Genomic DNA, 57,671 nt, shown 5'->3' on the forward strand with positions numbered 1-57,671 from the left:
AACACCTGCATCAAGCAGTTCTCTGATGGGTTCCAACATCGAGTATGGCAAGGAAATATGAAAATCACCGCCCCCACCGTCTAATTCGATATGAAACGAACTGATCACCACCACTTCTGTTGGCGATACAATGTTCGCCATGGCAGGGTTCACTTCTGAATCTAGATATTCAAACGACACATCCATTACAGGAGCCCAAGCTTCTTTGTAATCCTCAAAGATGATTTTCAAAAGCATTTGCACGATACGACGTTCTGTCGGGGTAAATTCTCGCCCTTCAATCTTAGCGTGATAGCGACCATCACCACCAAAGAAGTTATCAACCAAAATGAAGACCAGTCTCGCTTCCATGGTGATTAGGCCAGTTCCTTTAAGCGGACGAAACCTCACCATGTTCAAACTGGTTGGCACAAACAAGGTGTGAATGTATTCGCCGAACTTAAGCATCTGAACGCCGTTGATTGAGACTTCGGCAGTCCTTCTCATCATGTTGAACAGACTTATTCGCATGTGCCTTGCAAAACGCTCATTCACAATCTCGAGCGTCGGCATTCGCCCACGCACAATCCTGTCTTGCGAGGAGAAGTCATACTGGAGCGCATTCGCATCCTCGCCCCCCTCACCAGAGGGAACTTCGTCTTCTTCAACTTCATCGACACCATGTAATAGCGCGTCGATTTCGTCTTGTGATAATAAATCGCTCACAGGGGATTCCTACTGCATTACAAAACCGGTAAACAGCACTCGTTCGATAACTTTGCTGCCCTCGACACCTTCCATTGCTGCTTGAACCTTATCTAAAGCAGTCAACCTCAATGTCTCCTTACCTGCACTCGTGCTTAATTCATCTGCGGTGGTGGTAGAAAATACACTTAACAGGGTACCTTCGATAAGTGGAATGTGTTTTTTCGTCACTTCTTCGTTGACATCACCACGAACTAACAGTTGTACTTTGATTTGTACAATTCTATCTCTACTGGCACCTGGTACATTGAATACAAACGGTCTTGGCATCGCGACATAAAGCGCACTTCCCATTTCTGCCGCATTTTGCTCACTCAAATCTTCTTCAACTACCGTAGACTCTTCAGCTAAAGAAGCTTCTTCTTCCTCTCCACCGGATAGTAAAAAGAAACCTGCAACGCCACCTAATATGACAACAACTGCCGCAATAATAATAATGAGCTTCTTTTTGGAACCACCCGCTTCTTCAATTTCTAAATCGGTTTCTTCAGCCATATGTGCGCTTCTATTAATTTATGTTATGTCTTAATGATAGCAGTTGTTAAGCATAGTAATCTATTGCCGAATCACTTTGTTTTCTGCTAGTCACTGATTGTTCTTTATTATTTTGCGCTTCACTGGCCTCATTAGCAAGTTTTCCATGACCTTGTTGCTCACCATCATCGTCATTTGAATTTCCTTCAGACTGCTGTTGGATATTACTTTCACCGAGTTCAATACCCTGCTCCTCTAACATTTCCCTCAGCTTAGGCATGGACTCTTCTAACAATTCTTTAGCTTGTTGGTTTTGCACGACAAAGTTGATTTGAGCCTGTTCTGCATCTGAACGAATTCGAATTTGCATGCTACCTAACTCTGCGGGGTCTAGTCTGATTTCAGCTTCCTTATTATTTAAGTTAATCATCATATTAACTTTTTCTTGCAGCATTTTAGCAGCGTCATTACGAGTCAAGTTTAACGCTTGTGCAAGCGCAGGATCTGCTTGTAATTTTACTTGTGCACTGGTTTGCTGCACAGCCGTCTGTTGGTTTTGGCGTGACTGCTCTACCTGCTGAATTACCTGCTCAAATTCTTCTTTGCTCTGAATTTGCTCACTACCTAAACTGCGAATGGCCTTAAAGACGTTTTCCACATTTTGGCTAGCCGTTTGTCGCTGATTATTCCCGCTGTTTTGCTGCTCTCCCTCAAAATCACTTGGTAACTCCGCCTGTTCTTCAGTATTCACAACAACATCGGCCACACTTTGCTTACTTGCCTCAGGTGCTACTTGCTCTTTTACTGGCGCCTTAGTGCTGTTGTACGTGAATTCAGGTTTAACAGCGGCATCACTTTTGACCACACTTTCAAGCTTATCACTACTCTGCTTGATACCATTTATGAGCGCATTATCTTTTTGCTCTGTTTCACCTGTTACTTTACCCGCTATGCTACTGCCTTCTTGCGCTATTGAATTAGGCGATTTGCCTGTTAGGGCTTGATAAAGTGCCGCTTCTTGCTTTCTGGAAGCAGAGTCTGTGGATTTAGTATCATTGAGGCGTTCATTGAGTAGCGTCTCTAGCTCTTGCTTTTCTTGGGGTGACAGATTATCGACCATTGCCTTTAACTCTGACACACTCGTCGATTTACTTTCAGGCGCTTTCGGCACGTTTACGAATTCACTAATGGCCTGCTTCGGTATATTTTTTACAATCTCAGCGCCATCAGAGTCAGAAACAGCTGCGGGTTCAGTCGGTTTATCGGTGGCCATTTCGATATTTTTGTTGAGTGGCGATTTCACGACCGCTTCACTCACTGAAGGTTGAGCCATTTTATTGTCTTGTTGTGGTGCGGCTGAATTGTCTTGTTGTGGTGCGGCTGAAGTGCGCTCCTTTTGCATCAACTGACTGATTAAATCAGGCGCCTTTTGCTCACTTTCACTTGCTTTTGGTGTTACCAGTTTTGAATCAACATCGGTGTTGGGTTTTTGACTGGCAACGGATGCAGGTTTTGACTCTTTCTCATTATGTAAGTGCCATTCTCGCTCTTTAGCAACACCGTTAAATGCTTCAGCCTTTACATCAGGTATAGACCGATTACCGCTTTCTAGCATCTTGGGCTTGTCACTGACCTGAGCTTCACCATCGGTTGGATCACCAATTGGACCTTCTGAATATCGCGGTCCTGCAGGTACAGGCTTGACGACTTCACCTTGTCCCGGCAGCTGTTTGGATGAGTTTCCAACCTCTACATTTGCTTGTTTTGATTCAGCTTTTACAGAGTCATTCGGCGTAGCATCGGCAGTTTTATTATCCAATTTATTGTCTTGAACAACGATTGGACCGATTAAATCAATCGGACCTTTCTTGCCACCTTTTACTGGTAACTCATCGACCTTTTCTGCTTTGCCAAGGTGATCTTTCAATGCTTGCGGTACTGGCGCTAAATGATGTTCCACATCAGTTTTTTGGTTATTTGCCGCATTGATCTGAGACAGTAATGTGTCTGGATTAGGCGTAGAGCTAGGTTTTGACGCCTCATTGGTTGTTTCAATCTTTAAAACAACATCAGGACCTTGGTTAGATTTAGGTAGGTTTGAGTCATCAAGCTTCAAAGGTTCATCTAACCCTTTTGGTACAGGTCGTTGAGTACCTTGCTGCACTTCACCTGCACGCGTTTTTTCTGCACTTGTTTCTTGATTTGTTAATTCTTCTTTATCCGCTTCTTTCTGTATCGCAGCTTTTGCATCTTCTCGCTCGTTGGCTTCAGCCAACATCGCCATAAACCCTTTTCCATCAGAGCTTTCTTCAACCTGCCTATCCTGCGGTGAAACAGTGTTGTTTAATCCAACGTCCAATGAAACATTAACCATATTCTCACCTTTTAGTGTGGCAATCGAACGCCGCTTGCCTACTTATAACTCTATTATTTCGTAAAAATGCAATTTTCAAGCCATTAATTAGCCAACTTGCGTCTCATAAAGATGTTTGTTGCAAACTCATCGAGCATTTTTTGCTCTGCTTTTGCTAATCGCTTTTGTTTTTCAAGTTCTTTTTTCTCTATCAGCTTTGCAATGGCTTTCACTTTAGCCTGTTGAGCCAGCCACAGCTTACGCCGTTGCTCCACAACCCGTTTTGCCGTGGCAACGGTATTTGCCTGTTGCTTAATGGCTTCTTCAATCTTATTGATAAAACTATGATATTGTGAGAAACCACTACTGCTTAATCCCTGTAATGCTTTATTGTGCAGTTGTTGAGAATACTCTAAGCGGAAATCATTCAACCCTTTTAGCTTTTGCTGGTTGTCATGCAAGCTACGCTCGGCTTGAACAAAATTGACTCTCAAGCCATCTTCTTTGTCAGATTCTAGTTTATGTAATAACGCAAGTTTGGTTTCTGCCATTAGCCTTGTCCTAATAGTTGTGCAAGACCCTGCAAGCACTCATCATAATTCAGCACTTCTTTCATGCCTTGTTGTAAAAAGCCATTCACACTTGGCATCATTGCAATGGCTTGGTCTAGCATCGGGTCACTCCCCTGCTGATATGCACCCAAAGTGATCATATCCTTGTTTTGTTGGTACATGGAGTAGACTTGCTTCAACACCCTAGCTTGTTGCATATGTGCGTCAGATACAACTTGAGGCATGACACGTGAAATGGATTTTTCAATATCAATGGCAGGATAATGACCACTGTCCGCAAGATCTCGAGACAGTACAATATGGCCATCTAGAATCGCCCTAGCAGAATCGGCAATCGGGTCCTGCATATCGTCCCCTTCACTTAAAACAGTAAAGAATGCCGTAATTGAGCCTTGCCCTTCACCACCGTTACCTGCTCGCTCTACCAATGCGGGTAACTTCGCAAATACTGAGGGTGGATAACCTTTTGTCGCAGGTGGCTCGCCAACCGCCAGCGCGATTTCACGTTGTGCCATGGCATAACGCGTCACCGAGTCCAGTAACAACAAAACATTTAAGCCCTGATCTCTGAAGTACTCGGCGATTGTTACGGCACTTTCGCACCCCTTTAATCGCATAAGTGGGGAAGCATCCGCTGGAGCCGCCACCACAACAGAGCGTCTTCGTCCCTCAACACCGAGTATTTCATCAATAAACTCTTTTACTTCTCGACCACGTTCACCAACCAACCCTACGACAATGACATCGGCTTCACTGCCTCGGGTCATCATACCCAATAGAACAGACTTACCGACACCACTACCAGCGAACAACCCCATCCGTTGCCCTTGGCCCACCGTGATTATTGAGTTGATTGCCCTCACCCCGACATCCATTGGTTCACTAATTGGACGCCTCGCGAGCGGATTAATCTGTGCTTGCGCAAACTTTAGCCTAGCATCGGCTTGAATTGCACCTAAACCATCAAGTGGACGACCGAGTCCATCAACTACTCGCCCTAAGAGCCCCATGCCAACAGGTAACCCGGACTCTTTCACTTGGGGAATAACCCGGGCACCTGGCAGAACGCCAGAAATATGATCATTCGGCATTAAATACAAAATATCGTCATTAAAGCCGATGACTTCAGCATCTACAAAACCATTGATCGTTTCGATTTTACACTGGCTACCCACGGCGGCATTTAAGCCTTTTGCTTCAAGGGTCAAACCAACAACACGTGTGAGGCTGCCCGCAACGGCAACCCCATAAGGCTGGATATGTTTTTGATATGAACTAATTCTTTGCGCCAGTGGCTGATGTTGAAGCTCAGTTTCTGTCATGAATATTGAAGCGATAAATACTAGATACCGCTATCATGCAAAAACTTCTCCAATATTTCGCTTATGCGATTTTTGACGGTCAGATCAATAGAAGAAATTGGAGATTTAATCTCACACCCACCGCGCTCGAGGGTAGGCTCTGGGATCAATTGCCACCTTTGTTTTGCTAGCATGTCGCTGCCATAGGCCTCTTCCACAAGCGTCAAATCTTCTGGATGCAGATGGACTTTTAGTTGCACTTCTAAAATGGGCAAAGCATCTAGTCCTTTCTTAAGTGCTTGAAGGATCAAGTCAGGGCTTGTTTTTAACTCATGAAATGTGATTTGCTGTGTCAATAAACTGACAAGCTGAATAAGCTGTTTTTCACACGCTTCATCTACTTGTTGCAATGGCTCATTTATCTTGTCAACAAGGCCTGAGAGCATTTGTAAACGCTCTTCAATGAGTGGCTTAGCATCTTCGATGCCTTGCAGCTTACCGGCTTCGATGCCCTCTTTAAGCCCCGCTTCGTTACCTTCTTTGGCTCCTTTTTCGAAGCCTTCGATATAACCCTGTTCATGTCCCTGTTTCAACCCTTCTTCATAGGCATCTTGGCGGATCTGCTCAAGCTCCTCAAGTGTCAATGTCGGAATTTCTGCCTCAACGGTTTCAGGCTCTGTTTGACGCTCCGTTTTCGTGTATAGCTCTTCAAGTGGAGTACCCATTGCCGTTGAGCGACCTGATAAACCACTCAAGTCTTCTTTAACATCAGGAATGTCCCAGTCTTCAAGATGCTCTAGCAATGCATCAACAGCTTCACCATGAACAGGTTTGCCGCGATATAACTTTGGCTCAGACATAATTTATAGGAACTCCTCACCGCCACCGCCGCCAAGCATGATTTCACCAGAGTCGGCCAGACGTCTCGCTGTCGCTAGGATTTCCTTCTGAGCCGCTTCAACTTCACTGATCCGCACCGGAGGCATCGCTTCAAGATCGTCCGCCATCATTTCCGCTGCACGTTTCGACATGTTACTTAAAATCTTGTCTTTTAATGAATCGTCAGCTCCCTTAATCGCTTTCATCAGCACATCTTGTTGTACTTCACGAAGGATGGCCTGAATTCCTCTATCTTCGACATCCATCAGGTTCTCAAAGACAAACATCAAGTCTTGGATTTGCTGTGACATTTCTTCGTCATGTTCACGAATTGAGTCCATTAACTGCCCTTCAACATTCGTATCTAGGTAGTTCATAATATCTGCCGCAGCTTTAAGACCACCCATCTTCGCAGCTTGCGCACCAGCTTGACCCGCAAACTGTTTCTCCATAATTTCATTTAGTTCTTGTAGTGCCGCAGGCTGTACTTCTTCTAAATTGGCAATACGCATTGTTAAGTCGAGCCTTACCTTCTCTGTAAACTGAGAAAGGATCTCTGCTGACTGCTCTGGCTCTAAGTAAGACAATACGATTGTTTGGATCTGCGGGTGCTCATTGCGGATGATATTAGCAACCTGCTTAGAGTCCATCCATTTAAGGGAATCAAGCCCTTTTGCGCCTGAGCCCATAACAATTTGGTCGATAAGACTCGCGGCTTTGTCCTCACCAAGGGCTGCGGTAAGGGCCTTTTTAATAAAGTCTTCAGATTGAAATCCAATTGTACTGAAGCTTTGTATTTGCTCAATAAAAAGGTTATGAACTGCACTGATTTTAGACTGAGATAAGTCATCTATCGCAGCCATCGCCATGCCTACTTTCTGTACTTGTTTTGGCTCAAGGTGTTTTAATATCTGCGCTGCATCTTCTTCCGTTAGGCTGAGTAGCAAGATGGCGGCCTTATCGACCCCATCTAGCTTCTCAACATCGAAAGCTGGCGGCAGTTGTTTTTGTTCTTCATCACTCATCTTCAGTTAACCACGCTTTGACCACTTGTGAAGAAAGCTCTGGTTCATTCGCAACTAGTGCACGAACCGCTTTCAATAGATCTTCATCTCCATGTAAGTCTGGCAATTGTAATGTACCATCGGAAGAGAAGCCAACAGCAGATTCATCAAAGTCATTACTTAGCATATCAAGTGTACTATCGCCTAAGTCTACACCAGCAGTTAATGCATCTTCATCATAGTCTTCTAGTGTGTCATCTGGGTATATCAATCTCTTCAGCATAGGGCGAACTACAGCCATAATCAACACGATGATTACCAATGCGCCTGCCGCGAGTCTAACAACCTTCATGAACCACTCTTGTTCCCACAAAGGCATTTCGGATGCTTCTAAGATATCTTCACGTACAAATGGGACTGTCACGACTTCTAATGCATCACCACGCTGCATGTCAAAGCCCACGCCACCTTGTAAAAGTCGACGTATATTATTTAATTCTTCTTGAGAGCGAGGCGTCATCACCATATTGCCCTCTGCGTCAGCCTTGGCAACATAATCGACAGCCACTGACACACTGATACGACGGATCACGCCAGTTTGTTGACGCTTATGAGAGATAGTCGTGTCCAACTCATAGTTACGTGTTGCTTCTTTTTGTGAACGCGTTGGGGTCGTGCCTTTGCCACTGCCACCAGCACCTGCGATTTCTGGAATATTTGACGTCTACCGGCGGTTGGTTTGTCAGTGCGCCAGGAATACCAGCCGTGATACCACCGATATTGCTCTCCTCGAACGTAGTTTCACTTCTTACCGCAGGTAAATCTGGATTAAAACGCTTCTGTGTTTCTTCAATTGCGCTGAAGTCCATCGTTAAATCGACCTGAGCAGTAAAGTTGCCTAAACCAACGACTGGGATCATGATACTGTCGATTTTCGATAAATATTCAGACTCACGTTTACGTTCGATTTCATACTCTTTGCGAGAGCGTGCAGCCAAGGAATCCTGAGATCCTGAATTTAATAGACGACCATTTTGATCCGTTACTGTAACACGTGATGGCTCAAGCCCTTGAACGGCAGATGCAACGATATCAACAATCGAGTCTACCTCTTCACCATCAAGCGTGCGACCACGCTTCATGGTTAATACAACCGTTGCAGAAGGTTTTTTCTCACGACGAGCAAATACGTTCTCTTTTGGAATTGCCAAAAGCACTTTTGCTCTGTTGATATCTTGCAACTCTTCAATGGTTCTCGCGAGTTGCTGTTCACGGCTGTGCTTAAGTCTTTCTCTTTCAAGGCGCTGACTGACACCAAAGCCCATGTCTTGCATCAAAATGTCTGTGCCTGACGACGGTGATTGCGTAAAGCCGTCTCGGGCCATTTTTAATTTAATATTTTGATAATCCGTTTCCGCAACCATGATGGTGTTACCATCTAGGTCATATTCAATTTTTTGCGCATCTAAAAAGTCGAGTGTTTGAACCAGCTCATCAGTTGGATATTGACCTAACGGGCGCATGTCAGGTTGACGTGCCCAGATAATAATAAATACGGCGATTGCTAAACATATTGCCAGTGCGATTACGAGCGTAACTTGACGTAGCATATCAACGCCGCTTAAAGCACTGAAATAACCAGATTTTTGCTCTTGCTGTGTTTCAGCACCTTCAGCGACTGCTCCTGCTGGACCATCTGAAAGTGCTAAATCTGTCGATTGATTTGTAGCCACAGTTACTCTCCACTAACTCTCTGAATTACACCGGCATGCTCATGATATCTTTATAAGCTTCAACAAGCTTATTGCGCACCTGAACCGTCGCTTCGAAAGCTACAGATGACTTGTTTTTCGCAATCATAGCTTCTGCCAACGAGACGCTTCTATCACCCATCTCGACCGCAGTTACTTTTGCTTTTGTATCTCTTTGCAAATCAGCAACGTTATTCAACGCATTTGAAAGTATATCGCCAAACTGTGCACTCGATGTAGCGGCTGTCGCTTGCGCTGGTACTTTCGTCTCTGGCTGGACCCTACCTGCTTGAGAGGCCATAGACTGCATTTCTTGATATAAACTGGTGTTTTGAATTTTCATATTGCTCACCCTGTGAGATTACATATGAATAGTTAAAAGCACTTTTTGTGCCAACTTTTATTTCTTTATATTCAACAACTTAAAAAGTAATAAGTAATATAAATGGGAGGACAGAATTTTGACGGGAGAATAATTGGCCAGGCTGAGCCTGGCCAATTTGATATTTATGCTGGAACTGGCAAACCTAAATCTCTCATTTTAGCCAATTTATATCGCAGTGTTCTTGGACTAATACCCAGAATCTCTGCAACATCTTTTCTTTTACCATTACAGCGGGTCAAGGTATCAAGAATAATTTGATGCTCTTTGTCTTGTAACTCTTCTTTATAACTTAACGCGTCACCCTGCGTAGAACTCGCACTACTTTCGGTTGAACTCACATAGGGTGATACATCTAACTCAACAGGGCTGCTTAATGGTGCCACCGCTATACTTAACTCAACCGGCTCAAAATTTTCAATAAATATATCTGTATCAGTAACTTCGCTACCCTGTTGTAAAATTAGCGCTCTTTGTACAACGTTTTCAAGCTCCCTTACATTACCAGGCCAAGCATGTTGCAATAACTTTTCTTGCGCTCCTGTTGATAATTGAGGCGTAGGCTGTCCGGACTTTTGACAGTGCCTTTCCATTAAGTGACATGCGAGTGGAACAATATCCGCAGCTCTGTCTTTCAAAGGCAACCAAGTCAATGGGAAGACATTTAATCGATAATATAAATCTTCTCTGAATTTGCCCTCAGCAACGGCTTCTTTAAGATCTCGGTTACTGGTCGCCAATACGCGCACATCTAATTCAATTGTTTTACGACCACCCAGTCTTTCGACTTCACGCTCCTGTAAAACACGCAGCAATTTAGCTTGTAACCCCAGATCCATCTCAGTAATCTCATCTAGCAAGATAGTCCCTTTTTGCGCCTGCTCGAATTTGCCCGGACATGCTTGAATAGCACCGGTAAATGCGCCTTTTTCGTAACCAAATAAAGTTGCTTCTAGCATATTCTCAGGGATCGCTGCACAATTAATGGCAACGAATGGCTCACTGCTTCTCTCTGAGCTGTCATGAATATATCTTGCAAGTACTTCCTTACCAGAGCCACTAGGGCCTAAAACCATAACGCTGGCATCGGATTGCGCGACTTTTTTGGCCAGCGTTAACAGCTGTAAGCTTTTCACATCAGCTACGATGGGCCCTTCAGTCTCTTTTTCCTTCTCCGGCATATAGCGGCTGACCATGTTCAGCAATACTTCTGGTGCAAACGGCTTTGCCATATAGTCAATAGCGCCTAGTCTCATTGCTTCAACAGCGTCATCAATGGTGGCATATGCAGTCATCATTAGAACAGGCAAGTTTGGATAATTTAGCTTAATGCTCTTGAGCAAATCGATGCCGCTCATTTGTCCCATTTGCACATCGCTAACCACTAAAGAAAAGCTTTGTTGCTTGAGTAACACCATCGCTTGCTCTGCACTATCCGCCTCAACACATTCAATACCAGCAAGCTCTAAAGTATCTAAGAGTGCTTCGCGTAAACCTGCGTCATCTTCAACGACTAGAATTTTATTACTCATACGACCTCCTGAAGCTGAGTGTGTTGAGAAATCGGTAATAGCATGCTAAAACACGCTCCTCCGCTTGGCATGTTATCTACTTCAACACGCCCTTTATGTGAATTGGCCACCGAGCTGACGACTGCCAGCCCAAGGCCCGTACCTTGTGATTTGGTTGTAAAAAACGGTTCAAATAATCTGTCAGCCTGAGACAAATCTACCCCTGGGCCATTGTCACTCACAGAAATTCTTACTTGCTCATCTTGTGTTTCTCGGGCCGCACGCAACGTTATTTTTGCACCCGGTCCAATCACTTGAACACTGTTGTGGATCAAGTTCTGGATTGCGCTTGCAAGTGCCGTTTTGTTACCAATAATCTCGATGTCTGGCTCCGGCAAAATGACTTCCATCGCAGCGCTATTCAATGACAACATTGCATCTGCACCAACTTTGACTTCATTCAGTAACTGTTGCATCGAAACGCGCTCAACAACTTGCTGCTCACCACTTTTGGCAAACAACAACATGTCATTCACTTGGTTTTCTAAATCTTTGAGGCGAGACATGAGTTTGTTATGAAACTTTTCTCTAGACGGCGTTGGCAAATTCGCACTGCCTAAGTTTGCACCGTAGAGCATTGCAGCAGATAGTGGCGTGCGCACTTGATGTGCCAAAGAGGCAACCATTTTGCCAAGCGCACTTAGTCGTTGCATGTGTGCAACCCTTGCTTGCAATTTACGTGTTTCAGTTAAGTCAGTCATTAATATTAATTGACCAGGTTCAGGCGTAAGTGCCGTGATCTCCAACTTGATAAGTCTGCCATCTCGCAAAGACACCTCATGACCATCATCTTGTTGCGGACTAAAAGAACGCTGAATGATGTTAAACCACTTCTCACCTTCTAATGGTTCTCCGAGCATATCTTTGGCAATTTGATTTGCCTTTGCGATCATGCCTTGTCCGTCCAGCACAACAACACCAGCAGGCATTGTGTCAACTAAATGGCTTAGCCAACTCGCTTGCTGCCTTAGGTCGCTCAGTTCACCAACATAAGCTTCTTGCAACAAGCAAGGGTTGAATTGGTTTTCTGGCACAAATTGTGGATTTATCACTTTTGCTAACGCCATGACACTACTCTCATGAATCTTCCTAGCATAGATAAAGCAATCCCTGTGCCAAAGTTTATTTTAATTATTTTTCAAAAACTTAAGGCTATATTTGACACTAACAAAACTTTGACACTGTATTTTTATACAGATATAAAATATAGTTAGTTTAGAAATATTGACTAGTGTTAGCTCGATTTTCATATGTAAAGGTCGACTATTTGACAGACACGGTATAGAGAAAAGGAAACGCTATGTGTACCAGATGCTTGTGGCTTGATGCCAGTAAACCTGACTATGTTGCTTATCATGACGAAGAGTGGGGCGTACCGATTTGGGACGATAATAAACTGTTTGAGTTTATTACGCTTGAGTCCGCTCAAGCAGGGTTAAGCTGGTACACAATCTTGAAAAAAAGAACGCATTACCGAACTGCTTTTAAAGATTTTGATGTCAAAGCGGTTGCCAAAATGACCGAAGCAGATATTGAGCAACTCATGGACAACCCAGGAATTGTCCGTAATAGAGCAAAGATTAAAGCGACTATAAATAATGCTCAACGCTTTATTGAAGTACAACAAGAATACGGTAGCTTTGCCAAGTATCAATGGAGTTATGTTGATTTTGAGCCCATTATCAACAATATCCGCGGGAGAGAAGACTACCCAGCTACCAGTGAAATCAGTGAGCGCTTTGCGAAAGATTTAAAAAAGAGAGGATTTAAGTTTTTAGGTCCGACGACTGTTTACGCACACATGCAAGCCAGCGGTATGGTGAATGATCACGATAACGACTGCTTTAGGAAGCAGCCATTGATTGAACATGCAAAGTCTCTCGACCTGAGCGCTCTGCTGAACTAGCCAATCTGAACCGACTAGTCTCGGTTCAGATTATACTTTTTCATTTTTTCGACAAGTGTTGTACGTCTCACACCCAATATTTCAGCAGCACGCGCAACAACATAGTCGTACCTTTCTAAAGCTTGCGTGATTAAGCTAACCTCTAAATCAGCAAGATAGTCCTTCAACTCAATACCCTCATCTGGCAACAGACCGAGAAGCGGTTGCTCAGCAGTGTTATCCATTTCTTCTTCATCATCAAAGTCACTAAAGCCATCGCTAAACAACTCATTGAAGGCATCTTTTTCTAGTAATTCCTCAGGGTATTCCGGCTCAAACGCCTCTACTTCGATGTAACGGTATTTGGTTGGCAAATCGGTGACGTCCACCAGCTTTTCAGGGAACATGATAGCCATACGCTCCACTAAGTTTGCCAACTCTCGAATGTTACCCGGCCAAGCATGTGCTTTTAGACTCTCAATAGCCCGATCGGTAAACTTAACCCCCTTGTTACCTTGTTCCGTCACTCGACGGAGCAATTCTTTGAGTAACAATGGAATGTCGTCTACACGCTGGCTTAACGAAGGGTTTTCAATTGGAAACACATTGAGTCGATAAAACAAATCTTCACGAAACTTTCCCGTTTCAATCATTTCTTCAAGGTTGCGGTGTGTAGCCGCAATGACACGTACATTTGCTTGAATAGGTTTAGTACCACCCACTCGCTCATAGCTACGCTCTTGCAACACCCGTAATAGTTTAACCTGCATTTGTAGTGGCATGTCACCTATTTCATCCAAGAATAGTGTGCCATTTTGTGCCAGTTCAAATCGCCCTTTACGAGCCGATATCGCCCCAGTAAACGCGCCTTTCTCATGACCAAACAACTCACTTTCAAGCAATTCTCCAGGGATCGCACCACAGTTTACTGGTACAAATGGACCTGAAGAACGCGTTGACAGCAAGTGAACGTTTCTTGCTACCACTTCTTTACCCGTGCCAGATTCCCCAAGAATGAGAACATTTGCATCGGTCTTTGCAACTTGAGATATTAAGAACCGTACTTCTTTAACCGCTTCAGTGTCGCCGACGAGGCCATCAAATGCTTTGGCATCTTTGCTTTGGCCGCTTTGACCTGGCAGTAAGCTCAAATACTGCTGGCAGTCATGTAACAACTGCATAGTGATATCATGACTAAACGGCTCACTGATCAAACCAATTACATTGGCTAGTGACATTAAAGGTCGAAGCGTCTCACCCACCAGGATAAAAGGTTGCGCAGGCAGCTTTTTAATATGGTGCTCGTGATCCAATCCATTTAGTGCACCAAGTACAATAGTACATTCTTGATATTTTTTGACCAACTCTGGGGTAAATTCTGACTCAGCAGTAACTTTTGCAGCTTGCCCACAGAATGTTAGTGCCGCAGCTAATCCAGAAGCACGATTATTGTTGTTATCGATGATCAGTATCATTTGGACTGGATCCAAGTGTTTTTATAAGTCTATGAGGGAGATTGTAAGGGAGTATCTAAGGGATGCAATACCTAAGTGGCAATTTATTGACATTAACGCCAAATAAATGCCACTCAGTATGTTTCATATCAATACAAAAGCATTACATTTTACTGAAGTAGGCTCAAAACTGATGATGCCGATTGATTTGCCTGACCTCTGAGCGCAATTGAAGTTTGCGATAAAATGTCATTTGCAGTCTTCTCTGCTGTTGCTTGTGCAAAGTCCGTGTCTGCGATTCGACTTTGGCTTTCTGCAATTCTGTCGCTTTGGTTACCAAGCCCTCTTATCGTACTATCCAACGTATTTTCAAATGCACCAAGCTGTGCTCTTTGAGAATTGACGTCTTTTGCAACTTGGTCAGCCGCCGTGATTGCAGCTTGAGCACCAGCTTGCGTCGAGATATCTACACTCAAAATTCCAGCAGCAACAGTACCGTCGGTTGGGGTAAAGCTTTGCGTCGTGTTAGCATCTGGACCAACCTGAAAACTCGTCTGTTGACCGTCAAATAGAGGGTCACCACCAAATGTCGTATTATCAAAGGTTTCGGTGATTTGTGACTGAAGTTGGGAAACTTCATCTTGCAATGCTTGTCTGTCACTATCAGACAAAGCACCGTTACCAGCTTGAATAGAGAGCTCTCTAATACGGCCAACCGCATCGTTAACGCCCGACAACGCAGAGTCAGCAGTTTGAGAGTAAGAAATGCCATCATAGGCGTTTCTTACAGACTGATTTAGACCGTCTTGTTGAGATGTCAGTCGGTTAATAATTTGAAGCGCCGCAGCATCATCAGCAGCTGAATTGACCTTTTTACCCGTCGCCAACTGTTGGCTTAACTTATTGTTGGTTTGCTCTGTACGGTTAAAAAAAGAATTACTTGGCGAATTAATTTGCATCACACTCTCCAGTCTAGTGCTCATACTCTTAGTTTACGCCTACTCGCTCAAAAAGTCATCTATCGCAATAAATTAACCCACAGCGCCAGTTTAAATACTGCAAAATTTAAAAAAGTGATATAAAGTATTGAGTAATCACTTTTTTTTAGGGTGCTGATGCAAACTCTTTACCTAATACTTTTTTCTACAGTGTAAAGAAATGATTGCACCTTTAGATGGGTAAAATATGTTTGATAATAAAACGATCCTAATCACTGGCGGAACCGGCTCTTTTGGTAAGAAATACGTTAAAACGCTACTTGAAAGGTATCGCCCTAAAAAGATTATTGTTTTTTCACGCGATGAGCTAAAACAATTCGAAATGCAACAAGTTTTTAATCAGCCTTGTATGCGCTACTTCATTGGCGATGTACGCGATAGAGAAAGATTGAGACGTGCAATGCAAGGTGTAGATTATGTCATCCATGCTGCTGCCTTAAAACAAGTCCCTGCTGCAGAATACAACCCGATGGAATGTATTAAAACCAATATAAATGGTGCAGAAAATGTAATTGAAGCAGCATTGGATTGTGATGTTGATAAGGTCATCGCATTATCAACGGACAAAGCGGCAAATCCAATCAACTTATATGGCGCGACTAAGCTTGCTTCCGACAAGCTGTTTGTCGCAGCAAACAATATTGCAGGCGGCCACAAAACCATGTTTTCTGTCGTACGGTATGGAAATGTGGTTTGCTCTAGGGGGTCTGTTGTGCCAGTCTTCCAAAAGTTTATTGATGAACAACAAGATCATATCCCTATAACTCACCCGGACATGACGCGCTTTTGGATCAGTCTACAACAGGGCGTCGACTTCGTTCTCAATAATTTTGAACGCATGTTAGGTGGCGAGATTTTCGTTCCCAAAATACCGTCTATCAAAATTACTGATTTAGCAACAGCGATGGCACCAAACCTAAAACAAAAAGTGGTTGGCATTAGACCCGGTGAAAAGCTTCACGAAGTGATGTGTCCTGAAGATTTATCTTTTGATACGTTTGAATTTGAAGACCACTTCGTCATTGCACCAGGGATAAAGTTTAGCAGCAGAACAAATGATTTTGATGTTAACGCGCTCAATGAAAAGGGAAAAGCCGTTCCGCCGGGATTTGAATACAACTCACTGACAAACGCTGAATATTTATCTGTCGAAGAAATAGCTGAGTTTAATAAACAGGCACTTTTATGATCCCTTACGGTAAACAAGTCATATCGCAATCTGATATTGATGCAGTAATTGAAGTCTTAAACTCACCTTGGTTGACTCAAGGGCCTAAAATCCCTGAGTTCGAATCATCAGTAAGGCAGTATTGTCATGCAAATCATGCCACTGCGGTGAACAGTGCAACTTCGGCACTACATATCGCCTGTCTTGCGCTAGATGTTGGACATAATGATATTGTATGGACATCGCCCAACTCTTTTGTAGCCTCTGCAAACTGTGCACTGTATTGCGGCGCAAAAGTCGACTTTGTCGACATTGATTCAAACACAGGCAACATGTGCGTGAATAATCTTGAGTCAAAATTAATCAGCGCGCGAGAAAATAACGCCCTCCCTAAAGTCGTCATTCCAGTACATTTTGCAGGCCAATCTTGTGATATGGAGACATTGCACAATCTAAGTGTCGAATATAACTTCAGGATCATTGAAGATGCATCCCATGCCATTGGCGGACAATACAAAAATCACCCTGTGGGTAATTGCCAATACTCGGATATTTGTATTTTTAGTTTTCACCCAGTCAAAATTGTTACCTCAGCTGAAGGCGGTATGGCACTCACCAACAGCAAAGAATTGGATGAAAAATTAAAGCTATACCGAAGCCACGGTATCACAGCAGACCCTCATTTGTTGGAAAAAGATTCAGATGGGCCTTGGTATTATGAACAACAGGCTCTGGGCTTTAATTATCGAATGACGGATTTACATGCCGCACTAGGTATATCACAGCTTAATCAGTTAAATCAGTTTGTCAGTAAACGAAATGAACTTGCAGCATACTACGATGCGTTGTTCATCAAACATGATGAGATTAGACCACTCACTCAAAGCGACGATGTTTATAATGCATATCATTTATACGTCGTGCGGATTGCCAATGCGACTCCACTCTTACATAAACAAATTGTGACGGAACTGCGGGCTAAAAATATCTTCTGCCATGTGCACTATATCCCGATATACTTACAGCCATACTATAGGCAGAAGGGGTTTCAGCAAGGGTATTGCCCTAACGCGGAAGCATATTATCACAGCGCGGTTACTTTACCCCTCTTTCCTGAACTGACACAACAAGAGCAAGACTACATTGTTGCGACATTCGTTGAGACACTGACTGAATTGAGTAACGCCGAAAAATAGGGAAAACCATGTCAAATCGCTGTTTAAAACTTGCATTTATTGGGGGCGGCGCCAATTCAGCTGTTGGGTATGTACACTTCTCTGCAGCTCAACTAGATAATCGATTCCAAGTCGTGGCAGGTGCGTTTAGCCGAGATAGCGAGCAAAATAAACTCACCGCACAGCAATGGGGCATTGACAATAATCGTGTTTATGCTGATTGGCAAGATATGCTCAACGTTGAACGCCACAACATTGATGCTGTGGTGGTGTTAACGCCAACACCACATCACTTAGAAGCCCTAGAAACACTGTTTAAGCTCAACATTCCGACTATTTGTGAAAAGTCGCTGGTCTGTGGCAGTGATGAAATTCAGCAGCTAGCTGAAAAATATGACGCAAAAAAACACTTTCTTGCTGTTACATTCAATTATTCTGGTTATGCCATGATTAGGGAGCTTAAAAGCCTAATACAGCATAATAAGCTAGGTACTATTCAAAAAATACATTTAGAAATGCCACAGGAAGGGTTCAAAAGACCACCTGAAATTGCGGGAAAGGCGTCTCCACCTCAAGCTTGGCGTTTACAAGACTACTCCATGCCAACAATTTGCCTTGATTTAGGTGTACATTTGCATCACCTATCAAGCTATTTACTTGAGATAGAACCAGAAAAAACCAGTGCGCTCTTCGCTACCCATTCTGAATACACTGATTTGGTGGATGATGTGCAAATGCTGTTAAAGTACCCAAACAACATCACAGGAAGTATGTGGATGTCGAAAACGGCGATCGGTCATAGAAATGGCTTAAAAGTGCGCGTGTACGGTACTGAAGGAAGCGCATTATGGTATCAGCTCAATCCAGACGAACTGGAGCTCAACTTCAACGATGGGCGCAGGGAAATACTGGATAGAGCCGGCCAATGTCAGTATGCGAATCAATTTAGATACAATCGGATGAAACCAGGCCACCCAACGGGCTTCGTAGAGGCATTCGCTAATCTTTACACTGATATACATCTCGCGTTAGAGAGCTATTTAGCTTCAAAAGACAATGCCAATGAATATGTCTTTGGTTTTGAGCAAGCCCGTGATGGCTTAGCATTGTTTGAAGCTGCAACCCGCTCCAATCAATCTGGCACTTGGGAAAGTATCAAATAATACCTAAGGGTGAAGGCTATGCCTTCACCCTTTTATTGGTTTTGTAACTTAACGTCATTTCTCAGCACTTTGCCCATTTGATTTCTTGGCATTTCATCCAAGCGCACGAATTGCCGAGGTTGCTGATAGTCAGTTAATTCCTGCAAGCACATTAGTCTAAGCGCTTTATCCAAAGACGCCTCTCCTCGCTGCTCATAAGCAACTCGGATCACTTCCCCTAATTGAGGCTCTGCTACGCCAAATGCAACACATTCGACAATGTCAGGATGGCGTTTAATCACAGCTTCAATGTCTTGTGGAAAAATATTGATGCCACCACTAGAGATAACCTCTTTTTTTCTACCGACATAATATAAATACCCGTATGCATCGAGATAACCCAAATCACCCGTGTAGAAAAAGCCCTCAGAGTCATAAGCCGCTTCTGTTGCATCTGGCATCTTGTGATAGCCACTAAACCCCGTAAGTGTTTTACAAGCAATCTCCCCTACTCCACCAACAGCGAGATGTTGACGCTTATCATCGCAGATTTTTAAATCTACAAAAGGAAGCGCTCGCCCAACACTGCCGTTTTTATCTGGCTCTGCTGACACACAAAAATCTGTCACAACCCCTACTTCAGATGCGCCATAGCATTCGTGAAATGCACAGTTCAATCGACCCAAAAGCGCCTTTTTTGACTCGGCATTTAAAACCGCAGAAGAGGAAACTAGGCAACGTAGAGAGCTCAAGTCAAAATCAGGGCCTTGATAAGCAAGAAGACTTTCTAATTGCGCAGACACCGCGAATAAAAAACTTATTTGATGAGTCTCAATGGCATCTAACCAACTTTGTAAGACAAACTTGGCCATAATCACGGTGGTTGCGCCCAGCATCAATGGCATCAAAACGCCGCGCTGAGCAAGCGAATGGTACAATGGCGTAGCCACCAACACCTTGTCACTTTCAACCAAGCCATAATAATTTTTAGTCGCTTCAATTGCACGCTGCACTTTACAATGTTGACTCAATACAATCGGTTTGGGTGCACCTGTAGAGCCCGAAGTCATGGTCAAAATAAAGGGCGCATGCACATCAACAGTGGTTTCAACAACGTCCAATATCTCATTATCTTGTTCGTTAAAAACTTGCTGCCATGTCATTTCATCAGCAACTGACTTTTCGAAACTAATTAACCTGTCTTGCTCAATTAAGTCTTTATCAAGTAATACTTTGCTGATCGTAGGCCAAGCCAAAACTGCTGCGACAGGCGTTTTTTTCAAGGCAACTTCAAGCGCTGCGCCTTTTAAGCTCATTGGCAGTGGCACAACAGCCAACCCCATTTTTGCAGCTGTCATTAATACGATGGGATACTCTATCCCATTCGGTGCAAATAGCGCGATCCTGTGTCCTGCTTTCAGGCCTATCTTGGTAAAATATGAAGCTAACCGGCATACTTTCTGGTCCAACTCTTGGTAGCTTAAGCTAGTATGCTTGAAAATGACCGCTGTTTTATCGGGTGTCGATTGCACATGGCCTTGAAAAATGGCATAAATCCCACCCATCTTAGCCTCGGCTTGCTGGAAACTTGGCAACATAATTAAATTCTTCCTCTGATGCTTGGGGGAATAAACATTGCGTAACTAAAAACGCATCTGAAGCCTTATCTAACTCGATAAACCCTTCTTTTTGATTTAGCAAATTAACGAATTTATTCTCTTTATTAATTACAGCGACCCAAGTCGCGTTTGGATGTAACGCTTCGCAATAGGCTAACTGCCATTTTAATATCATTTGAGCATGGATAAAGTTCACCTTATCACTCGCCGCAAACCACCCCCCGTACAGGTACTCAGCATCTTTATGGCGATATACTTGATGCCACACATAAATTAACGGCGAGCCATTGTCTTCTAATACAAATGAGTGTCTTTGATTGTTAAACCACCAAGTGTAGTGATCTATGGGCTTGATAGAGTCTGTGATGGTCATCCGCCACATATTTTCTGAGCGATTACGAGCTGATAAATAGCGGTTTACGTCCGACAATTGAATTTCTCGAACGCTTAAAGAATCTGTTAATTTAGACACTTCCTCCCCAAGTTCAGGCTCTTCTAGCTTGGGCAAGCGGTCCAATAAATAACCACTTATCAGGTAATCAGCAATGTGCCAAGTACCTTGACCGTCGACTGGCACAGCCGGCCTTGAGCGTTGCTGCTCAATTAACTTTCTATGCTCGAATAAAGAGTGGATCAACCTTGCTACTTTGTCAGCGGGGAAAGTAAGTAAATCCTCAATATGATAAAAATGCCCAAGTTGTTCTAAATCTTCAATGTTGTTGTTCTGATTTGCTGCTAACGAAAAGGTCAGTGCGGGTGTTTTAGTTGAGGCCAGCTCATACAATGATGTCCCCAAAGCTCCAACAAACAACCCTGTTTCTTTATAGTATTCAGATAAACTACTTGGCGCATGAACCAATGTTAAGTGTGAATACTGTTTACAAAAAGACTCTAGCGCTTCAACTTCAGTCGCTTTCGGGCCAATAATGGCAACTATTTCGTCAATTGCAGGCTCGAGTGTACACAACTGCTCAATAACAGTGCTTAGAGTACGCCAACTACCACCGCCACCAAGAGAGAAAGTAATACGATTAGTGCGGGAAAACGACGTATTCGCAGCTAAATGATACTCTGGGGATAATATGGCAAACGCTGGTCCGAGTAGCTTATCTGTCTCAGCAGGCACTAAGCCTTCATATCGGTCCGAAGTCACACTTCCGACCCACTTTATATCGAGCACCGCATCTGATTTATGTTGCCGAGCCAAGTCATCCACCGCAAGCAGTTTTATGCCATATGCTTTGATTTCCGCTTCCCAGCTCTCATCAAACGTATAGCCATCGACAATAAACCATTTAATCTCGTGCTTATGTGACTTCAAATAGGTTAAACAAAACCTAGCATCACCTTGGCAACTGTCGGTTTGAGGGACAATGACAAGCTCAGCATTTAAATCATTTGTAAAGCGCGCTATTGCATCACTTTGGTCAATAAAGAAAATAGTCGGTACGTTGCGTTTCTCTAACTCGACGGCAAGCCATTTCATACGCATAAAATGGCCCATTCCACATTGTGTATCTACACGAAATGCAATCATATACTTTCCATCAGAGCATTCACGAGATTGCCCACTATGGCATTTTTTTCATCCAACAGTAACTCTGGGGCAACAGCGACAGAAAAGTGTGCTTCTATTCCCATAGTCAGTGTTAATATCTCAAATGAGTCTAATTCACCCTCAGCAATGATATTATAACTTTCAAGTGAAGATGCGCTGAGTAATACGCCGCGCTCTTCTAAAAATTGCTGAATATAGTCAAGTAACGTCTCTCTAGAAATCATTATTGCAAGTCCTCCCAGCTTAACTGCGTACCGCAGGCCAACGCTTTATTGACACGGCGACCAATTAATCTAGGCAACTCTTGAGGCATGATCTCACCGCCTCCGGGACGCATTTGTCGTAAATGCGCCTCGGTCAGGATTTCATTCGCCTGAATGTCTTTAATAATATATACACAACGACGTGCCTTTGAGGCTTCACTTGGGTAGTGAACCGTGCCCATCGCCTTTTCAATTTGGCGCACGCCATGCACCAGCCCTTTTAACTCATCTGGCGTCATTGAAAAAAAGCTATCCGCGGTGTTATCTGTTTTATCCAACACAAAATGCTTTTCAATCATACAAGCACCAACCGCTACAGAGGCCAAAGGTACATCATTACCCAAGGTATGATCAGACAACCCCACTGGACATCCAAATGCGTCACGCATATGTGGGATCGTACGTAAGTTTATCGATTCAGCCGGGGCTGGGTAAGTGCTTGTACATTTCATCAATGCAAGCTCTTTCACACCTGCTTCTTCTGCCACTTTGACAGCTTGTGCAATCTCGATAAGCGTGGCACCGCCCGTCGACATAATCACAGGCTTTTTAGTTGCAGCTACATCTCGAATTAGCTGATGATCTATCAGCTCTGGGGACGCTATTTTATAGGCCGGTGCATCAAACTGTTGCAATAAATCTACGGCCGATTTATCAAATGGAGATGAGAAACACGTTAACCCTATCTTGGCTGAAAGCTCAAACAGCTCCGCGTGGAAATCCCAAGGCATGTATGCCCCTTTATAAAGGTCGTACAAATATTGCCCTTGCCAAGGGCCCGTTGCCTCAAAGTGCGGCAACTTGCAATCCATGGTTAATGTATCCGCGGTATAAGTCTGAAGTTTGATTGCATCTGCCCCAGCTTCTTTCGCTGCATGAACTAGCTCTTTGGCTTTACTGAGGGACTGACCATGATTAGCAGACATTTCAGCGATAATGTAGCAAGGTGAATCGTGTCCCACTTCCTTGCCATCAATCTGAAATTGAGATTTAAATTTCACAACATTCTCTTCTTTTGTTAGGCGCATTACACAAACTGTGAAGCAATTATTGCGCCGATAATTCACATCCGGACAAAAACCGCCCAATGCCAATAAACTCAACGCACACAATCATTTATTTATTCTGTATTTGAGTGTAATGATTTGCTATATTGAACGCAATTATAATGATAACAACGACTTCGATGGAAAACGTTCAAATCATCATTCAGGCCAGAATGACTTCTACGCGCTTACCCGGAAAAGTGCTCATGCCTCTGTGTAATTCAACCGTGTTAGAGGTCATGCTTGAGAGGCTAAAAAAATTCAAATCGCAAATAATCATTGCGACCACAAATGATGGCTCTGAGCACCCCATTGTGGCGCTTTGCCAAGAAAAAAATATTAAATATTATCAAGGTAGTACCGATGATGTGTTAGCACGTTATTATGAAGCAGCGGTTCGCTTTGGTGCGACCTCAAAGACCACGATTGTTCGGCTTACGAGTGACTGCCCTCTGATCGATTCTGAGCTAACACAACAAGTTATCGAAAAACACATGCATTCGGATTTTGATATCGTTAATCTTGGTCCGCACAGTGGCTATCCAAGAGGGTTGGACTGTACTGCATTCTCTTTCAGTCTACTAGAAAAGACCCACCAGCTTGCTACAACTTCACCCGATCGCGAACACGTGACATTGGGTATGGCAAAATTCAGTTCAATTTCAACATTTACGTTTGCCGAAGGTGAGTCTATAGAGCACTGGCGTCTAACATTAGATGAACAAGATGACTATGCAGCTATTCAAGCTATCTATGCCGAGTTTAACGATTCAACAGACTTTTCATACCAAGATTTAAAAAAACGTCTAAAGGAAAAGCCTGAGCTAACCGATATAAATAAACACGTTAGTCAAAAAGTAGTTTAGGGGCATCAATGGAGTACATTGTTAATGGCTCAGGTGAAAGCGGCAAATTCACCCGCAGTACTATTAATGCAAAAGGTGGCCAAGCAGCCTACCCTAACGACTCTAAAACCTCAAATGTACCCACAAAAGGTTCTATTGCTTTAAAAGCGACTCAGCACAATCAAACCTCGACAACACAACTTGCATGTCTTTATTTTAAAGAAGTCGATGCTGATAACCTGTCAATTAGACGAACAAGTACATGCAAGATTAACGTACTAGAAAATAGTTATAAATTTAAAGGGCAAAAAAATTGGCACACTCAGTTTGTTGCATCACAGACATGCTCGGCTCACTCTTTGTCTGGAAAACACCAGCATAAAGCCGACATAGTGCCAATTTCCCGAACCAATACACGCTCTACTTATGCGCATGAGGCCACTATGAGCTTGCTAACTAAACCCGCGCAACCCAAAAGTAGACAGCAATTTCGAGCAGAGAAAACATGACTGATAAAACAATTTTAGTTACTGGTGCTACAGGCTATAAAGGCACTGTTTTAGTCCCAAAACTTTTAGCCAAAGGGTATCGCGTAGTTGCCCTTGATACACAATGGTTTGGCAATTTTTTACCGAGTCACCCGAATCTAGAAGTGATTCAAGGCGATGTGAGAGACACCCACGCAATCGATTTAAGTGGGATTGATAGCATTATTCACCTAGCATCCATTGCTAATGACCCCTGTGGCGATCTCAATCCAAAATTAACATGGGAAGTCAGTGCCTTAGCCACGATGCAACTCGCCGACAAAGCCAAAAAGTCTGGCATAAAGCAGTTTATTTATGCTTCTTCAGGCAGCGTATACGGTGTAAAAGAAGAAGAGCAAGTAACTGAGGATTTATCTTTAGAACCTATCTCTGAATACAACAAAACTAAAATGGTTGCTGAGCGCGTCTTGCTTAGCTACGCCGACGATATGGCGGTGCAAATCGTTAGACCGGCAACGGTGTGTGGCCTGTCGGATAGAATGCGTTTGGATGTGTCAGTCAATATGTTGACAATGCAGGCACTTAAAAACAAAAAAATTACCGTATTTGGCGGTGCTCAAGTGCGCCCTAACATACACATCGACGACATTACAGACCTCTACATTTACATGCTCGAGCACCCAGAAAAGACTTCTGGCATATTTAATGCTGGGTTTGAAAATATCTCGATCATGGATATCGCTAAAATGGTGCAGAGCAAAGTAGAGTGTGAGATTGAAGTCACGCCATCGAATGATCCTAGATGTTACAGAATCAACTCGGACAAACTACTGGCTACCGGCTTTAAACCTAAAAAGGATGTAAATACTGCAATTGGCGAACTGATCGATGCTTTTGAAAATGGCAAACTCGAAGATCAAGAGCGCTTTTACAACCTTAAGTGGATGCAACGAGAAGTACTATGAGTAATAAACAAGGTGCAGTATCTGAACTGCCAATAAAACACCCAGCAGAGTCTATCACGGAAAACTATACTGCGACTTTAAGCCAAGTGCTGACGCAGCTCGATGGCAAACAAGTCGCACATTTAGTTGACACTTTGCTGGAGATGAAAAAGTCAAACGGCACCTTATTTATATGCGGTAACGGTGGTTCGGCTGCCAATGCTATCCACCTTGCTAACGATTTTACTTTTGGCATTCACCCCCAAGGTAACGCCTTAAAGGTTGAGTCTTTGGCCGCCAACAGCTCAGTACTGACTTGTTTGGGTAATGATATTGGCTATGAAAATATTTTCAGCCACCAGCTGAAAGTCAAAGCGAATCAACATGATGTATTGCTGGTGCTGTCAGGCAGTGGCAACTCTGAAAACATCATAAACGCGATTTCCCAAGCAAAATCAATCGGCATGACAACCGTTGGGATCCTCGGGTTTAAAGGCGGAAAAGCTAAACCAATGCTAGATCAAGTCTTTCATTTCGATATCCAAGACATGCAAATATCGGAAGATACCCAAGTGATTATCGGTCATATACTTATGAAAGCACTTTATCAGGAACTTAAAGATGTCTGATTCACCCATTTTGGTATTAGGAAGTAACTCATTTTCTGGGGCTTCTTTTTGTGCGCACATGCTCAAGCAAGAGCACAAAGTCATCGCTGCTAGCCGCTCTGAGGAGCCGCACAGCGCACTATTACCATATAGCTGGCTTGAACAAAAAAATAACTTAGATTTTCATCAGCTTGATCTCAACCATGACTTAAACGGCATCATGGCGCTCGTTAAAAAGCACAAGGTCAAGCACGTCTACAATTTTGCTGCGCAGAGTATGGTCGGTCAAAGTTGGGACTACCCAGAGCATTGGTTTATGACCAACTGCGTATCTACAGTTCAGCTCCATAACCAACTTAGGCACGTCGATCACCTAGACAAGTATATTCACATCTCTACGCCTGAAGTCTATGGTAGCTGCGAGGGGTTAGTGCCGGAGCACCGTAACTATAACCCAAGTACACCTTATGCAGTGTCTCGTGCCGCGGCTGATATGAGCTTACACACATTTTTTGACGTGCACCAATTTCCTGTTGTGTATACGCGTGCCGCAAATGTGTACGGTGAAGGTCAGCAATTGTATCGCATTATCCCGCGTACGATTTTATTTGCACTACTGGGCAAAGTTCTTCCGTTACACGGCGGTGGGCATTCAACGCGTTCATTTATACATATTGATGATGTGTCTAGCGCGACTCAAAAAATTGCCTTAAATGGGTCTCTTGGTGAGATTTATCACATATCGACGAAGCGCACGATTTCCATTCGTGCCTTGGTTGAATTACTTTGCGACATGTTACAAGTGCCGTTTGAGCAAGTATGTGAAGTGACTGAAGACCGCCTTGGCAAAGACGCAGCTTATTTGCTTGATGCTGCAAAACTTAGACAAGAATTAGACTGGCAAGATCAAGTTTCATTAGAGAATGGCCTCGAGCGCACCATAGCTTGGGTGCGCACTTATTTAGATGATTTAAAGCATCTTCCTGATTCCTATATTCATAAACCGTGAGATACACATGCTAGGACAAGAAATAGACCTATTAAAAAATTATCCCAAATCTAAACGGGACACAAAAGGTAGAGCCAACGTCATCACCGAGGCTGATAGAGAGATTGCACGTCAGTATGGTAAAGACTTTTTCGATGGTGATCGCACCTATGGTTATGGCGGTTTCAGTTACTTTCCTCGCTTTTGGCAACCGGTCGTGCCTGATCTCATCTCTCATTTTGGCTTAAAAACTGATTCAAAATTACTTGATGTAGGCTGCGCAAAAGGCTTTATGTTGTATGACTTACAACAGCTAATTCCGGGTATTCAGCTGGCAGGACTTGATATTTCTGAGTATGCGCTGGAAAACGCGAAAGAAGAAGTGAAAGAGCTACTGACGCAAGGCGATGCCAAATCATTACCATATGAAGACAACAGTTTTGATGTGGTGATGTCAATTAACACAATTCATAACTTAGATGAACAAGAGTGCGCACAGGCACTTAGAGAGATTGAGCGCGTCAGTCGTGGAAAATCTTTTATTACGGTAGATGCCTATCGTAACGATGAAGAGAAAGAACGTATGATGGAATGGGCGCTAACAGCCAAAACAATTATGCATGTTGATGACTGGAAGCAGTTCTTCTTAGATAACGGCTACACTGGCGATTTTTACTGGTTTATTCCATAAGTTTATTATGAATCTTGAACATATAGCGGCAAAAATGAGACACACTTTATGTGATGTCTCTAGCCAAACAAAAACCCCCCACCTCGGTAGCTGCTTGTCATGTGTCGATATCCTTGTTGCACTCTACTGGCAAACGCTCAATATTGACCCCAAAGCGCCTAAAGCTAACGATCGTGATTACTTTCTGCTCGGTAAAGGCCACGCTGCAAGTGCGTTATATACCGCATTGGCATACCGTGGCTTTTTCGACATCGACGCTTTGTATGAGCATGGCCAAACGGGCAGTCAGTTTGAAGAGCACCCAGGCATCCATGCACCAAATGGTGTAGAAACAGTGTCAGGGTCACTCGGCCATGCACTCTCTCTTGCTTCAGGTATGGCGCTTAGCACGAAGCTTCAAAACCGCGACAATCGCTTTTACGTGCTAATGGGTGACGGTGAGCTCAATGAAGGTACAGTGTGGGAAGCCGCTATGTTCGCCGCAGGTAAGAAGCTCGATAATCTGGTCGCTATTGTGGACTTCAACAAATTGCAAGGCACAGGCGAAAGCTGCGATATCATGCACTTGGAGCCACTTGAAGAAAAGTGGCGAGCATTTGGCTGGCATACATTACGTGTAGATGGTCACGATTTAGCAAGCCTACAATCTGCCCTTGTAGAAGCAAAACAGCAGTCACAGCCAGTCTGTATTGTGGCTGATACCATCAAAGGTAAAGGTGTCTCTTTTATGGAAAACGATAACAACTGGCATTATCGCATTCCAAAAGCTGAAGAAGTAGAAATGGCGAAAAAGGAGCTCGGTTTACTATGAGAAACGCATTTGCAAGAGTATTAACCGAACTGGCAAAAGAAGATCAAAGCCTACTGCTTTTTTACGCTGACATCGGAAATAGGCTATTTAACCCATTGAAAGAATTCGCATCCGACCGCGCTATTAATGCTGGTATTGCAGAGGCCAATATGGCATCAATGGCCGCTGGCAGTGCCATGATGGGACATAAACCATTCATTTACACTATCACCCCGTTCACGACTGCGCGAAACTTTGAGCAAATCAAGATAGATATCGCCTACCAAAATCAACCAGTAATTATTGTGGGAACAGGTTCAGGGCTTTCGTATGCGAATTTAGGCCCAACACACCACTCTTTTGAAGATATCGCCCTCATGCGCGCACTACCAAACATGAATATTGTTTGTCCGGCAGATGCGCAAGAGCTCGAGATTTTAATGCCTCAACTTATCGAACTCAATCAACCTTGTTATTTTAGGATCGGTAAGAAAAATGAGCCGAGTGTGCATGACACAAAACCGACTTTAAAATTTGGTAAGGCACATACCATGGTCGCGGGTGAAAAAGTGGCTATCTTGGCAACAGGAACAATTATGCCATTGGCGCAAGCACTGCATGCACATTTAAGTGACCTTGGCTTGAGCCCTGAATTAGTGAGCTTTCACACTGTAAAACCACTTGATACGATGTATTTAGACCAAACAGCTGAGCGATTTGACCACCTTATCACACTCGAGGAACACAATGTAAATGGCGGGTTTGGTAGCGCTGTATTAGAGTACTTATCTGAGCAGGTGCAGCAGCCCAAAGTACATCGCTTTGGTATTCCCGATAGGTTTATAGATCAAGTCCACTCGCCAGAAGATGCACGTGTTAAGGCTGGGTTGACCGTTGAAGACATTGCGCAAGCGCTGGCTAAAAGAGGCGTCCTATGATTATCGGCATCGATTTTGACAATACGATAGCTGACTACACTGGCGTATTTTATCGTGTGGCGCGGGAACTTGAATGGATACCTGCAGAGGTTGGTCAAAGTAAAGCGCAAGTGAAAGCGTATTTTATCTCGCAGGACCAAGAGCCTAAATGGACAGAATTACAAGGTATCGTGTACGGTAAAGAAATCGGTCAAGCCAAACCATACAGTCACGCTTTGAGCAGTTTGAAAACACTGCAAGAGCAAGGACATACTCTTTATCTTGTATCCCATAAAACGCGCTATCCCATTATCGGTGATAAAGTAGATTTTCATCAAGCCGCAAAAACATGGCTAAAACACAATGGATTTGTAGGCACGAGTGACGCTCCATTTGATGAATCAACATTGTTTTTCAATGCGACACTAGATGAAAAGGTAAATAAAATAAGTCAGTTAAATTGTGATGCTTTCGTGGATGATTTGGAAAAAGTGCTCACCCACGCTCGTTTCCCCCAAGATTGTAAAGGGATACTTTTTCAATCCGGTACAAGTCAAAATGAGCACAGCCAAGCAACAAACTGGCGTGAGGTCACTTCACTACTATGCTAGCCCCCCCCGTCATTGATTGGTTAGAGCAAACTTTGCAGCAACACAACCTGCAATGCACGCCAGTTACTGGCGGTGCAAATAACTTAGGAGTCAAGATTGAAGCGGGCGGGCAAACTTGGTTTTTGAAATGCTTTGAAGCAACACATCTCAATACGCGTCAAAAACAACTTAATGAGTTTATGTTCAGCCAAGCCATCTATAATGCTGGCACCTTAGCCACACCAAAGCCTATTGCTATCAATGCAACGCACAATGTCAGTTTGTTTGAATACATTGCAGGCTCGAAGGTCGAGCAAGCAACGTCATCGGCAATCACAGCTGCAATCTCGTTTGTTAAATCTATTAACTCGTCAGCACCTAAACAAGCACTCAACATCGCCAGTGAAAGCGCTGATTCTCTATTAGGTTTTGCCGATATTGTAAAAAACCGCTTGGCGAAGTTTTCACATACTCGCCTAGACAATGCGCAACTATATTGCGAGTTACAGCTAACATTAAACAACATCAGAGATCGCTATAACACCGTTACCCAAGAAATCCCCACACACTGGACGAAAAAAATAGATCAAAATGTTGTGTCCCCATCAGATTTTGGTTTTCACAATGCCATTAGTCGCGATAACCAGTTCTATTTCATTGATTTTGAATACGCAGGTATGGACACTGCTTGGAAATTATTCGCGGACTTCTTTTCACAACCAGCTGTGCCCGTCGACATTGCGTATGCTAATAAGTTTTTGTCTTTAGCCATTTTTCAGCCACTCAAGCTTAACCCACAAGACACTTTGAAGGTGTTTGAATTAACCCTCTTAAAGTGGTGCTTAATCATGCTCAATGAGTTTTTACCCGACGTTCAAGCAAGACGGATATTCTCATGGAATATATCTTGCATAAATGAGCAAAAACGCATGTTGGACAACGTTCAGCGTGCACAGTTACATAAATGCAATGCCTACTTTAAAGAAATACCTTTAAAAGTCATGGGTTTAAGTGAAACATTAAGAGAAATCACATGAAAGCAGCCGTATTATTTAAAACCGGTGAACCACTCCAAATAATTGACGGCATTGAAATGCCTGCGCTTACTAAAGGCCAAGTTCAAGTCAATATTCTTTACAGCGGCCTTTGTCATTCACAGTTGATGGAAGTACAAGGCGGTAGAGGTGAAGATAAGTATTTACCCCACCTACTTGGACATGAAGGTGTTGGTATTGTTGAACATGTTGGTGAAGGCGTAACCAAAGTCCAGCCAGGAGACAAAGTCGTTATCGGTTGGATCCAAGGTGAAGGCTTAAACGCCCCAGGTGGTAAATACCCACACCAAGGCTATGTTATCAACTCTGGTAGCGCAACCACGCTGTGCGAAAAAACCATTGTCGCGGAAAATCGTTTAGTCATACTGCCAGCAGGCTTTCCGGACAAGCTTGCAGTACTACTTGGCTGCGCACTTCCTACAGGCCTTGGGCTAGTATTCAATGAATTACAGCCAGAAAAAGAAAAAACCATCGCCATTTTTGGCCTTGGAGGAATAGGCATGAGCGCCCTGCTTGCCGCTAACCTCAGCTCGCCAACTAAGTTGATTGCCGTTGATGTGAGTGATGAGAAGCTTGCGTTGGCCAAAGAATTAGGCGCAACACACACCATCAATGCAAACGATACCAACCCTGTCACAGCTATCTACGAAATTACCCAAGGTACAGGCGTAGACTATAGTTTGGAAGCTGGCGGGACTGTACAAACCATAGAGCAAGCATTTGAATCGGTGAAAGATGGTGGTGGCCAGTGCATATTTGCGTCACACCCTAGGAATGAGCTTAAAATCTCATTGGAGCCTCATGCATTCCACAGGGGCAAATCAATTCGCGGAAGCTGGGGAGGCGGTAGCAAGCCAGACACCGATATCCCCAAATTTGCCGAACTATTTAAATTAGGTAACCTCAATTTAGAACCCTTCATTTCCAAAGAGTACGCGTTAGAAGACATTAATAGCGCCATAGATGATTTAGCAAATCATAAAATCCTGCGGGCTCTCGTAAACACCCACTCAAATGTAAGCAAGAATTAAGCGAAGGAAGTCATTATGTATATTTTAGGTATTCATGGCGGAGTCAGAATCAACCAGCATGATCCAAGTGCGGCACTTATTAAAGATGGCGTGCTTTGCGCTTGTATTGAAGAAGAGCGTTTGCTTAAAGTAAAAGGCCCTCGCGGCACACTTCCTATTCGAGCAATTCAAGCCTGTCTTGAACAGGAAGGCATTACCATTCACGACGTTGATTACATCGCACATCCTGGCGAAACGTACGAAGATATGCCTCCCAAAATAGACCGTTATATGCGTTACTATTTTGGCCACTGCCCACCAGTAAAAATGATCAACCATCAGCTATGTCACTTAGCCAGCTCCTTTTATCATGCGCCTTTCGATGATGCGATGTGTATATCTTATGATGCGTACGGAGATAGGCAGAGTGCCGCATATGCAACGGCGACCAGAGAAACGGGTATTGATGTCATCGAAACTGTGAATTATGACAATTCTTTAGGGCATTATTACGGTGTTATGACCTCTTATCTAGGGTTTCGACCTGCAGAAGGGGAGTACATGGTCATGGGGTTAGCGCCCTATGGAGAAGAAAAATACAATATCGATGATATTTTATGCGCTACGGAAGATGGCTATAAAGTAAATACTAGCTATTTCAATAAAGACGTTTGTGTCTACGAACCATACTTCAATGAGAAGATGACCGATTTACTGGGCCCTTCGAGAAAACTCAGTGACCCTATTGATCAGCGCTTTAGAGACATTGCTAAAGCCACCCAAGTGGCTCTAGAGCAAAGCGTCATTTCTGTTATTAAGTATGTGCACGAAAAAACTGGAAAGCGCAAACTGTGTCTATCAGGCGGTGTTGCATTAAACTGCTCCGCCAACCATCTCATTCGTAATTTGGACTTCATCGACGAATTATTTGTTCAACCAGCAGCCTCTGATCGCGGTATTGCTCTCGGTGCAGCTTTGCAATTAAGTTATGAAAAAGGTGCACTACCTACGCCTGTTGATCATGTATTTTATGGTCCAGATTACTCAGATGAGAAAATACGCCACGCACTTGAATTGACTGGAAATAAGTTTATAGAGTTGGAAGACCCTTATAAAACCGGTGCAGAGCTGATTGCCGAAGGACAAATCATAGGTTGGTTCCAAGGGCGCTCTGAATATGGGCCTCGCGCTTTAGGGCACAGATCCATACTTGCTGATCCCCGTAACCCAAATATGAAAGACATGATCAACGCGCGAGTGAAATTCAGAGATGAATTCAGACCGTTTGCACCGGCAGTGTGTGCTGAGTTTGCTTCAACTTGCTTTGACATGGAAGAAGAATCACCGTTTATGACCATCGTATACCCAGTACGTAAAGAGTGGCATGAACGCATACCCGCAGTGACTCACGTTAATGGCAGCGCGCGTGTTCAAACTGTTTCGGAAAAAAGTGGACCCGGGTTTTACCCACTCGTTAAACACTTCGGCCAATTAACTGGCGTACCAGTGGTATTGAACACCAGCTTCAATATTAAAGGCCAACCAATTGTCGAAACGCCTTTTGATGCACTCGCGACGTTCGCTTCAACAGGCTTAGATGCCGTGATCATAGGTAAATATCTAGTAACGAAGTAAAAAGGAGCAAATGTGGCTGACTTTACAGAGCAATTCACAGCTTTTCTAAACAAAGAAGGGGTGCCGCAGGCAGCCACATTTATGCTTCATAGTTCTTTTAAAGGGCTCGCAAGGACAGGAGTGAAAGCAGAGTCGATATTACAGGGCATGTGTGATTACTTTACTGATGGAAACGTACTTTTTCCAACAATGACATGGAAAACGGTCACACCCAGTCAACCGATATTCAACGCAAACTCAACGTCCTCGCATACGGGTTACTTAACTGAACTGTTTAGAACTCAATATGCAACTGAGCGCAGCTTGCATCCAACTCACTCTGTGGCTGGTAGAGGAAAAAGTGTTGAAAAGCTACTTTGTACACATCACCTTGCGCCCTCTCCCTGCTCAATGCAAAGCCCCTATGGCAAAATATTCACCGAACTTGATCATCATCAATGTTACATCGGGCTGCTTGATGTCGGGCTAGAATCCTGTACATACATTCACTTTTTTGAAGAATTTTTTGCACCTAACGTGTATTTAGACCAAAGCGCAGCCCCTATTCAATATCAATTGATTGATTTGGATGGCGTATCCCATCCATATATGGCAATCAAGCAGAGTAATATTTCCCGCAATTTTCACCAGATTGGTGATGAACTTTTACAACGTCAACAATTGAAGAGTTTTAGCTACGCAAATAGCCGCATATTGCTATTTACTCTTCAAGATTTATTTTCAGTATTAGAAGACGGGTTTGCACATAGTCAATATGCAACAAGCCCTAGTTATTTAGTTGGTCAGTAGTTATGAAAACAATCCTCTACGGCATGAACCACATCACGGAGTTACTGATAAAAGAGTATGACTCCACCGTCATTGTGACAACAGATGGACAACAGACGCACCCAGACTGCTCGATAATCAGTTTAAAAGAGCTAGAAAATCAGGATTTCGCGTGTTTTGACACTTTGGTGATATGCTCGGTATTCGTTGATGAAATCACTGAAAGTCTGCTTAGCATTCAATTTCCATTGGAGAAAATTCATTTCTATCGCCCGTCTAGTATGACGATAGAGCCTGTGAAACAGCATATGATCCCACAGGTCGATGAAAGTAAAGTGCTGTACGCATTTTACGATCTCGCGAAAAACAATGCGGCCTTTGATGCAGATAAATTCACTGTTTTTGCTGAAATGGAAAGACAAAAGCGCCAAATGGAAACCATTCATTTTGTGATCATTCCAAAATTCTCTAAGCAAGAGCGTCAAGTACACATCGAATCTATATACTCTCAAGAAGCGATCCAATGGCGTTTAGATCAGATCGTTAGTCCATTATTTAAGTGTCTCCCCACCACATCTAGCGTGTCACAGCTTACATTTAGAGAGGAAGCTGAAGCGTTTTATACCCGCCTTTCAGACAAGCAAATATTTCCAGCAGAAAATGACAACGTCATCATGTTCACTGATATCAATCAGCATATTGAACAAGGGTACAGCTGCAATGTAATGAAGGCACCAACCCAAGCGCATCAACTAGTTGAAAACTTTATCGAATCGTATTCTCAAGGCCGAAAATTGATTGTTGTCACTTTACGTGAGTATGACAGTCAAACAGATCGAAACAACAATATGGCTCACTGGGACAAGTTTTTGCGTCAGCTCGACCAAGCGCTATACTGCCCTGTGATCATCCGTGATACATATAATCTGCTGACTCCTTCACCGCTGCCTGATTATCTACACCTCGATATTGCGGCCAGTAATCTACATATCCGTGCCGCGTTATATGAACGTGCATATTTAAATCTTTCAGTATCATGCGGACCAGCAGGGCTTTTTTATTACCTGCAGTCTTGCTATGCAATTCAAATACTGCCGATTGATGAAAACATACCAACTATCTCGCCTCAGACTTACCGCCGCTGTGGCTATGACGTTTACCAACAGCCCCTTATAGCGACCCCCGGAAAACAATACATAAAATGGGGCGATGACACTTTTGAAAATATTTGTGCAGCATTTAATGAATTTGAAGCTGCCAGGTGCCAAATTGAAGACGAGGCCAAAACATGATTATTTTAGGACTACATTTTGGACACGACGCCAGCATTTCACTGGTAAAAGATGGAAAAATTTTGTGTTGCGTTGAACTAGAACGCATTCGTAGAGTCAAGCATGCCATTGGCATTTTGCCACAAGATATTGAACTGATATTAAGCAAATTCTCGATAGACGTTGAGCAGATTGAATACTGTGCGGTATCCAATACCCAAAATACCGAATACCTGTTCGCACACCCAGACCTTTTCTCTTTCGAGATTAAAAATACAGCCGTTTCTGCGCAACATTGTCCACATTTCGATATGGAGCAAAGCGCACGAGAGATCGAACAAGCAAAAGATAAAGGTGTTTTGATTAAGCATGTTACCAATGCAACACAGCACCCTTACGTTAAACGAGTTATACCTGAGCTAATTACCGATACACAAACACATTTACCGCCATTAGAGCACTTTGCTCACGCACCACATTGGCAGCCCGATTTGCCATTGAGTGCACTGCAAGATAATGTAAACGCGAATAGCTTCAGTGATGATATGCTCGAAATGTACTGGCCAATCGAAATGACCTTGTTTGGCAAGCAAATACCAGGGTACTTATTCTCACACCACTTTGCACATGCAGCCTCCACGTTTTATACAAGTAATGCAGACAATGCAGCTATCTTCTCCCATGATGGCAGTCTGCCTCAAAAAAGTTACGTTGGCGGAATGTATTACTACGGCGAAGGCACCAAAATCTACTCGCTGACACCGCACTACTTGTCTGTTGGACACCTTTATGAACGCGTTGCTACTTTCTTAGGGCTCGGCGCAGAAGCTGGCCCCGGAAAAATGATGGGCCTAGCACCTTATGGTGAAGCCGTATTCTACGATGCTAAATTCGTCAGCAACTTTAACTACGGGCACCCAGTAAATAGTGCCGATGTGGGCTTTGAAAATTGGCAAGACGATAACCGACACCCGTTGCTCAATGCGTGGATGCAACATGTCTATGAGCGTGCAGTGGCACTTAACTATGACATGAGCAAGCTTGGCGACCCTGAACACATCTTAGATAAACTCGCGGTCGATATTGCAGCAAGTACACAAAAACTACTTGAAGAAATTATGTTCACTGCCTCGGAGCAGCTATACGATATATGTAACAGCCACAAACCAACTGCACATTTGTGCCTAACAGGTGGGGTCGCTCTTAACTGCCCTGCCAATACAAAAATGGCCATTGAAGGTTCTTACCAATCTGTGCATATCCCACCATACGTGCATGATGGCGGTCTCTCTATCGGTGGTGCGCTGGCAATATATCACCATATCTTGGGCTTTGAACGTATTGAACACAACGTTGACTCTTCCAGCCATGCATATTTGGGACTCCCTCAACCTAACCACAATGATGTGCTCAACACGCTTGATAAATCAAAATTCAAGGTCTCGAAGCCAGACAATCTAGCTGATATCATCGCCGATCTAATGGCTGATGATCAATACGTTGCTTTATACCAAGGCCGCAGTGAAGTTGGACCTCGCGCATTAGGCAATCGTACTTTACTAGCCAATGCGACCATTGAGAGAAATTGGCGTGGCATTAACTTGGTTAAGCGCAGAGAGCAATGGCGACCGTTTGCTCCCGTTGTGTTGGCAGAGCACGCTACGGATTGGTTTTCAAATTGTATAGAGCCGTCTCCTTTTATGCTCGCCACTGCTCTATGCAAAAACGATAAAATTCCTGCGGTCACTCATGTCGATAAGACTGCTAGGATCCAAAGTGTGGGCAAAGAGTGCGGCCTAATCCGCAAAATATTAGAAGCTTATTATGCTAAAACTCAGGTCCCTGTATTAATGAATACCTCATTTAATGGGCCTGGGGAACCTATCGTTGAATCTGTTGACAATGCCATTAACTTTTTGGCAAACGGGGATATTCGCTACTTGGTTGTGGACCAATATCTTATCGAAAAGCGAGTATAAGTAGATGGCAAACGCACAACAGATTGATGATCCGATTATTCAACTCACACATCGTCACTTGGAAGACTTGAAGCAGTTAGCGGTCTCCTCTGAGAATGGTCGCTATAGATTCTGTTTACACAAAGATCATACCGCCTCGATTCAAGAAATGATCATCTGCTTGCACGGCGATAACTACTTTGCACCCCATCGTCACCCAACAGGAGTGGTTGAGTCGTACCATATGATAGAAGGTGAAATGGATGTTTATACGTTTGATGACAATGGACTTGTCATTGGCCGTACACACCTCAGCGCATTGAGCCTTGCAAAATCAAACAGTGCATTTTTTCATAAAGTCACCGAGCCTGTTTATCATACTGTTGTGCCACGAAGTCAGTTTGTTTTGTACCACGAAGTACTGACAGGGCCTTGGCTCCCCGATTACACAAGTCAAGTAGCCCCATTCGCCCCTAAAGACTCGGACCTACAAACTGTAAAAAAATTTATTGAGAGCCTAAATGAATTCAAAAAATAGTACGCTAAATATCGCGGTCATAGGCGTTGGCCGCTGGGGTAAGAACGTTGTTAGAACGATCCGTGAAGAAATGCCCAATGCACGCTTGTCTCACATTGTGACCAGTAACCCCGCTGTCAAAGCACAATATGAAGATGAGCTGACCGTTTTACCAAATTGGTCCTCCTTGTTAGAGCACAAAAATGAATATGATTGTATCGTGGCAGCACTGCCACCAGATATAAACCTAGCACTCGCAAGGGACGTATTGCCTTTGGGCATACCGCTATTTATTGAAAAGCCACTGGCGATGGATAGCGCAGGCGCGCAAGAATTGCTATCGCTCGCACAGCAACATAAGAGCATTATACAGGTCAACCACATCGACTTGTACAATCCTGCAGTCAATGAAATTCAAGCTCGTCTTGGTAATAACCCGATATATGTTAAAGGGGCGATCGGCGCGGCTTACCCACACCATGCCGTGATGAGTCCGTTGTGGGAGTACTCCCCACATTTTATTGCAGCAGCATTAAAAATTGTGAAGTCTTCCCTGGTTTCACTCCAAGCGACCTATTTACCAATCCCTGAATCTTTGCAAGATAACGAACGTCGTGAAGTCGTGCTATTAGCGCTGAAATTTGCTGATGGCTCTGATGTTGAAATCCACGCTGGCAATGGCATGGAAGACAAAACGAGAACGCTGGATATTCGTCAACAACAAGATCGCTATCTGTTTGTTGATCGCGCTGACATACCACTCAAAGTGAACGAACAAGCAGTCGCCATTGATGCCCGCCTTCCATTAACTAAATCTTTGTTGCACTTTGCCGATAAGGTAAATAATCAAGACATTGATCTAGAGGACTTTATCAGCGGCGTCGAAGTGATTAAAATCCTCGAACTGGCAGATAGATCCCTACAGGAAGGAAAAGCAATTAAATTATGAGCACCACAAAACCCTCTTTAGCGCTATACGGCGGGCAGCCAGCCATTTTAGATAGCTTCCCTGCTCGTAAAGCATTTGGTGAGTCTGAAGAAAAGGCTGTTTTAGATGTCTTAGATTTTTATCGCGATAAAGGGGAAGACCCCTGCTATCGAGGCCCTTTTGAGCAGCAGCTGTGTTCTTCATTTTCGGATTATATGGGAGGTGGTTATACCGTTGCTGTCGCTACTGGCACGGCTTCGGTCTATGTGGCACTGGCCGCACTTGAACTGCCAAAAGGCAGTGAAGTCATCATTTCTCCTGTCACAGATGCTGGCCCGCTGAGTGCGATTATCATGCAACAAATGGTCCCTGTCGTGGCTGACTCTGAACCTAATAGTTTCAATACCAGCTGGCACCAGATTGAGAAAAAAATTACTGACAAAACCAGCTGTATAATGTTGGTGCATTGTGCTGGTCTGCCAACAGATGTTGATGTAATTGCCAGAGAAGCGAAAAAGCGCGGTATTAAGGTATTAGAGGACTGCGCTCAAGCACCCGGCGCAAGTCTCCATGGGGAACTGGTCGGAAGCTATGGGGATATTATGGCGACATCCACCATGTATCGTAAAAACATTGCAGCCCCCGGCAGTGGCGGATTAATCTTTTGTAAAGATGAGGCGTTGTATCACAATGTGCTCGCGCACTCTGACCGCGGTAAACCGCTTTGGTCACAAGACTATATAGAACGAGATCCATCGCAACACCTATTTCCCGCACTGAACTGGAATACCAATGACTTCAGCTGTGCTGTCGCGCTCTCCTCTTTAAAACGTTTGCCACACACCATCGCAAAAAGAAATGCCTTTATGGAGGCTATCCAAGCGCGCTTAAATGCGGAGTCACAAGTATGTCGCATAGCTCCGTGGCAAGGTACGCCGTCGGTGTTCTATATTCAAGTTTTGGTAGATGTTGAGAAAATAGGTCAGCGCAAGCATGAATATTGTCAGGCACTTATCGCTGAAGGGGTGCCCATGAATCCACATTACAAATTTTTGATCTCTGACTGGGAGTGGTCACACGAATATTTCAAGACGCCTACCGAGACGCCAAATGCGACGAGTGCGCGTGACCGCTCCTTTAACCTCTATGTCAACGAAAACTATGACGAATCACATGTTAGTGCTATCGTGACAGCCATTTTAAAAGTAGATCAATATTTTACAACTCTTACATCCTAAGTGAATGATATGAAAGCAGAACAACATCAATTAACGACAAAACGAGATAACTGCAGATTATGCTTAAGCACCGACGTGCCAGTGGCTATCCCTTTTGCTGCCACACCCTTAGCTGAAAAGTATGTTTCTGATCTCAACAGCCCACAGGCACCTGCTTTACCTGTTGATCTCTACATATGCAACGATTGTGGCCATGTGCAAATCCTAGATGTTGTTGATCCGACTTATTTATGGGCTGACTACACCTACCATTCAGGACAGACACAAGGGATAGTGAACCACTTCAAAGAAGTTTCTGAAATGGTGCTAGACCTATATGGCCCATTCGATAAACAATTTGCCATTGATGTAGGCAGCAATGACGGGACATTTTTAAAGTGCTTTAAGCAAAAAGGCTTCAAAGTCCTGGGCATTGACCCTGCAAGTGCTATCGCAGCAAAAGCCACCAGCGAAGGCATTGAAACAATTGCCGACTTGATGACTGAAGAGAAAGGTAAGTTCATTAGTGAGCAGTATGGTACGGCAGACTTAGTGACGGCATTCAATGTGTTTGCACACGCTGACGAAATGATTGATCTGCTCAAAGGCATTACTAAGGTACTGGACAAAGACGGGCTCTTTGTTTTTGAAGTGTCCTATCTAAAAGACATCATAGATAAAATGCTTGTTGGCACTATCTTCCATGAGCATCTATGCAATCACTCATTACAGCCTTTGGTCAAGTTTTTGGCCGCAGAAGGGCTAGAAGTAATACATGTTGAGCATGTATCTATCCAAGGCGGTTCAATTATCGGGTTTGCTCAGCACAAAGGCGCAGCGAGAACAATACAGCCATCTGTTGCTGCAATGCTAGAAAGTGAAGAAGCAGCAAACCTCCACTCCATGGAAGCAATGAACTCGTTTGTTGCACGATTGAATAGCATGAAACAAGAAGTCAAAGCAATAGCAGACTCAGCCTTGTCAAATAACGGCATAATTGCAGGGTACGGCGCTGCACGCAGTGGCCCAATGCTGGTTACACAGTTTGAATTAGGTAATCAAATTAGTGAAATTTACGATGATCACCCGCAAAAAGTTGGCAAATATACACCGGGCGATCATATTTTGGTTAAAGCAACATCTGCACTAAACGAAACACAACCAAACTTAGTGGTCATTTTAGCTTGGATCCATGCTAAGGCAATTGTTAAAAAGCATGTAGATTACCTTGAAAATGGTGGACAATTCCTGACTTTGACACCCACTGTGCAATTAATTACTAAAGAGAACTATGCAGATTTCATCGCCTAAAATAAAACTCGGTTTTGTTGGTGCAGGCTTTATTGGTCAAGTTGCGCATATAGAGAATTATGCGCAACTTGAAGAGTGCGAACTTCATGCGATTGCTGATTTAAGACCAAAGTTACGAGAACAAGTCGCTGATAAATTTGCGATCGCACAGCGTTTTGAAACACACACGGACCTTTTAAACAATACTGATGTAGACGCTGTCATCATTGTCACTGCACGTGTTCATACAGCCGATGTCGTCAGGGACTGCTTACTCGCTGGCAAGCATGTGTTTAGTGAAAAGCCCATGGCAGGCAATAGCCAAATTGCAGCGGAATTGGTTGAATTGGCTGCGCAAAAAGGCTTGGTATATTGCGTTGGCTACATGAAACGACATGATCAAGGGGTCATCAAGGCCAAACAGTTATTTGATCAAGTCATGACTGACAACTCTTTAGGAAGCCTGCTTCAAGTTAGTGCGCAGTGCTATATGGGAGACAGTTATTGTAAAGCAGCTGGTTATATTCACGGTCAAGAGCAAAGGCCACAAATGCAAGAAGAAGCCTTGTTTGCTCCCCACTGGTTAAAAGAAGAACATAAGCCAATATTTGCTCGCTATGTCAACGTGCATTCACACTTGCTCAATCTGATCCGACACTTTTTGAATACGACGCCAAGCGTTGAGTACTTTAATTACTTATCCCCTTTGGCGCACACATGTGTGATGCGCACCGATTCACAGCTAATTGTTCTCGAAACCGGGGAAGTAAATCAAAAAGATTGGCAGGAGAAGTGTACCTTTATATTCGAACAAGGTCAGCTCATCATTACCTTGCCGCCTGCACTGCTTCGAAATGTACCAGCGCACATAGAGCTACGCAGGCATGGAGATGTCACAGAGAATACTCACTACCAAGTAGAGTGGTCTTGGTCTTTTAAAAATCAAGCCAGCGCGTTTATTCAGGACGTTAGAAATAGAAATACTGACAGCACAATAAGTGCGCAGCAAGCATTGACAGATATTCAGTTAGCAGAGGCAATATGGAAAAAGCTCAGCAATTAACGCCGATTATATTTGGGGCGAGTGGTCTACTCGGAGGCCACTTATATCAACATTTTTATGCGCAAAACCCTAACACAGTTGGTACTTATGGCAAACACCCGGCTGCTGGGTTACAACACTTTGATCTTGAAAGCTCATCGCTAGATGATTTACAACTCGATGATAGTCAAAATTACACTGCTATCATCTGCGCCTCGCTAACGAACATTGCCCAAATTAACGCAGAGCCTGAGCAAACCGCTGGCGTCAATGTACATGCAACTAGCCGCCTTATGATGTCGCTACACCACCGCCAAATCCCAATTTTGTTCATTTCAACAGATAATGTCTTTCCGGGCATCCATGGCAATTATTACGACGATAATAACGAAGCGGCAGTGTCTGAATATGGTATCCAAAAGCGCAGAACCGAGTCTCAATTAATGTCTATTACCGATGGTGCCGCATGTGTGCTGCGCTTGGCAAAAATTATCGGCAATAGCCCAGATGATGGTACGCTGCTCAACGATATTGCCAAACAGCTACATTCAGGGGAAGCTGTAAGAGCAGCGTCAGATCTGATCTTTAACCCTACCGCGATTGAAGATATCATCAATGCTATTGACTACCTCATTCAACACAAAACTCAGGGCATTTATAACTTTTGCAATCCAGACTCATATAGTCGATTGGAGTTAACGCGCTTAATGGCCAAAGCACTGAATAAAGGCGCAAGTAAAATAGAACCTATCTTGTTTTCTGAATTAGACCCTTCTGGAAAGCGTCCGCTAAACACCAGTATGGTTAACTCTGAGCTATTTACAGACTTTAGCTTCAAGTCGATCCACACATGCATTGAGGAACAAGTAGTATGGCAGAGTTAAACATTACACCCAGATGCGTTATTGTTCAGGGTAATTTCGATGTCTTGCATCCAGGCCATATCCGACTTTTAAGTTTTGCCCGCGCCTGTGGTGACAAACTGATAGTCGCGGTCAATACCGATGCTGCCATGGCAGTAAAAAGCAGAATAAATGAGACTCACCGACTTGAAATGATCAATTCACTCGAATGTGTTGATGAGGCATTTCTCACCTCCAAATCACCTCAAGACACAATCGAGGAATATAAGCCGTATGCCGTGGTTAAAGGGAAGGAGTTTGAAAGTCGAGACAACCCTGAACTTGCCGCGCTTAATCAATACGGTGGAAAGTTGATTTTTGGTTCAGGTGAATACGAAACCATCGCCGAACAGTATATCCGCAAGGCCAATAAACTTGGTAGCAACTTTGATTTTTCTGAAGCCAGCGCCTTTGCACAACGACATGATATTACGCAAGAAAAGTTGAATCATGTCATGGACAGGCTCAATGAACTAAAGGTGTTAGTCATTGGTGAAATCATCGTCGATGAATATGTTCAAGGAACTGCCGTGGGTATGTCCCAAGAGGACCCCACGATCGTAATGACCCCTAACAAAACTGAAAAGTTTTTAGGGGGCGCCGCCATTACCGCAGGCCATATTAAATCTCTTGGCGCGCGCTCAGTCTCGTTGTTTTCAGTCGTAGGTAACGATGCTGCAGGGCAATATGCAAAAGACAAAATCGGGCAATATAATGTCCACGCAGAACTTTTCACCGACACGACTCGCCCCACGCCACTAAAAACAAGGTATAGAGCTTCAAATAAAACGCTGTTGCGAGTCAATCAGGTAAGGCAGCACAAAATCGCAAAAGAGTTGCAAACGAGCCTGCTCAAAAAGTTAGAAAAAGCGATACCTGATATTGATTTACTGGTTTTCTCTGATTTCAACTATGGCGTTTTGCCCCAGCCCTTGGTTGAGGCAATCATCACCCTATGTAAAGAGCATCATGTAAAGGTCGTTGCAGATAGCCAAACATCATCTCAAGTTGGTGATATTTCGAGATATCATGATATGGATCTTATCACCCCGACAGAGCGAGAAACCCGAGTTGCACTTAATAACCCAGATGACGGGTTAGTTATCTTGGCCCATAAACTGTCAAATCGCTCCAATCCGAAAAACTTGGTGATTACCCTCGGTGAAGAAGGCATCTTCATTCATATTCCCAACCGACAAACTAATGACTGGGAAAATGACAGGTTGCCAGCACTCAATCGCAATGCGACAGATCCGGCTGGCGCAGGAGACTGCTTTTTAGCCGCCAGTTCTTTGGCGCTGTGTGTCGAATCTTCTCCTTGGGAGGCGTTCTATCTAGGAAGCTTAGCCGCAGCTTGCCAAGTTGATTCACTGGGAAATACCCCACTTTCTTTAACCGTGCTTAATCAAGCTATATCTGAGTCATTTAAATAAAATGAAAGCGATTTTACTCGCCGCAGGCCTTGGTACTCGCTTGCGGCCAATTACAGACTCCATACCTAAATGTCTTGTACCAATAGGCGCGCAACCGCTTTTAGGTTTGTGGATAGACAAGTTGGTTGCGCTAGGCGTCAATGATATCTTGATCAACACGCACTATTTCAGTGAACAAGTGGAATCATTTATCGAGACACATCCACACAAAGACATCATCACTTTAGTACATGAATCTCAATTGCTTGGCACCGCAGGAACACTTGTCAAAAACAAAGCATTTTGGCGCGATGAAGACTGTTTTGTGATCCACGCTGATAACTATTGCCAAAATGACTTAGCAAGCATGGTGTCTATTCATCGAAACAGAAGCGACAATACTGATGCGACACTATTACTCTTCGAGTCTGCAAACCCTCAAAGCTGCGGTATCGTTAAATTAAACCAACACAATGTGGTAACTGAATTTCACGAAAAAGTGCCCGAGCCTCCCGGCAACTTGGCAAGTGGCGCACTCTTTATTTTTTCACCGCAAGTTTACGACCGCTATTTCGCAAGCCTCGAGGCTGGGCAACATTACGAATTGAGTATCGATGTTGTACCAGACATGATTGGACGTATTCAAGGGTGGCAAGTCGATGGTCATTACTTAGATATCGGCACACCTGAAAACTATCAACTGGCTCAGTCGTTGAGCACTGAGCAATAAATAATACTAAGTTGGCTGGCATCTATATTGCTAGCTTCAACTAAACAAAACAAAAAGGTATGTAATATGTCATTTTGTCAAAATTGGGACGACCTGTATCGCGCCAACCAGCATATGTCTGTTTGGCCATGGAGTGATGTAGTTGCGACGGCATTTCGTCACACAGCACTGCGTCAAGCATCTCAAGACTTTAAAATTCTAGAAGTGGGCTGTGGCGCAGGCGCTAACTTTCCATTTTTCCTGTCATACTGTGACAACGTTTATGGCATCGATGGCAGCGAATTCATTATCGATAATTTGAAAGCGCGTTTCCCAAAAGTGGCTGACACGCTTTTTGTTGGTGATTTTACCCAACCATGGCCATTTAACGAGCAGTTTGATCTTATTATTGACCGTGGAGCATCTGTGCATAATCCACCCAGCAGTATCAAGCGCTACCTAAAACAAGCTCTAGAACAGCTTAAACCTGGTGGCATTTTATTGATCACTGACTGGTTTAGTACCAAACACTCAGATTATGATAAAGCCCCCATCTCTATCGATAAATATACTAAAGCGGGCTATACCAGTGGCGCATTTGCAGATGTCGGCAACGTCAATTTCTTCGATAAAGAACTGATCGAAGACTTGGTTGTGGGTTTTGACGTACTCTCTTTCAACCATAGCAGCAATGAAGACGTGCAAACAGGCCACTGTCACTCTTCATGGAACATGGTACTCAGAAAGCCTGACAATGAAGCATAAATTTACTTTAGTTCCCACTGAGCTTGATGCAGACTGGGATAACTTTGTGGCCAATTCGCCACAAGGTAGTCCCTTCGTTCATAGTGATTTTATTGCCGCTCTGGCGCTGCCTTACCACGCATATTATTGCTGTAAGGGTAATGAGAAAATGGCGCTTGTACTGCTTATTACCGATGAACAGGGGCAGTCTGTGGTAGGACACCATGATGTCATCCATGATGGTATTATGCACCGCGATACACAACACCTAAACAAGTCACAGAGACACTCTGAACATTTTGCAGTACAAGAAGCCATAGCACAGTACATTGCAGACAAGTACGAGGCCGTATACCTCAAACTACACCCAAGTATTACGGACATTCGCGCTTTCTTGTGGGTTAACTACCATAATGATGGGCCCAAATATAACGTTGTGCCCCGTTACACATCGACGATTGACATCGCTGAGTTCGCGGATGAGCAACTACAGAATGAAGATTCGATTAGCTACCAAAACAGCTCTGTATCAAGGCGGCAAGAAATTCGCTATGGGTTAAAAAAAGGTGTGAGTATAAGCAATTCAGATAAATTTGATACGTTTGCTAAGTTTTATGGGCTAACCATGGCTAGGCAAGGTATTGAGATATCAAATTGTAAGCTCGACGCCCTTAGCAAACAGGTATCACAACTCGCCGCACAAAGTCGCCTAGTGATGTTTCAAGCGCAAGATAGCGAAGGAGCTATTGGCAGCTTTGCGACCTTTTTAATCCATAATGACACTGCCTATTATTTTTATGGTGCTAACAACCCAACGATGAGAGATAGTCATACTGGTACCGCTGTTTTGTGGCAGGCTTTTCCTGAATTGGCAAAGATGGGGATTACGAAATTAGACTTAGAAGGCATTAACAGCCCACAACGCGGTTGGTTTAAGTTGAGTTTCGGCGGAGATATCACGCCCTATTTTCACTTACGATTAAAGTAATCACTATTTATGTAGGCATGGCATCTATGATGCCAGGCCTATTAAAGCTTATCTATTGACTCAAAAGCATCCACCAGCACTTCAGCTTGACGCCAACAGCGACCGCTATAGCGGCCCGAAATTATCAAATTATCAACACTCGCATTTAACAACTCATAGTTAGCTTGATTTAATTGTTTAAATTCCTGAGTAGGTACAGGGAAAGTATTATTAATTGCTTGTTGCTCATGACTGATAACTTGCGCGTCATCGGCGACCACTTGCATCGCTTTTAGCTCATCGACAATGCACTCGAGACTATACTCAGATACTTCATCTGCCGCGCACAAAATCTCTGCCGAGAGGTGGTTATGAGTACTCTGTTGATTTAAGTTGGGATAGAGCGTTAACCTGAAAATATCAGTTTTGTCGTCCCATACCCACAGATAATGTGACTTAGTATCTAGCAGGGGTTTATCAAAATTAATGTGGTAAATGACCGCGGTTCGTAACTCGACTTTGCCCCGCTTTGGCGTCAAGCCCATAGCATTAAGCGCTATAAATGGCGGCGCACTCCAAAACAGTAAGTCACAAGCCAATACCCTATTAGAACCCAGTTCAAGCGACGTTACTTTTTGTCCTGTATGACAAATCTTACTCACCATTTCAGAAGTGATAATTTCGATACCTGCTTGTTCGACTTGTTGCTGTAATTCAGCAACCCAGTGCCCGATCCCTTGCCCATTTACAGGGTAAAAATACTCAACATCTTGCAAGTTATCTTGCTTTTTCCTGCGTAAAAAGTCTTGCTCAGTTTGATAACCCAGTTTGCTGTCAAATGCAGGGAGAGATTTCAAGCTGGCTGTAACATCAGCAGGTAGCGCCAAAATACGGGTAAAACCAAATAAGCCCGCTTCCATGGTCAAGCCAGCTAGATCAACACCTTTACCATAGAGCTTTCGCAAAATTGGGGCTACGATACTCTCAGTAAAGACAACGCCTAAAGACTCTAAGCAATATTGGTATATAAATTCGCTTTGTGGTATTTGATTAAGTCCAATGAGCTCACCGCAACCTTTTGAATATACGTCATTTGGTAACCTTCTTGCATCTGGAAATGGGCTGGATAAATCCCAGTCGCCGGCAAAATAGTTACCTGAACATAACTTATTGATGCGATTCCATGTGGTTGCATCATCAGCATTTTTAAACAGGATATGGTCTAACTCTTGGATCCCTGTTGCATTGGGAATATGCGAACCCATGTCATATGCTGCGCCACTACTATCTTTAATCGAACAAAATAGTCCGCCAAGCTGCGAAGCTTGCTCTAATAAAACAACATCATAGCCTCGCTTTCTTAATAGTAATGAAGCAACTAGGCCACATACACCGCCACCTACCACCACTGCACTTTGATTTGCCATACTGCCCCCTCTACTAACGACGGCTATGATCTTTCATGATTAGTAATTTTTGTGCTTCAAGTTTCTCAAGTGCAACTTTAAAGTCACTAACCGGTATGCCCATTTTATTCGCTATATCAATGGTATCGTATTCGCCATCACTGTAGTGAAGCAGCATCTTTATTTGGTTTAGCTCATCCACCTGCTTTTTTCTTTCTTCACTAAAAAAGCTGAGTGTTGGATACAACCCGCGATCACTAAGTTGTGGCTCACCATAAGGGTACTGGTTTTCAAACACAGTGGTTTGTTCCATCTCAAGGAAAATTCGCTCAAGTTTATCAATGCTATCTAGCAACGGTTTAATACCCATATATTCTTTATCGTCCAAAGACGTATGATATTGAGAGTAACCGTCATGAAAACTGCGGCTCACACAGCATACAGGGAACTGAAAGCCAGGCGCATTGTACTGCCTTTCATCAGATCCAGATAACGGACAAAAAGAGATATTACGGTGACCGTGCCCATGATCATTAAGGTGATAAAGCAATTTGTCTAATAGGCCATTATCATTACGACTGTGTTTAAAGGTTAACTCTTGTTGTTTACCTCCTACACAGTTAATAATCAGGCCTGCGACCATATTCTTCGAAAAGTTCTTATGCTCCAAATGTAGCAGCCCTAAACTGCCTATTGTTTCAGGGTGCAAAGCGAACCTATATGTATAACGGCGCTTTGGCCACTTCTTTATCCGATGGTATAGCCCCAACAACACCAAAGGCCCACTGAGTTCATTGTTCGCCATAGATGGGTGACACAAATATGAGCTCAGCAAAACCTCTTGCTTGCTGTCGCCCTCTAATATTGTTTGCGCAATATCGAGATTGCCATCAACAAACTGACTTTTTACAACCGCTCGATAATTCCCCTCTGGCAGACTATCTCTGGCTTGCTGAGATAAACAAAACCCCCAGCGCTTTTTGTAATAACTCGTCACGTAAGGAATGGCGGTAGGCTGTTCGGGCAAGCTGTAAAGGTGGTTTTGTAACTCATCGAGCGGTAGTATTTTGTCTACCGCTTCTGAATAGTTCACTACTTCAAGGTTTAAGCGATGCATATCTGCAACTCTCGTCCCATCTGGTGCCTCTAAATAGGCCTCACTGCAATGCCACTCTTGTGGTACCTGCCAGTCAAAAATCTGAGTGCCTGTTTTTATTGAGCTGATTTCCAATGGCATATACTGTGAAAAAATATCGTAGCTCTGTCTTAAACCAGGGCCTGTGATAGAGCGTAATATGGGAAATAGCTTGTCATACAAATCACTATAAAACTGCTCTGATTCAGTGTAAGTTTGAGTCACTTTTAATCCCTTCCTAAGTCACACTTTTCGCGATAGTTATCTTTATAGAAATCTTTCATTTCAGATACATACCCTTGCCACAAGGTATTAATTTTTTGGTAGCTCTGCAGTGTAAACTCTTCATTTTTATAGGTGTACAAGAGCGTTAGCATGGGGCAGTGGTAATACAATAACGCCCCTTTTATCATATGAAACAAATGATTTAACGCCGAATTTTTAAATGAATAAACATACCTAGCCTGTCGCATTAACAATTCCGACGCTTCCACTCTGGTTTTTACTGGCTCCTTGGCAAGACTTAAAATGTGATCACAAATTTCGTTAAACCCTTTCACCCCAACTAACTCATCATTGATTTGCTCTACGTTAAAAGGGGTAAAAAAGTCGGCTTTTAGCGACTCTATCTGCGCAAATTTATCTGCTTTGGTTGGTATAGGAAGGAGCTCTTCAGCAGGGATTTCATAAGCGCCCGTCAACTTCGCCCCGTTACCCACATTGTAAATTGTTCTTTTCGGATAGTAATCAATCACGTTTTCTAACTGACTGTGCGCCATCATGAACAAATCATTCGTCTCAACTTGTCCTCCAAAGTTAGCTGGCAAGTATTTACCATCCATCTTCAAACAGAACATACCCTCTTCATCTTCATCATCTTGATCCATCTTATAGATGCTGTCCTTACTGTGGTGTTCGCCTGTCAATAAATTGCCATTATCGATACCAAATAAGTAGATGTTTTTAAATCCAGCATACAGTGCAAAAGACAAAGCCGCATTTGCCACCACAGGATTACAATACGGAATAAGTGGGATCCCTTTGTTCAGCTCTGTGTGACCCAATATTTCGAGTAAAAATGTACCAGCTTCACTACCTTTACCTGCAATGCCAGCCCACTTGTAGCGATCGATGTTGTCGGGATAGAGTGTATTGAGCCCAATCAAGTTTGTTTTTTTATAGACTTCTTGAGGCACAATGTCCCCAAAGATTTTATAATTTGAATAAGGCCGTTCAACAAGGATATGAAAATCGACTTCTATTCCTTTGTTATACAAGGTCGCAATAGATGTACCAGCTGCAAGCAAAATGGCATTGTGTTTATTCGCCTTGATAAACGCTTCTGCTTCATCCAAAGATGGGCCATTCCCCAATATAAAAACCGGTGTTGACAGATCTATGCCGGCGCTTTGATTACCAGTCAAAATAGGGGCGTTTTTCTCTACTAGATGGATACTGTGAGAAAGACCAGTGATAGCATCATTAAAGAAGCCATGTCCGAATTGAAATTTGAAGTATTCACGAGACCACTGCTGAATGAGCTGTACAACTTCAGATTGGGGTGTATGTTGATAACAAAAGCTACGCACCAAAGAGAATGCGCCTATTCTTTCGACTAACACTTCCAAGTCTTTTATAAACGTACCGGTGTCAGCACCGAGCTGGAAGAACATGTTTCCACCACGTTCGTCCACTTGCTCAATCAGCTTATACCAGTCGGTACAAAATAAACTGGCAAAGAAAACTTCTAGATCAGGCTCTACAAGGAAGATGTACTCGAAATTAACTCGGTTAAATAAGATTTCTAAATGATAACCAAGCCCGATTCCAAACATAATCCCAGTTGGAAAATGCGCAGGTAAGGCGCCCAACTGTGGCTCATTTTCTTTTTGTATTTGTTCCATTGATTCAGACAGCGATCTCATGTAACGCACATGAATTCGCTCGTCATCTTTGCTGGTTTCATAAGAGGTGTAATCTGTGGCGCAATACACAGGCGTATTGATATTCAGCTCGACCTGGGCTTCACTTTGCGCAATGGGATCATCACTATAAAGCGGTGCACTATAGCCTTTTGGTACAAAATTACCATGACCTGATTTCGTTACGTGTATACAAAAGTCATCACGTACAGAAAATTCACTGAAAGTTTTGGCTATATCGGGGTAATACTTTTCAAAGCAGGCCATATTTTTGGCAAACCTTTCATTCGCTTGCTCTGCAAAGATGGCTTCTCTTTTCTGGTGTTCTAAGGATTCAGATAATTTATCATCTAATGATTGGATTTGTTGTTCGATTGATTTTTCATTCATAAATGTTCTGGCTACTGCATGCCTTTATAAGCATTTATTTTTTTCTTGTTAGATAGGTGTTTACCAAGCTTTTGGGATACGTCTGCTTTTTGACTGCCAAGCAAATCACTCAACTCACCTATCTTGTCATAAAAGTGTGCAAGCATAGAAACTTGAGTGTCAGAAAGCTCAACGTCTTGATTGTCAAATAGCTGCTTTATACACTCATCTATTTTTTGCACTTCTCCTTGGGCATCTTCCAGCTTTCCATTGTGACAATACACTTCAAGCTGGTCTAAATATGATCCAATATCATCTATATTAGCCGACATTCGCATCTGTGCCATTTTGCCCTAACGTTTTTTCTCTCACATCATAAGGAATGGCATCCCAAGCAGATTTGATTTCTTTCAATAAGTTCGAGACTTCGTCAATAATAGCTGGGTCATTTTGCAAGCTGGCATCTAGTAATCTGTCTAGCATGTAAGAATACAGAGCATACAAATTTTCTGTTACTTCGCCACCCACTTCAAAATCTAGGCAGTCTCTCAATGCGTTAATAATCGCAGAAGACTTTGAAATATGCTCAGATTTAGCTTCTAAATGCTTTTTCTCAATCGCAACCTTGGCAAGCACCATTTTTTCGATTGCACCTGCCATCAGCATTTGAATTACTTCGTATCTATCAGCACCTGCTACTCGAGTTTTAAGTGCCTCACGCTGATAGTTTTTTACTCGTGCGTTATACATAACGGCTCCTTAGTGTGTTATTTCTTACTAGTAAATCCTGGTAGGTTTGCCAGTTGAGCGCCTAAATAGTTTTGAGTTTGCTGCATTTGCGCTATCAAGACATCTAGACCTGCATACTGTTTCCTTAACCTTTCTTCCAAAGATTGCATTCTGTATTCATGATTGATTACATCATCCTCTAAGTCTTTAATTTGACTATTGAGGCTCTCTTCCCTTTGTTTTAATAAACCACCTGAATCTACATAGTTGCCTAGTAACGATTCGAGTTCTTTGGCAACACCATTAGGTCCTGCAAACGCTGTGCCAATATCGTCATAATTTGAGTCCATGGCATCATTTAAGCTACGAACCAAAGATGACTTCTCGAGGTAGCCTTCTTTATCTACCCCTAAACCGATATCGAAAATCGAGCCAAATGGCCCAGCATCGGTAAGTGGTTTTGACAATGCTGTGACTAATTGGTCATCGAGGCTACGCATTGACGAGTCACCATTGAGCGGTTTGCCTATTCTGGTTTGAAATCCGATCTGGCCTATCAATGCATTATAGTTCGAAATAAACTCATCGATTAATGTATTCACTGACTCTCTATCATAGTCAATGTTAAGCTTTGCTGTTTCATACTTTGAGGTTGTGGCGTCTTGTACACTCAGCGCCTTCGCAGTGATGGTCATATCTTGTACGGCGTCTTTAAAGGTATTAGTTGCACTTGTAACTTCAAGACCATCAACCGTTATTTTCGCATTCTGTGCTTTATCTTCTGTCGCAATACGCATGCCGCCCGTTGGGTTAGTTGACGCGTCATAAGTCTCTATTGCGTCTAGTTCAGAGGTGTTACTGGTGATGACCAAGTCATTGCCATCGCCTGTTTCACTTGAAGTTAATACCAACTTACTGCCGATAGCAGCGTCACCTGTATTTACGATGTTTGCTGTTACGCCAAAATTGGTGTCACTTGCATTGATGGCATCACGTAATTGACTTAGCGTCATACCCGCTGTTACGGTTAAATCAAAAGACTTCGAGCCTGCAGCAAAAGAAAGGGTTCCCCCAGATGCACTTACAACAGCATCACTTGAGGCAAATGCGTTATCTGCACTTACTGCTCGGCTACCCTGTGCCAATTGCGTTACCGCTATATCGAAATCACCGACAGAAATTTTTGACGTAGGAGTCACACTGATGATGTCACCGCTACTCGGCTGCGTGATATTTGCAACCCGTTTATTAAAATTATCCAGATCTGCCAATTTCTCGACAGTATCGTTAAGCTTGGAGATAGCAGATTTCACTTCGCCAACCGCTGATAACTCAACTTTTAGCGCTTCATCTTTTTTCGCGAACTGTTGCATCTTGGGCACATTTTCAGCATCCACAGACGCCTTAATGATACTTTCAAGATTCAATCCTGAACCTACGCCCGCTGACGTAATAAGTGGCATTTTGCTACCTCCAACTAATTATCAAGCTGTTCTATCGAACAACAAGCCTTTGCCTGATACCTTATCGGCAAATTCATCCAAAGCCTTAGCTACTTCACGAAATTCCTCAGAAGGTATTTCCCTTATAACCTCTTCACTGTCTCTATCGATAACTCTGATGAATGGCGGATCTCCATTTTCATCAAACTCGAATGACAAATTTGTAGACGTAACTGGTAAAACATCGTTGAGTCTACCAAGGTTAGCCTTAACTTCCTCAAAAAGTTCGGATTGAAGGTTACCCTCTTCCTCCCTTTTTTGGCGCGCGGTTTCAACTTTACTCGCATCTTCAATTGCACGCAAAGTATCAGTCCCTTCTTCGGGCTTCGTTTTCTCGGGAGTTGGCACTATGTTGTTCGATCCAACTCCAGCTGAAGATTGAACATCTTTCACAATACACCTCCAAGCAACAAGCCTAGTTTATAGTATACGTCAAGTTTGCAATTTAGTCCCAAACTTGACGCTACTATCACGCCAACTTAACCAAGTAGAGAGAGTGCGACCTGAGGTCTTTGGTTAGCTTGACTTAGGATAGAACTACTTGCCTGTTGCAGAATCTGCATCTTAGTTAGACTTGCAGTTTCTGAAGCAAAGTCGGTATCTTTGATACGAGATTTCGCAGCTGCTAGGTTCTCAGATACATTTGACTGGTTACGGATAGTAGACTGGAATCGGTTTTGAACCGCACCAAGCTCCGCACGCTTTTTGTCAACGACGGCAATAAGCGAGTCCATACCAGCTAAAACAGCCTGAGCGTTTGCTTGTGAAGAAACAGATATACCTGTCGCAGAGAACACGTCAGAAAACGCCGTGTTGTCAGCTGATGCACCTACAGTGTTACTAATAGTACCTGTAGTGGCTGAAAGAGAAGCGCCTGTTACAGCACTTGCAACGCCAGCAATACCTGACATGGTGAAGCCACCTTGTGCAGTTATTGAGTTTGCAGTACCACCAACATTTTGCATACTGAAAGAGATTGTCTGTACAGCATCCGCACCTACCTGAAAGTTCGCGTCATAAGTACCATCAAGTAAGTTTTGACCACCAAACGTGGTATCTGCTGCAACCCTGTTTACTTCCGCAGAAAGTGAACGGATCTCTTCTTGGATTGCCAATCTATCTTCATCTGTATTTGAACCATTTGATGCTTGCTGCGCCAAAGTTCTCATACGCTGGAACATTTGCGTGGTTTCATCTAACGCACCTTCAGCTGTTTGCGCTAGTGAAATACCATCGTTTGCATTTCGAATACCCTGATTCAAGCCATTAATCTGACCTGTTAAACGGTTCGACACCTGCAAACCCGCTGCATCGTCTTTCGCACTATTAATACGAAAACCCGATGATAGTCTTTGGAATGATGTATCCAAAGAGGTGGCAGAATTATTCAACTGCCTTTGTGCGTTCAAAGAACTCACATTGGTGTTTACATATAAAGCCATAATAGCCTCCGCTTTATCAATATCAATCGAAGTAGCGGGATACCCCTACCCTGCTATTTCGATAAGATTAGAGTCCTACATTTCTAGTTCTCTAACTCTGGTATCGACATGTAAAGCGAAAGCTTTAGCCTTATTTGCAAATTTTTTAATTAATTTTTAATTTTTACCCTTGTAACAGACTCAATGCTGCTTGAGGTCTTTGATTCGCTTGACCTAATATAGTCTGACTTGCCTGTTGCAAGATCTGGTTTTTAGTCAGTTTAGCTGTTTCCATCGCAAAGTCAGCATCACGAATACGAGATTTTGCAGCTGCGAGGTTTTCAGAAATGTTAGCTTGGTTACGAATTGTAGACTGGAAACGGTTTTGTACCGCACCTAACTCAGAACGTTTTTTATCAACAACCGCAATTAGTGCATCCATACCAGCAAGTACTGCCTGTGCATTTGCTTGCGATGACACACTGATCCCACTGGCAGTATACACATCAGAAAACGCAGTATTGTCAGCGGATGTACCAACGCTGGTACTAATTGTACCTGTTGTGGCACTTAATGAAGCACCCGACACGCCACTCGCAACGCCAGCAACACCAGACAGCGTAAAGCCGCCATTCCCAGCTAAGCTGTTAGCTGTGGCACCAACATATTGCATACTAAAGCCAATTGTTTGTACCGCGTCAGCGCCCACTTGGAAGTTTGCCGCATATGAACCATCTAGTAAGTTTTGACCACCAAAAGTGGTATCAGATGCAACACGGTTAACTTCTGCCGCCAATTGACGGATTTCTTCTTGAATCGCCAAACGGTCTTCATCAGTGTTTGAACCATTCGCCGCTTGTTGTGACAGTGTACGAATACGTTGGAACATTGATGTAATTTCGTCCATCGCACCTTCTGCCGTTTGCGCCAGTGAAATACCATCATTAGCATTTCGGTTACCTTGGTTCAAACCAAGTATCTGTGATTGCAAACGGTCTGAAATTTGCAGACCTGCCGCATCGTCTGCAGCACTGTTGATACGAAGACCTGAAGATAATCTTTTAAAAGAAGTATCTAGTTCAACGCCCGACTTCTGCAACTGTCTTTGTGCATTCAGCGAGCTGACATTGGTATTTACAAATAAAGCCATGATTCACTCTCTCTATTCAAACGCTCTTATAAGAGCGGCTATTGAGTACAAGGAGGCAATCCATATCGAAAATTACTTTTTTACGATGGGGCAATAAACTGCCACTTGTACAACTTTTCAAAGTTTGAATAGATAAAAGCAATCTACATGCCAAAAAATAAATTTATTTTTGACAGAATGCGACAAAGATACGTAAGCAGTTGATTTTATTTGACCATTTATTTTAAGGGGGATAAAAAAGGAGGCTACTGCCTCCTTTTTTTAAAGTTTGAGAGTGAGTGTCAATATTTTATTCTAAATATTGGCACGGAAAGTGCTAACATTAATGTGTTCATTGAATACATGAACTGTTTTGGATTTTAAGCTCCTCCGCTTTATCATCCAATTCCGGTGTCTGTGTTAATACCCCATC

The 57,671-nt window shown here is 43.3% G+C and carries 54 protein-coding genes and 1 pseudogene (1 of these 55 only partly in view); 29 read left to right on the plus strand and 26 right to left on the minus strand.

Annotated elements, in window-relative coordinates:
• The 11 genes and pseudogenes from fliM to A7985_RS08350 form a co-directional block, all read right to left on the minus strand.
• A protein-coding gene (gene fliM, locus A7985_RS08300) for a flagellar motor switch protein FliM (protein WP_063370695.1) crosses the window boundary here: on the minus strand, positions 1–705 show its 5' portion. It extends 390 nt beyond the left edge of the window; only the first 705 of its 1,095 coding nucleotides appear in the window; the start codon lies at positions 703–705; its stop codon lies beyond the left edge, outside the window.
• Positions 706–714: 9 nt separating this feature from the next.
• Entirely contained in the window at positions 715–1,239 is a 525-nt protein-coding gene (gene fliL / locus A7985_RS08305) for a flagellar basal body-associated protein FliL (RefSeq protein WP_063370696.1), read from the minus strand.
• A 46-nt stretch (positions 1,240–1,285) separates the two neighbouring features.
• On the minus strand, positions 1,286–3,592 hold the full coding sequence (locus A7985_RS08310; RefSeq protein WP_065789922.1) for a flagellar hook-length control protein FliK: 2,307 nt from the start codon (positions 3,590–3,592) through the stop codon (positions 1,286–1,288).
• An 83-nt stretch (positions 3,593–3,675) separates the two neighbouring features.
• On the minus strand, positions 3,676–4,122 hold the full coding sequence (fliJ, locus tag A7985_RS08315) for a flagellar export protein FliJ (protein WP_063370698.1): 447 nt from the start codon (positions 4,120–4,122) through the stop codon (positions 3,676–3,678).
• Positions 4,122–5,465 carry a flagellar protein export ATPase FliI gene (gene fliI, locus A7985_RS08320; RefSeq protein ID WP_065789923.1) on the minus strand — a complete coding sequence of 448 codons (1,344 nt, stop codon included), beginning with the start codon at positions 5,463–5,465 and terminating at the stop codon, positions 4,122–4,124. Before fliI ends, fliJ begins: the two co-directional genes overlap by 1 nt.
• A gap of 20 nt (positions 5,466–5,485) precedes the next feature.
• On the minus strand, positions 5,486–6,304 hold the full coding sequence (gene fliH / locus A7985_RS08325) for a flagellar assembly protein FliH (protein WP_065789924.1): 819 nt from the start codon (positions 6,302–6,304) through the stop codon (positions 5,486–5,488).
• A 3-nt stretch (positions 6,305–6,307) separates the two neighbouring features.
• On the minus strand, positions 6,308–7,348 hold the full coding sequence (gene fliG / locus A7985_RS08330) for a flagellar motor switch protein FliG (RefSeq protein ID WP_063356978.1): 1,041 nt from the start codon (positions 7,346–7,348) through the stop codon (positions 6,308–6,310).
• Positions 7,341–9,060, minus strand: a pseudogene (gene fliF, locus A7985_RS08335) (flagellar basal-body MS-ring/collar protein FliF). Before fliF ends, fliG begins: the two are co-directional and overlap by 8 nt.
• A gap of 25 nt (positions 9,061–9,085) precedes the next feature.
• The gene (gene fliE, locus A7985_RS08340; RefSeq protein ID WP_065789925.1) at positions 9,086–9,421 is read right to left on the minus strand and encodes a flagellar hook-basal body complex protein FliE; all 336 of its coding nucleotides are present in this window, start codon (positions 9,419–9,421) and stop codon (positions 9,086–9,088) included.
• A 164-nt stretch (positions 9,422–9,585) separates the two neighbouring features.
• On the minus strand, positions 9,586–10,992 hold the full coding sequence (locus A7985_RS08345) for a sigma-54-dependent transcriptional regulator (protein ID WP_065789926.1): 1,407 nt from the start codon (positions 10,990–10,992) through the stop codon (positions 9,586–9,588).
• Positions 10,989–12,098, minus strand: coding sequence for a sensor histidine kinase (locus A7985_RS08350; RefSeq protein ID WP_065789927.1), 1,110 nt, complete (start codon positions 12,096–12,098; stop codon positions 10,989–10,991). Before A7985_RS08350 ends, A7985_RS08345 begins: the two co-directional genes overlap by 4 nt.
• A gap of 233 nt (positions 12,099–12,331) precedes the next feature.
• Here A7985_RS08350 and A7985_RS08355 point away from each other — a divergent pair, with 233 nt between their 5' ends.
• On the plus strand, positions 12,332–12,937 hold the full coding sequence (locus A7985_RS08355) for a DNA-3-methyladenine glycosylase I (RefSeq protein WP_065789928.1): 606 nt from the start codon (positions 12,332–12,334) through the stop codon (positions 12,935–12,937).
• Between the two features lie 14 nt (positions 12,938–12,951).
• Here A7985_RS08355 and A7985_RS08360 read toward each other — a convergent pair whose 3' ends face one another.
• A complete protein-coding gene (locus A7985_RS08360; RefSeq protein WP_065789929.1) occupies positions 12,952–14,391 on the minus strand; it encodes a sigma-54 dependent transcriptional regulator in 1,440 nt (479 codons plus the stop codon).
• A gap of 149 nt (positions 14,392–14,540) precedes the next feature.
• The gene (locus tag A7985_RS08365; protein WP_065789930.1) at positions 14,541–15,329 is read right to left on the minus strand and encodes a flagellin N-terminal helical domain-containing protein; all 789 of its coding nucleotides are present in this window, start codon (positions 15,327–15,329) and stop codon (positions 14,541–14,543) included.
• Positions 15,330–15,555: 226 nt separating this feature from the next.
• On the opposite strand from A7985_RS08365, the gene pseB reads away from it, so the two are divergent.
• Genes pseB through A7985_RS08380 form a run of 3 tightly spaced genes read left to right on the plus strand, consistent with a single transcriptional unit; the run spans position 15,556 to position 18,874 of the window.
• Positions 15,556–16,557: a UDP-N-acetylglucosamine 4,6-dehydratase (inverting) gene (gene pseB / locus A7985_RS08370; RefSeq protein WP_065789931.1), complete on the plus strand. Its 1,002-nt coding sequence runs from the start codon at positions 15,556–15,558 to the stop codon at positions 16,555–16,557.
• The gene (gene pseC / locus A7985_RS08375) at positions 16,554–17,732 is read left to right on the plus strand and encodes a UDP-4-amino-4,6-dideoxy-N-acetyl-beta-L-altrosamine transaminase (protein ID WP_065789932.1); all 1,179 of its coding nucleotides are present in this window, start codon (positions 16,554–16,556) and stop codon (positions 17,730–17,732) included. The genes pseB and pseC overlap by 4 nt, the downstream gene beginning before the upstream one ends.
• An 8-nt stretch (positions 17,733–17,740) precedes the next feature.
• A complete protein-coding gene (locus A7985_RS08380; protein WP_065789933.1) occupies positions 17,741–18,874 on the plus strand; it encodes a Gfo/Idh/MocA family protein in 1,134 nt (377 codons plus the stop codon).
• Between the two features lie 32 nt (positions 18,875–18,906).
• On the opposite strand, the gene A7985_RS08385 is transcribed toward A7985_RS08380, so the two are convergent.
• From A7985_RS08385 to pseI, 4 genes are read right to left on the minus strand one after another with little or no spacing between them, the layout of a single operon-like run.
• Positions 18,907–20,451: a class I adenylate-forming enzyme family protein gene (locus tag A7985_RS08385; protein ID WP_256096654.1), complete on the minus strand. Its 1,545-nt coding sequence runs from the start codon at positions 20,449–20,451 to the stop codon at positions 18,907–18,909.
• Complete coding sequence (gene pseG / locus A7985_RS08390; RefSeq protein WP_065789934.1) at positions 20,420–22,009, minus strand: UDP-2,4-diacetamido-2,4,6-trideoxy-beta-L-altropyranose hydrolase; 1,590 nt, start codon at positions 22,007–22,009, stop codon at positions 20,420–20,422. Before pseG ends, A7985_RS08385 begins: the two co-directional genes overlap by 32 nt.
• Positions 22,006–22,254: a hypothetical protein gene (locus A7985_RS08395; protein WP_256096655.1), complete on the minus strand. Its 249-nt coding sequence runs from the start codon at positions 22,252–22,254 to the stop codon at positions 22,006–22,008. The genes pseG and A7985_RS08395 overlap by 4 nt, the downstream gene beginning before the upstream one ends.
• Positions 22,254–23,294 (minus strand): pseudaminic acid synthase, encoded by a 1,041-nt coding sequence (pseI, locus tag A7985_RS08400; protein WP_065790062.1) that lies wholly within the window; start codon positions 23,292–23,294, stop codon positions 22,254–22,256. Before pseI ends, A7985_RS08395 begins: the two co-directional genes overlap by 1 nt.
• Before the next feature lie 167 nt (positions 23,295–23,461).
• Here pseI and A7985_RS08405 point away from each other — a divergent pair, with 167 nt between their 5' ends.
• The 25 genes from A7985_RS08405 (at position 23,462) to A7985_RS08525 (ending at position 47,646) form a co-directional block, all read left to right on the plus strand.
• Positions 23,462–24,205: a glycosyltransferase family protein gene (locus tag A7985_RS08405; protein ID WP_256096656.1), complete on the plus strand. Its 744-nt coding sequence runs from the start codon at positions 23,462–23,464 to the stop codon at positions 24,203–24,205.
• 8 nt (positions 24,206–24,213) lie between these two features.
• Entirely contained in the window at positions 24,214–24,693 is a 480-nt protein-coding gene (locus tag A7985_RS08410; RefSeq protein WP_065789936.1) for a hypothetical protein, read from the plus strand.
• Positions 24,690–25,637, plus strand: coding sequence for an NAD-dependent epimerase/dehydratase family protein (locus A7985_RS08415; protein WP_065789937.1), 948 nt, complete (start codon positions 24,690–24,692; stop codon positions 25,635–25,637). Before A7985_RS08410 ends, A7985_RS08415 begins: the two co-directional genes overlap by 4 nt.
• On the plus strand, positions 25,634–26,245 hold the full coding sequence (locus tag A7985_RS08420; protein WP_065789938.1) for an SIS domain-containing protein: 612 nt from the start codon (positions 25,634–25,636) through the stop codon (positions 26,243–26,245). The genes A7985_RS08415 and A7985_RS08420 overlap by 4 nt, the downstream gene beginning before the upstream one ends.
• Positions 26,238–27,233, plus strand: a complete 996-nt coding sequence (locus A7985_RS08425; protein WP_065789939.1) for a GDP-mannose 4,6-dehydratase — start codon at positions 26,238–26,240, stop codon at positions 27,231–27,233. Before A7985_RS08420 ends, A7985_RS08425 begins: the two co-directional genes overlap by 8 nt.
• 7 nt (positions 27,234–27,240) lie before the next feature.
• Positions 27,241–27,903 (plus strand): class I SAM-dependent methyltransferase, encoded by a 663-nt coding sequence (locus A7985_RS08430; RefSeq protein ID WP_065789940.1) that lies wholly within the window; start codon positions 27,241–27,243, stop codon positions 27,901–27,903.
• 34 nt (positions 27,904–27,937) lie between these two features.
• Positions 27,938–28,714, plus strand: coding sequence for a transketolase (locus A7985_RS08435; RefSeq protein ID WP_081310466.1), 777 nt, complete (start codon positions 27,938–27,940; stop codon positions 28,712–28,714).
• Positions 28,711–29,631: a transketolase family protein gene (locus A7985_RS08440; RefSeq protein ID WP_065789942.1), complete on the plus strand. Its 921-nt coding sequence runs from the start codon at positions 28,711–28,713 to the stop codon at positions 29,629–29,631. The genes A7985_RS08435 and A7985_RS08440 overlap by 4 nt, the downstream gene beginning before the upstream one ends.
• Positions 29,628–30,221, plus strand: coding sequence for a hypothetical protein (locus A7985_RS08445; RefSeq protein WP_065789943.1), 594 nt, complete (start codon positions 29,628–29,630; stop codon positions 30,219–30,221). Before A7985_RS08440 ends, A7985_RS08445 begins: the two co-directional genes overlap by 4 nt.
• Positions 30,215–31,237, plus strand: a complete 1,023-nt coding sequence (locus A7985_RS08450) for a phosphotransferase (protein WP_081310467.1) — start codon at positions 30,215–30,217, stop codon at positions 31,235–31,237. The genes A7985_RS08445 and A7985_RS08450 overlap by 7 nt, the downstream gene beginning before the upstream one ends.
• The gene (locus A7985_RS08455) at positions 31,234–32,286 is read left to right on the plus strand and encodes a zinc-binding dehydrogenase (protein ID WP_065789944.1); all 1,053 of its coding nucleotides are present in this window, start codon (positions 31,234–31,236) and stop codon (positions 32,284–32,286) included. The genes A7985_RS08450 and A7985_RS08455 overlap by 4 nt, the downstream gene beginning before the upstream one ends.
• 15 nt (positions 32,287–32,301) lie before the next feature.
• Positions 32,302–33,900, plus strand: a complete 1,599-nt coding sequence (locus tag A7985_RS08460) for a carbamoyltransferase family protein (RefSeq protein WP_065789945.1) — start codon at positions 32,302–32,304, stop codon at positions 33,898–33,900.
• A 12-nt stretch (positions 33,901–33,912) separates the two neighbouring features.
• On the plus strand, positions 33,913–34,689 hold the full coding sequence (locus A7985_RS08465; protein ID WP_065789946.1) for an AAC(3) family N-acetyltransferase: 777 nt from the start codon (positions 33,913–33,915) through the stop codon (positions 34,687–34,689).
• 2 nt (positions 34,690–34,691) lie between these two features.
• The gene (locus tag A7985_RS08470) at positions 34,692–35,960 is read left to right on the plus strand and encodes a hypothetical protein (RefSeq protein ID WP_065789947.1); all 1,269 of its coding nucleotides are present in this window, start codon (positions 34,692–34,694) and stop codon (positions 35,958–35,960) included.
• Positions 35,957–37,918, plus strand: coding sequence for a carbamoyltransferase C-terminal domain-containing protein (locus A7985_RS08475; protein ID WP_065789948.1), 1,962 nt, complete (start codon positions 35,957–35,959; stop codon positions 37,916–37,918). The genes A7985_RS08470 and A7985_RS08475 overlap by 4 nt, the downstream gene beginning before the upstream one ends.
• 4 nt (positions 37,919–37,922) lie before the next feature.
• Positions 37,923–38,435, plus strand: a complete 513-nt coding sequence (locus A7985_RS08480; RefSeq protein WP_065789949.1) for a WbuC family cupin fold metalloprotein — start codon at positions 37,923–37,925, stop codon at positions 38,433–38,435.
• Positions 38,419–39,363, plus strand: a complete 945-nt coding sequence (locus A7985_RS08485; protein WP_065789950.1) for a Gfo/Idh/MocA family protein — start codon at positions 38,419–38,421, stop codon at positions 39,361–39,363. The genes A7985_RS08480 and A7985_RS08485 overlap by 17 nt, the downstream gene beginning before the upstream one ends.
• Positions 39,360–40,580 carry a DegT/DnrJ/EryC1/StrS family aminotransferase gene (locus A7985_RS08490; protein ID WP_065789951.1) on the plus strand — a complete coding sequence of 407 codons (1,221 nt, stop codon included), beginning with the start codon at positions 39,360–39,362 and terminating at the stop codon, positions 40,578–40,580. Before A7985_RS08485 ends, A7985_RS08490 begins: the two co-directional genes overlap by 4 nt.
• Before the next feature lie 9 nt (positions 40,581–40,589).
• Entirely contained in the window at positions 40,590–41,870 is a 1,281-nt protein-coding gene (locus A7985_RS08495) for a class I SAM-dependent methyltransferase (RefSeq protein WP_065789952.1), read from the plus strand.
• Positions 41,851–42,912 carry a Gfo/Idh/MocA family protein gene (locus A7985_RS08500; protein ID WP_065789953.1) on the plus strand — a complete coding sequence of 354 codons (1,062 nt, stop codon included), beginning with the start codon at positions 41,851–41,853 and terminating at the stop codon, positions 42,910–42,912. Before A7985_RS08495 ends, A7985_RS08500 begins: the two co-directional genes overlap by 20 nt.
• On the plus strand, positions 42,891–43,775 hold the full coding sequence (locus A7985_RS08505) for an SDR family oxidoreductase (protein WP_065789954.1): 885 nt from the start codon (positions 42,891–42,893) through the stop codon (positions 43,773–43,775). The genes A7985_RS08500 and A7985_RS08505 overlap by 22 nt, the downstream gene beginning before the upstream one ends.
• A complete protein-coding gene (locus tag A7985_RS08510; RefSeq protein ID WP_065789955.1) occupies positions 43,763–45,226 on the plus strand; it encodes a PfkB family carbohydrate kinase in 1,464 nt (487 codons plus the stop codon). Before A7985_RS08505 ends, A7985_RS08510 begins: the two co-directional genes overlap by 13 nt.
• A gap of 1 nt (position 45,227) precedes the next feature.
• Positions 45,228–45,935 (plus strand): nucleotidyltransferase family protein, encoded by a 708-nt coding sequence (locus A7985_RS08515; protein WP_065789956.1) that lies wholly within the window; start codon positions 45,228–45,230, stop codon positions 45,933–45,935.
• A 66-nt stretch (positions 45,936–46,001) separates the two neighbouring features.
• A complete protein-coding gene (locus A7985_RS08520; protein WP_065789957.1) occupies positions 46,002–46,679 on the plus strand; it encodes a class I SAM-dependent methyltransferase in 678 nt (225 codons plus the stop codon).
• Positions 46,669–47,646: a GNAT family N-acetyltransferase gene (locus A7985_RS08525; protein WP_065789958.1), complete on the plus strand. Its 978-nt coding sequence runs from the start codon at positions 46,669–46,671 to the stop codon at positions 47,644–47,646. The genes A7985_RS08520 and A7985_RS08525 overlap by 11 nt, the downstream gene beginning before the upstream one ends.
• A 41-nt stretch (positions 47,647–47,687) precedes the next feature.
• Here A7985_RS08525 and A7985_RS08530 read toward each other — a convergent pair whose 3' ends face one another.
• The 9 genes from A7985_RS08530 to A7985_RS08570 all read right to left on the minus strand — a co-directional run bounded on the left by A7985_RS08530 (position 47,688) and on the right by A7985_RS08570 (position 57,259).
• Positions 47,688–49,052 (minus strand): NAD(P)-binding protein, encoded by a 1,365-nt coding sequence (locus A7985_RS08530; protein ID WP_065789959.1) that lies wholly within the window; start codon positions 49,050–49,052, stop codon positions 47,688–47,690.
• Between the two features lie 13 nt (positions 49,053–49,065).
• The gene (locus tag A7985_RS08535; protein ID WP_065789960.1) at positions 49,066–50,391 is read right to left on the minus strand and encodes a DUF4910 domain-containing protein; all 1,326 of its coding nucleotides are present in this window, start codon (positions 50,389–50,391) and stop codon (positions 49,066–49,068) included.
• A 2-nt stretch (positions 50,392–50,393) separates the two neighbouring features.
• The gene (locus A7985_RS08540; RefSeq protein ID WP_065789961.1) at positions 50,394–52,478 is read right to left on the minus strand and encodes a motility associated factor glycosyltransferase family protein; all 2,085 of its coding nucleotides are present in this window, start codon (positions 52,476–52,478) and stop codon (positions 50,394–50,396) included.
• Between the two features lie 11 nt (positions 52,479–52,489).
• Positions 52,490–52,789 carry a hypothetical protein gene (locus A7985_RS08545; RefSeq protein WP_065789962.1) on the minus strand — a complete coding sequence of 100 codons (300 nt, stop codon included), beginning with the start codon at positions 52,787–52,789 and terminating at the stop codon, positions 52,490–52,492.
• Positions 52,779–53,207: a flagellar export chaperone FliS gene (gene fliS / locus A7985_RS08550; protein WP_063370731.1), complete on the minus strand. Its 429-nt coding sequence runs from the start codon at positions 53,205–53,207 to the stop codon at positions 52,779–52,781. Before fliS ends, A7985_RS08545 begins: the two co-directional genes overlap by 11 nt.
• 17 nt (positions 53,208–53,224) lie before the next feature.
• A complete protein-coding gene (fliD, locus tag A7985_RS08555; protein WP_065789963.1) occupies positions 53,225–54,649 on the minus strand; it encodes a flagellar filament capping protein FliD in 1,425 nt (474 codons plus the stop codon).
• A gap of 21 nt (positions 54,650–54,670) precedes the next feature.
• Positions 54,671–55,081, minus strand: coding sequence for a flagellar protein FlaG (locus A7985_RS08560; RefSeq protein WP_065789964.1), 411 nt, complete (start codon positions 55,079–55,081; stop codon positions 54,671–54,673).
• Positions 55,082–55,167: 86 nt separating this feature from the next.
• Positions 55,168–56,130 carry a flagellin N-terminal helical domain-containing protein gene (locus A7985_RS08565; RefSeq protein ID WP_065789965.1) on the minus strand — a complete coding sequence of 321 codons (963 nt, stop codon included), beginning with the start codon at positions 56,128–56,130 and terminating at the stop codon, positions 55,168–55,170.
• Between the two features lie 163 nt (positions 56,131–56,293).
• Positions 56,294–57,259, minus strand: a complete 966-nt coding sequence (locus A7985_RS08570; RefSeq protein WP_065789966.1) for a flagellin N-terminal helical domain-containing protein — start codon at positions 57,257–57,259, stop codon at positions 56,294–56,296.
• Between the last annotated feature and the right edge of the window lie 412 nt (positions 57,260–57,671).

The organism is Pseudoalteromonas luteoviolacea (genome assembly GCF_001696455.1).
Lineage (GTDB): Bacteria > Pseudomonadota > Gammaproteobacteria > Enterobacterales > Alteromonadaceae > Pseudoalteromonas > Pseudoalteromonas luteoviolacea_C.

What these genes read in the sequence shown, in the direction of transcription:
- A7985_RS08510 (WP_065789955.1), top strand. Translation starts at nt 43,763, where the DNA reads ATGGCAGAGTTAAACATTACACCCAGATGCGTTATTGTTCAGGGTAAT.
- fliG (WP_063356978.1), bottom strand. Translation starts at nt 7,348, where the DNA reads ATGAGTGATGAAGAACAAAAACAACTGCCGCCAGCTTTCGATGTTGAG.
- A7985_RS08310 (WP_065789922.1), bottom strand. Translation starts at nt 3,592, where the DNA reads ATGGTTAATGTTTCATTGGACGTTGGATTAAACAACACTGTTTCACCG.
- fliH (WP_065789924.1), bottom strand. Translation starts at nt 6,304, where the DNA reads ATGTCTGAGCCAAAGTTATATCGCGGCAAACCTGTTCATGGTGAAGCT.
- fliJ (WP_063370698.1), bottom strand. Translation starts at nt 4,122, where the DNA reads ATGGCAGAAACCAAACTTGCGTTATTACATAAACTAGAATCTGACAAA.
- A7985_RS08475 (WP_065789948.1), top strand. Translation starts at nt 35,957, where the DNA reads ATGATTATTTTAGGACTACATTTTGGACACGACGCCAGCATTTCACTG.
- A7985_RS08405 (WP_256096656.1), top strand. Translation starts at nt 23,462, where the DNA reads ATGATAACAACGACTTCGATGGAAAACGTTCAAATCATCATTCAGGCC.
- A7985_RS08470 (WP_065789947.1), top strand. Translation starts at nt 34,692, where the DNA reads ATGAAAACAATCCTCTACGGCATGAACCACATCACGGAGTTACTGATA.
- A7985_RS08435 (WP_081310466.1), top strand. Translation starts at nt 27,938, where the DNA reads ATGAGACACACTTTATGTGATGTCTCTAGCCAAACAAAAACCCCCCAC.
- A7985_RS08395 (WP_256096655.1), bottom strand. Translation starts at nt 22,254, where the DNA reads ATGATTTCTAGAGAGACGTTACTTGACTATATTCAGCAATTTTTAGAA.
- A7985_RS08500 (WP_065789953.1), top strand. Translation starts at nt 41,851, where the DNA reads ATGCAGATTTCATCGCCTAAAATAAAACTCGGTTTTGTTGGTGCAGGC.
- A7985_RS08445 (WP_065789943.1), top strand. Translation starts at nt 29,628, where the DNA reads ATGATTATCGGCATCGATTTTGACAATACGATAGCTGACTACACTGGC.
- A7985_RS08410 (WP_065789936.1), top strand. Translation starts at nt 24,214, where the DNA reads ATGGAGTACATTGTTAATGGCTCAGGTGAAAGCGGCAAATTCACCCGC.
- A7985_RS08415 (WP_065789937.1), top strand. Translation starts at nt 24,690, where the DNA reads ATGACTGATAAAACAATTTTAGTTACTGGTGCTACAGGCTATAAAGGC.
- A7985_RS08485 (WP_065789950.1), top strand. Translation starts at nt 38,419, where the DNA reads ATGAATTCAAAAAATAGTACGCTAAATATCGCGGTCATAGGCGTTGGC.
- fliI (WP_065789923.1), bottom strand. Translation starts at nt 5,465, where the DNA reads ATGACAGAAACTGAGCTTCAACATCAGCCACTGGCGCAAAGAATTAGT.
- A7985_RS08440 (WP_065789942.1), top strand. Translation starts at nt 28,711, where the DNA reads ATGAGAAACGCATTTGCAAGAGTATTAACCGAACTGGCAAAAGAAGAT.
- fliE (WP_065789925.1), bottom strand. Translation starts at nt 9,421, where the DNA reads ATGAAAATTCAAAACACCAGTTTATATCAAGAAATGCAGTCTATGGCC.
- fliL (WP_063370696.1), bottom strand. Translation starts at nt 1,239, where the DNA reads ATGGCTGAAGAAACCGATTTAGAAATTGAAGAAGCGGGTGGTTCCAAA.
- pseC (WP_065789932.1), top strand. Translation starts at nt 16,554, where the DNA reads ATGATCCCTTACGGTAAACAAGTCATATCGCAATCTGATATTGATGCA.
- A7985_RS08570 (WP_065789966.1), bottom strand. Translation starts at nt 57,259, where the DNA reads ATGGCTTTATTTGTAAATACCAATGTCAGCTCGCTGAATGCACAAAGA.
- pseG (WP_065789934.1), bottom strand. Translation starts at nt 22,009, where the DNA reads ATGATTGCATTTCGTGTAGATACACAATGTGGAATGGGCCATTTTATG.
- pseB (WP_065789931.1), top strand. Translation starts at nt 15,556, where the DNA reads ATGTTTGATAATAAAACGATCCTAATCACTGGCGGAACCGGCTCTTTT.
- A7985_RS08540 (WP_065789961.1), bottom strand. Translation starts at nt 52,478, where the DNA reads ATGAATGAAAAATCAATCGAACAACAAATCCAATCATTAGATGATAAA.
- A7985_RS08350 (WP_065789927.1), bottom strand. Translation starts at nt 12,098, where the DNA reads ATGGCGTTAGCAAAAGTGATAAATCCACAATTTGTGCCAGAAAACCAA.
- A7985_RS08520 (WP_065789957.1), top strand. Translation starts at nt 46,002, where the DNA reads ATGTCATTTTGTCAAAATTGGGACGACCTGTATCGCGCCAACCAGCAT.
- A7985_RS08380 (WP_065789933.1), top strand. Translation starts at nt 17,741, where the DNA reads ATGTCAAATCGCTGTTTAAAACTTGCATTTATTGGGGGCGGCGCCAAT.
- A7985_RS08530 (WP_065789959.1), bottom strand. Translation starts at nt 49,052, where the DNA reads ATGGCAAATCAAAGTGCAGTGGTGGTAGGTGGCGGTGTATGTGGCCTA.
- A7985_RS08565 (WP_065789965.1), bottom strand. Translation starts at nt 56,130, where the DNA reads ATGGCTTTATATGTAAACACCAATGTGAGTTCTTTGAACGCACAAAGG.
- A7985_RS08545 (WP_065789962.1), bottom strand. Translation starts at nt 52,789, where the DNA reads ATGTCGGCTAATATAGATGATATTGGATCATATTTAGACCAGCTTGAA.
- A7985_RS08425 (WP_065789939.1), top strand. Translation starts at nt 26,238, where the DNA reads ATGTCTGATTCACCCATTTTGGTATTAGGAAGTAACTCATTTTCTGGG.
- A7985_RS08360 (WP_065789929.1), bottom strand. Translation starts at nt 14,391, where the DNA reads ATGATACTGATCATCGATAACAACAATAATCGTGCTTCTGGATTAGCT.
- A7985_RS08345 (WP_065789926.1), bottom strand. Translation starts at nt 10,992, where the DNA reads ATGAGTAATAAAATTCTAGTCGTTGAAGATGACGCAGGTTTACGCGAA.
- A7985_RS08455 (WP_065789944.1), top strand. Translation starts at nt 31,234, where the DNA reads ATGAAAGCAGCCGTATTATTTAAAACCGGTGAACCACTCCAAATAATT.
- fliD (WP_065789963.1), bottom strand. Translation starts at nt 54,649, where the DNA reads ATGCCACTTATTACGTCAGCGGGCGTAGGTTCAGGATTGAATCTTGAA.
- A7985_RS08460 (WP_065789945.1), top strand. Translation starts at nt 32,302, where the DNA reads ATGTATATTTTAGGTATTCATGGCGGAGTCAGAATCAACCAGCATGAT.
- A7985_RS08450 (WP_081310467.1), top strand. Translation starts at nt 30,215, where the DNA reads ATGCTAGCCCCCCCCGTCATTGATTGGTTAGAGCAAACTTTGCAGCAA.
- A7985_RS08525 (WP_065789958.1), top strand. Translation starts at nt 46,669, where the DNA reads ATGAAGCATAAATTTACTTTAGTTCCCACTGAGCTTGATGCAGACTGG.
- A7985_RS08495 (WP_065789952.1), top strand. Translation starts at nt 40,590, where the DNA reads ATGAAAGCAGAACAACATCAATTAACGACAAAACGAGATAACTGCAGA.
- A7985_RS08385 (WP_256096654.1), bottom strand. Translation starts at nt 20,451, where the DNA reads ATGTTGCCAAGTTTCCAGCAAGCCGAGGCTAAGATGGGTGGGATTTAT.
- A7985_RS08490 (WP_065789951.1), top strand. Translation starts at nt 39,360, where the DNA reads ATGAGCACCACAAAACCCTCTTTAGCGCTATACGGCGGGCAGCCAGCC.
- A7985_RS08365 (WP_065789930.1), bottom strand. Translation starts at nt 15,329, where the DNA reads ATGCAAATTAATTCGCCAAGTAATTCTTTTTTTAACCGTACAGAGCAA.
- A7985_RS08355 (WP_065789928.1), top strand. Translation starts at nt 12,332, where the DNA reads ATGTGTACCAGATGCTTGTGGCTTGATGCCAGTAAACCTGACTATGTT.
- A7985_RS08480 (WP_065789949.1), top strand. Translation starts at nt 37,923, where the DNA reads ATGGCAAACGCACAACAGATTGATGATCCGATTATTCAACTCACACAT.
- A7985_RS08505 (WP_065789954.1), top strand. Translation starts at nt 42,891, where the DNA reads ATGGAAAAAGCTCAGCAATTAACGCCGATTATATTTGGGGCGAGTGGT.
- A7985_RS08515 (WP_065789956.1), top strand. Translation starts at nt 45,228, where the DNA reads ATGAAAGCGATTTTACTCGCCGCAGGCCTTGGTACTCGCTTGCGGCCA.
- A7985_RS08420 (WP_065789938.1), top strand. Translation starts at nt 25,634, where the DNA reads ATGAGTAATAAACAAGGTGCAGTATCTGAACTGCCAATAAAACACCCA.
- A7985_RS08430 (WP_065789940.1), top strand. Translation starts at nt 27,241, where the DNA reads ATGCTAGGACAAGAAATAGACCTATTAAAAAATTATCCCAAATCTAAA.
- fliS (WP_063370731.1), bottom strand. Translation starts at nt 53,207, where the DNA reads ATGTATAACGCACGAGTAAAAAACTATCAGCGTGAGGCACTTAAAACT.